Origin of the sequence: Pseudoteredinibacter isoporae, from assembly GCF_040372805.1 — a bacterium.
In the GTDB taxonomy this organism is placed as follows: Bacteria; Pseudomonadota; Gammaproteobacteria; order Pseudomonadales; family Cellvibrionaceae; genus Pseudoteredinibacter; species Pseudoteredinibacter isoporae_A.
In genome coordinates this window covers 55430-113100 of sequence record NZ_BAABWJ010000011.1, presented here as the reverse complement: position 1 = coordinate 113100, position 57671 = coordinate 55430, and the positions used below count along the sequence as shown (strand labels likewise).

Sequence of the window (57671 nt, the reverse complement as noted above, 5' to 3'; positions counted from 1 at the left end):
TATTTATCTCGAAAAATTTATCAAACACTCAACTTCACTCCCCACCCATTCTGGCGAAGAGCATTCGACCTTTAGATATATAGCCAAGATAATAGAAAGGGAAACCAACGAAATTGCAAGGGATCTAGAAACAACCCCACTTAATGAAGAAAAAATCCAAATTCTCGCCGATCTAATATCACTTCATGGAATATCACTTAGGACAGCCGAGCGACTAGTTAAAAATATTAATGTGCTAATAAGCATGAATAGAAAGAACTATTTCAAAACCAACATTAATACTGAAATAATTTTATGCACTCTATTTATTTTTACAATCAACAAAAACATGGCCAAACCAGAGACAAAAGATAGTATTGCAAGCTCAGTTATAAATGAAATAGGAAAATGCATCCACCACAGGGAAAATAAAAGACCCAAACACTTAGACCAACTGAACAAAGCCTACGACCTCTTAAACACTTGCGTTTCAACTCCTGGAGGTCTCAAATCAGCACTTGCCGCTATAGAAGATAAGACAGTAAAATACAGTTTAGACCAAGAAAAAATAAAATTGTACCGTGATTTTTTCGAAGAAGAATTGGCCATAGACCCAACCAACTTAGTACTCGAGACTTTCAACACCATGTCTCTTTTCAACCAAAAATAATTAAGCAATCAACAATCAGGCCTTCGACAGAGGGCCAAACCGCCATTCATAATGAAAGGGCTTGCAAACGTATGACGAAGCACGTAGGCCACTTCCCCTTTAGGAAAATCTATCTTGGCACGACTTACAGCAGCACTACAAGCCGAAAGACAGTTAAAAACACCCTATCCTGACGGTATTTTTACGCCCCCTCAGAGACTTAAATAACTTTTCATCGATAGGAATATGCCTAACCTTTCCATTCTTAGTTTCAGAAATATAACCCTACCCGCTATAAATTTATCGAAAGTTAGTTTCTCAGCTTCTGACTAAGGGCCCACTCAAGAGCCTGCCGAACTCAACTAGCAAGTGGCACTACAACTGCCCCCCAACTTATGAAAATCTCATCCTGCGAATGGTACTAATGCAGAGGAAAGGTCACATCGAACACAAGAAGTTAGTGTTTGCAAAAAAATAGTGGCGACATGGCTAAACAATTATACGAATTTCGAGGGGCTGTACGAAGAAACTGAAAATCAGATAGGCTACTAAAACATATTCAGAGAATAGATATTTTGAGAAACCATACTACGGAACTACAAAATACATAAAATCCAAACACGATGTGAAAATTAAACCAATACTGACGTTTAATGGAATAGCATTATTAGGATATACCGACACTCCCAAACCTCACGACCTTAGTGTAGTCGATTAGTTACAACGAAATTAAGGATATTTGCCAACAATCAAATCATTATCCGTTTGGAGAATAACTTCCCTCCATAAGGTAGCTCGAAAGTACCCATGACTGCTGGATTTCTAGAGAACTTGTGGCGACTTATATAGCTTATAATATCTTTATGCGTATAAAACTGTTCCCACGATTCATTGCTCCATTGAAAACTGCCAATGGGGGCAATTGGCAGGATCGCTGGAACAAGCGGAATTGGACCACCTTGCGCGCCCTTCAAGAAGGTAACACAATGGCCCTGCTTATCACGAAAAAACCCCACAATCTAGAACACCCAGATACTCTCCTTGGCAAGTAAACACATTACCGTTATTGATAAATTCCACACATTGATTTTGTATATCTAAAATGGTATTTCCATTTAACCAACCACGACCCCACTGTTGTCAAATATTGCTTCCATTTAAGTCTTACTTCTTAAACACATAAAGCTTTTATCATAGACCATGTAAATAATGACAAAAGTCAGAATAAGTCATAGCCCTAAAACCAGAATCCACTTTAGCTATCCTCTTCCTAAACTTCTTATCTTCTGTCACAAGAATATCTGCGAAATGAAGTGCCGTGTGAGAAATAATCGCATCCTTAGATTTGTTAGAATTCCCTTTATGTTGATAATACTCAACACCATCACTCACAACACAATCGTCCGGAACAGCGAGGCTAGCGATTGCCACGCCATCGGGGACATGAGTGACATCAAAATCATTCGGAACACAACCAAAGGGGCCAGCTTCCAATTCATCCCTTACCACCCTCGGGGCGAGCACTTCGATTTTTCCTGAATCTACTAGACCAACCAGGGTATTCAAGATGACAGTATCTGCATAAATTTTATCGTAGACATTTGTATCTAATATGACTTTACCCACTTGAACTGCCCCTAGTTAAGACTAATGATTTAGTCGGCTTGTCAAAATTCCAAAGAGAAACTCATTCCGTCAAACTATGGATATCTGACGCGAGCGTAGCAAAAACTGCTCTAAAGTTTTCCCTATTACCCATCATCTTCTCCAAAATTACACCGCTTTGCTCCAACTGTTCATCCGCCAAAGCAAAAACCGGAACATTGTGCTTTTGAGATTGAGCAATCAAGGAGTTAAAGTCAGCAACATTTGCCAGATTGAAAGGTTCATCCCCTGAAACACAACTCCTGAATACTTCTAGTTCAACAGACATTCCTAAAGGATGGAGAGCTGGTATTAGATCTTCACTAACCGTGTGTTTAATCACATCGATCCACCTTTGAAATGACTTGGCAGGAGCCCCCCCTCTTGGTCGATACCTTTGAGATATAAAACCAAGAAACTTCGGAGGCCTTTGAGGAAACTTATAATCAATCCCTTCACCTCTAAAGCGATCAACCTCATCATTCCACTTCGGAACGACACTAGCTAAAGATTTTATAGCTTGAGCACAGAAAAAATCTGGTGATGTCGGCACAATAAAATAGTCGCTCGACATCAACAAACATTGATTTAAAGCCCCAACACTGGGACTCATATCTATAATAATATATTCAAAATCATGCTTCTCAGCAGTTGCTCTCAAAAGCTCATTTATACTACCGGGAATATTTCTTATAGCAGGAATAGCTTGACTAGTTGTTAGAGCGACGCTTATCTGAGTTTCAAATTCGGAAAGCTTTAAATTACCACAATACAGAAATAGATTTTCATTGTCAGTTTGGCTGGGAGTTCCCGAGGAGATTCCAGATAGGCTACCAGCCATGATTGGATCCAACCCTGAGGCAATATCGCAACCTGGATTTTCCGAATAAAAGTCTTCAATATCATCCACCGAATTATAATCTAAAACCAGAGCGGTCAAGTTACATTGCGGATCAGCATCAACTACAAGTGTTTTATGCCCCTGTTCAGCCAACATCCAACCCAAATTAAATGCAGTGGTAGTTTTACTAACACCACCTTTGTGATTAAAAAGAGAAATTATTTTCATAAAACTTCCTTGTTAAGAATTTTTACAGTCAAAATACGAACTCAAATCAGTTCGTATTACAAACTTTTAAACATCAAGAACAACGCAAATTTAAATCCCAAAAACGTTTATAATCTTTTTTGAAAAATAACTTAAATCATAGAATCAATACTTAAGCGTAATGCGAAATGAGGAACGAAACAAGCTCTTATGAAGATCACGCAGGAAGTTACCTCTACCAGTAATCCAAACAGAGCCGATTTCGTATGTACGGACAAGAAATGCTGTCATTTAGTGGCCACCACTTGACCTTTTACCTCAAATTAAAACCATAACCCGAATGAGATTTCCAATTAACTTAACGGGATATAGACCTCACTATGAAAAAGCGCTACGCCGAAGAACAGATTATCAAGGCCATCAAAAAGCATGAAGCTGGAGCCAAGATTGAGAACAACAAACTAAAGAAATTGCTGGCCGGAAAACTATTAGAAAACGAAGCAATGAAGGATTTTCTCTCAAAAAAGTGGTGAAGCCCGCCAGTCTTCAGCAGGCTTCCAGGCACATGATCACGGTCCACCACGTTAGTGAGCGGGCAGTACGCAAGCTAACGGGTATCAGTCTCACAGCATATCGATACTAAGTTAAACCCGCTAAAGGCGCTCTCAATATCAATATTAGAAGAACTAAAAAGAACACTTCACGAACATTAGCTATGTACATACGTGCAATTTCGTGTACAAGTTGTTACCTAACCTACTGTTCCAATTAGACCATGCAGTTCCCGGCACTAGACACGATTTTTGAAAACCAGGATTTTCCCCTTAAACAAAAATCATCACGTGCCATTCAGGCTTTAACTACAAAGCCAATGACAAACCTCAAATTCACAACGATAAAGTAAAGCGGATTACAAATGAGTTCGTGATGTCCACAAAAAAGGCTGCGACCAGAGGCAAAACGATAAAGGCCAATGGCGCTGGCCCGTGCGATTTAGTCACAGCGGTCATGTTTGCAATGGCTGTAGGCGTTGCGCCTAATGCAAAACCGCCAAACCCGGAACTTAAGACTGCGGCTTGATAATCACGCCCCATCAACGGGAACAACACGAACAATATAAACAGAACGGCAGATAGCGTCTGCATTAACAAAATCACCAGCAATGGCCCAGCCAAACCGGCAATGGTCCATAACTGCATGCTCATAAGTGACATAGCCAAAAATAACCCAAGAGAAAAATCAGACACAACGGCTAGGGCTTTTGTTCTCGCGGGCCAGCGTACTTTTGGAAGCAAGGTGGGAATGGTATTGGATAATACGATGCCAGCTAAGAGGCACGTGACGAATAATGGTAATTTCAAACCCAGTTCGGTCGCAGCTTGATTAACGAACCACCCCACAATAATAGTGACGTGGAGCGTCAAAAACACGGCCATCAAATTCAGATGATCAATGGTGCTGGATTCCTCTTTTTCAAAAGGAACCCCGATTATGGGCGTGTCCTGTGAATCGCCTTTAAGGTGATAACGGTTTATCAAAATATGCGCAATGGGGCCGCCTATCAGGCTCGCCAAAACAAGCCCGATGGTCGCACACGCCACGCCAATCTCTAGAGCGTTTTTCACGCCCATGGCTACAACTTCAGGTGCCCAAGCAATGGTTGTACCATGCCCCCCTATCAACGAGGCGGAGCCCGCTAAAACACCAATTGGTGTTGGCGCCCCAACCAACTTGGCGCCCAGAATACCCACGGTGTTCTGAACGACGATATAACCAAGTGTTAACACCAACATAATCAAAAGCGGCTTACCGCCAGAAATTAAATCAGAGAGCTTGGCGTTCAAACCGATTCCCGTGAAGAAATAGACCAGCAAAATATCCCGGGTATCCAACCGATAGATGATTTCTGTATCAGTCAGCCCAAATGCCACCAATGCTAAAAGGGCCGCGATCAGCCCCCCGGTTACCGGCTCAGGAATATTGTATTTGCGGAGAAAACCCACTCGCCTGTTGATATGAACGCCAGCAAAAAACACCAGGATACTGATGGTAAAGGTTAGAAAGTCATCCACCACAAACTGATTCATTTACCCATCTCATTGTTTTGAGTCGCTTGAGTTATGTTGTTTCCTGAACCAAACACCGTATGTAAGCCGAAGACAACTCGCTTATTATTTTAATTAGACCTTGTGACCACAGATATGAGACAGGGCTTTAGGAATGCTGCCCTGCCGGCTACGATAAAATTTAGATTCGAACCAAAGAAACATCACAGGGCGCATTGTTTGCAACGCCTGTGGCTGTAGACCCAATCAGGGAACGGATGCCGGTCTTCGAGTGGGTTCCGAGAATAATCAGATCGGCATGCTTTTTCTCGGCCACATCACAGATAACCTCATAGGGCTTGCCGACTCGTTGTACGCTGTTCTTTTTTGATATATCAAACTCAGCCAAAACTTTGTTGAATTTGGGCTCTGCTTTCTCTTTCAGCTCTTTTTGATAATCTTTTGGAAGCAGTGAATAAGGCAAGACATTTACAACGACTAACTTGCTGTCAAACTTGCTCGCTACCTCTTGTGCCTTTGAAAGCACGGCCTTGCCTTCCTGACCAATTTCAATCGCGCAGATAATCGTTTTATACATCTTATCACCTTCACTGTTTTGTCCATTGTACAGAATATATACACCATAAAACCTAGCCATTCCTTGAGTCAAGTCAATGCTGTAAAGGATTAGGAGATGCAGCCGGGTTAAAGGCCTGCCGGGAAGGCGTTTTTGCAACGCTGATGTTTTAAGGAAATCGGCCCTTCCCATCCAAATTGAATGCCTACAGACAAACCTACTTCAGCTTCTTACGGATGCGGCTCAGCGCTATGGGCGTGATGCCGATATAAGATGCCACGACTTTCAAGGGCACCAGCTCACTCAACCCTGGATGCTCGTCTACAAACTCCAGATAGCGTTGCTCGGCACTTTTTTGAAGTAGGTAATATTCTCGTGCTTCTTTGTTTGCAAACATCTGCTCCATCAGGCGACTATAAGCCTCCAGAAAACCGGGCTGACCCTTCATGGTGTTAAAGAAAGGCTGCCACTCAAATTGCCAACAAAGCACATCGTCCAATACTTCGATGGAAAACAAGGCTTCGGTCCCCAAAATCATGGCCCTGGTCGACCCTGCGATACCGGGCGCACTGGAAAACGATTGGGTAAACTCCTTGCCCTCTTCCGACACACTGAAATAACGCACCAGGCCTGTGGTCAGAAAATAGATGTTGGGTGCCCCGAGGCCCTGCTCAATCAAGCACTCACCTTTTTTGAAATGCTTGAGTTCACCGTTGAGACCAAATATTGCAAAATCAGCCTCTTCAACCGTCTGTTTTGAACCTGAAAAATAGCGAACAAATTCACTCATTTGCCGAGGGATATGCACGGTTTGCTGCTCCTTTCTGCTTGATTCAGTGTCTCATTTTAGCGAGACTCTTAGAAGGGTTTTCGGCTGGTCGCCCCTGAAAGATAAGCCCCATGCCAAGCAGGGTCAACGCGATCCCCCAAATGCCATTACTGCCCTGCAGAAACCAGGAAGACGCCGTCAACCCCACGACAATCGCCGGTGACAGGTAACTGGTCGCCAGCAGGTCATTGGCACACAATCTTTGCAGTAGTTTCTGCTGCAAGAAAAATGTTCCCAAGGTGGTAAACCCAGTGAGATACAGCAACGGCCACCAAAACCCAAACTCTTGCCATTGAATCGTCTCTGACTCACCCCAGAATATAAACCCGGGCAGCAACAAGAAGCTACCGAACACCAGGATAGTAAAAACACTCTGCGCGGGAGGCCGCCCCGCGAACCAACGTTTGAGCAATACGACATGCAAGGCGAGACTGGCGCAAGCCATTAGAAATACCCCATCACCGGATACCCAAGTCCAATTCGCGAAGTCCTTGCGATTCAGGTCGAACAGCAGCCAAAGTGCACCTGCCGAACCCAGTACAAAACCAAGGCATTGAAATACCGAGGCTCTTACACTCGCCACCACGGCGTTCAACAGTACCGTCATCAGGGGCAGTAATGTGTAAATCACCGACGTTTTTACTGCCGTCGTGGTTTCCAAAGCGACAAACAAGCCGAGAAAGAACAGCACCAACAATACGCTGACGAGAAAGTACTGCAAGGCCAGGGCCCCAGATAAAATACTGAGGTATTTACCTCGCACACACAGCAGCATCAACAACGCCGCCAATGCAAAACGAATTGCCGTGCTCGCAATCGGATTGGCATAAGGCAACAATTGCTCGGCAACAACAAAAGATGACGCGGTGAGAAAGAGCCAAATCATCAATAACACGATGGTATTCAAGCGAATCATTCCAGGGAATTCCAAACGAGGCCAACAGCGGAATCAGTATTCTGTACGTTGATCAGGAAGGCAGAAATACACACAGGCCGCCAGAATAACTACAATATCCATCGCAAGAGCAAAGGCCAGGTTTTCCAGATAAGCCTTGCCGAAGAGAAAAACCAGAGTAACAAAGATCAGCTTGCTCAATGACGCCAGAATAAGCGCGAACTCTCGAAGTAGCGGCCGAAAGAAGCCAACAATCAGTACCACCCCCATCAAACCCACCAGGCCCGACCAACTCCGCACCACCAACAGTGGCAGAGGCTCATCGCCAAGCACAGTTGTTTCACCAAAAAAGGACAACAGCGCTGCCTCGGGCGCCAGCAGGCCGTAAAACATCGTCGCGGTGATAAGTCCGGATACCAGCATGATCCATTGAATACTGTTTTTAAGGACCAACATAACGCCACCCTCCATCAAAATTCTGTTCAACTCAAATGCTTCGAGGGCTTTGCCCTCAAGACTGTTGCGCGATAAATTTGCTGAACAGAAAACCCGACACGGCCACGTTCACCTCCAGCTCGAAAGTCTCAGTCAGTACCTCATGCAAGGCATCGCGATCCGCCAACTGTGTTACTGAGGTTTCATTCTCTCTAATCACATGAAAATCACCATTGCGCAATGAATGAATGCAATCGGAAAACTTTCGGCTCACGACCAGATTGTTCACAAAGGCCGCATCAGGGTGTCGGTGGGAATAGAAATGGCCAAGTAGGCAATCTGAATCTGTATAGGTATTTCGATCGAAGGTATACAAAGTGAAAAATTCACCCTCTTTTAACGTTTGAAAGCAATAATGGCCACGGTCTTTTTCAACTATTCGGAAGCTTTCATTTCCCTGGGGTTGGCTCACACCACACTCCAGTTTTACTGGAAATCTCGCCCCAAGATGGCCGAAGCCACCATCCACAACATAAGTATCGCTCCCGACTGTCACCAACGTAATACGATGGGTTCTTGGCGCATCCACTTCGCGGTTATAGGTCACGCGAGCCAGTGATAATTGCACCTTAAAACCCAATTCTTCCAGCACTTCATAAATGAGCTTGTTGTGTTCAAAGCAATAACCGCCACGGCGGTTAAGCACAATTTTTTGATAGAGGTCTTCCAGCGCCAATGACAGTTCACCACCCATCACGACACCCAGGCTGTTAAAGCTGTGAGTGGCCACATGGCGAGACTGCAATTGCTTGAGAAACTCGATCGCCTCTTCATTCTTTGCTGCATCACAAGCTTGCAACTGCAGATCTTTCAGATAGTGATCAGCAATATCCTGACGTTTCATACCTACCTCGGCATTCATATTTCAACATTGAAGGCTTAGGGTTGTGGAACCCTGCGGGTTCCACAACCCACCTCCCAAGAATGAGTCTATATTACGCCGGAAGATTTACGCTGTAATGAACCTGGGTTTATTCTTCTCAAAAGAATCGCAAGCCAACATTAAATACCTCCAGGATAAACCTCAGTTAATTCCAACGCCTCGCGCACTTGATACGCTGCTTCACCTATAAATTACATAGGCATTTACTTACCGAGGCTACTATGAACGTATTTAGCGCAATATCCCAACGCCGCTCTGTCAGACACTATGACAGCACCGCCAACATGACCGACAACGAGTTCCAGCAATTGATGTCAGCCGTGCTCCTTTCTCCCACCTCCTATAACATTCAACATTGGCGCTTTGTTCGTGTGCAAGATCAAAAACTGCGAGAAGCACTTAAAGACGCGGCCTGGGGACAAGCGCAGGTCAGCGACGCCTCTGAACTTATCATTCTCTGTGCCGATATCAATGCATGGCAAGACCGTCCGGAGCGCTATTGCCGCAATACCGACAGTGATACGCAAGCCACACTGCTCTCGATGATCGATTCGTTCTACCGTGATAAGCCACAGTTACAACGGGACGAAGCCATTCGCTCCTGTGGCATTGCGGCGCAGACGTTGATGCTGGCCGCAAAAGCCATGGGTTATGACAGTAACCCGATGATCGGTTTTGATCCGACTCGGGTTGCCGAACTGATCAAGCTGCCAGAAAAGCACCTGATTGCCATGATGATTGTGCTTGGGAAAGCTCAGACAGCTGCGCACCCAAGAGGCGGGCAGTTGCCAATGAGCGAGGTGGTAGTGACGGACCACTTCTAGTGATAGCCGTCATTTAATATTTCTTTGACGTCATTGCTTCGAATGTGTGCTATTGATATTCAGACAGAGGCGCCCATAACCGGCAATAAAAAGCGACGGCAAAAACCAACGTCACTTAGGCCCTTTTTGCCGGCTCGCGCTATGCTTACGAGCAAGTTCAATGGTATGCGAAAGCAGCTGCCGATCTCCGGGCTGGCTGTGTGTGGGAATGACCATTTCTGCGTCTGGAAATGTTAGGGCTACTTTGTCGACAGAAGGCGCCCAGGTATTGACATCGCCATCACGGGTATTGCCCATGCTCTTGGCGTTGCCCGGACGAATCAGGCAGCCTCCATAGAGTATTTTCGTTTCGGGAAGATACACCACAATATTGTCGTGAGTGTGGCCAGCACCGGGATAGAGTACCTGCGAGGGCGACAGGTCGTCACTGATTCCGTGCTGATTAAACGTCAATTCAGAGTTTGCCGGTAATAAACCTCGCGACGGAGCCAACTGATTGCTTAGTGCGCTGGCCCAGGTTTGAATACCCTGCGCGTGGAGCGTTTGTACGCCACCCATTTTGTCTTCGTGTGCATGGGTGAACACCGCGCGTGTGATGCTGCGCTTCAGGTGTTTCTGCACCCATTCTAATACCGCCTCGGTTTGAGCATTGTCCCAAGCGGTGTCTATTAAGGTCGTGTTCTCGCCCTCTACAACAATGAGCCCATTCGCTGGAACATTCCCCCATTTACCGACGGTTTTGTAGCTGGTGTGCATCCAAACGGTATCTGATAACTGAGTAAACTCGACACCTTTATACACAACATCAGGCTTTGCCTCAGATGCGTAGCTCAGCTTGCAGGCCAGCACACAGCTTAAGCCCAATAACCATAAAATCTTCGCGCCAAGTCGCATTGCATTCTCCATTACGTTGCTTACTGCTTATATACCCTTGAAGGATCAAGTGTTGCCATGGTATCGGACAACACTCAAAATTTGGAGTTCACCCCAACAACATTCGGATTGCCAGCCCATGTTGGGCTCGTTAAAATAGGCGATGGAACCCAAGCACCTCACGTCCAACACTGACTCTGGAGCTTTCGAAGCTCACCTTAAAGACAAAAACGCCCGTTTTTCAGCCGCTTCAGCTCGCATTGATCCTCATTGCGTGTTGACCCTCTTCCGCATTCAAGACAACTGCCTGCTTCACTTCACAGGCATGCTGCTTTGTTACCCGGCTCGCATGAGCCTTCATTCATCAAGGAGAAAAAATGGATATCGTTAACCTCATAACTTTTATCACTGTTGCCAGTTTGCTGGTTATGTCTCCAGGCCCGAACGGCGTCCTTATTGCCAAAACGGTTCCAACGTCGGGACATCGTGCCGGCTTCGCCAATACTTGGGGATTTGTCGCCGCGTTTTATGTTCATGGCACCCTGTCAATATTTGGGATCTCAATTATCCTCGTTCAATCCGCGCACGCTTTCCTTATTTTTAAAACGCTGGGCGCCGCTTACCTGATTTGGATAGGCATTAAAGCGCTGAAAGAAGCCATACCCCAACCGGCAGCAACGCCATCGGTCCCTCACGCCACACACAAAGCCGAAACCTCCGTACCCAGTGCGTTTGCCGAAGGATTTTTAACCAACGTACTGAACCCCAAGGTGTCCATGTTTTACCTGGCCGCCTTCCCACAGTTTCTGGCACCGGGCGAAAACGCCAGTCATGCGTATTTCTTGGTATCCGCCCACGCCGCCCTCAATCTGATTTGGTTTTCTCTGATGGTCTTATTATTGGCCCGCGTGAATACATTAACAAAGAGCCCAAACTTCACGAGATGGCTGAAATCTGTCACGGGTGTGGTTTTTATTGGCTTTGGCGCAAAGCTGGCTCTACTTCGCCCTTTAAATAACAACTGAGCAAACAACAGGAATACAAAATGAAATACATTGAGGTTCATGTTAAAACCGCCATGATTGTTCACGGATTCGACGAGAACAATCAGGAAATTATCGAACACGTTAAGGAAGACAGTTATATGAAAAAGCTGGTTTCTGTTACTCGCATTCAGTCCGTGAGTGAGCAGTACCTGCTGGTTTCCTCATCCCATGGTCGAATCATGTTTTGGGAATATGAAGAAGACTATGCAGATATTGTTGAGAAGCTAAGCCGCCTGGACATGATGGTTTAAGCCTTCTACTTACCGTGCAGCCGCACCGCGAAAATTGCGGTGCGGCTGAATCTGCCTCCCCTAAAACACGCTCCTTTCTCTCCTTTGGCCAGCTTTGCTCTCACCTTCCTCCCGCTCAACATAATTGACTGTAACACTATGCTCTTTTTGTTGGTCTAACTCAGGTGGCCTTCGGTTTCACACGGGCCCGACCACTCAGCGTTTAAACCACAATAAAGGACAGGACCATGAAGGCTTATGCAGCATGTTTACTGGGGGTTAGCTTGTCGTGCAACGCGGCAATTGCGGATACTCAAAACGAGCCCTCTCTCGAGGAGCGCACGGCCAGTATGATGACAAAGACAGCGAAGGACTATCATCTGCCATCTTTGTCGGTGGCCATCGGTATTGGAAGCGACGTGGTGTTCGCTGACGCTATCGGATATGCCGATATCGAAGAAAAGCGAGCGGCCACGACCAAGACGCAGTACTCAGTAGGCAGTTTGGCCAAACCCATGACAGGCCTTGCCCTCGCAAAACTGCTTGATGACGGCAAGCTCAAGCTGAGCGACCCGGTAAGCAGGTACGTTCAAAAACCCGCTTATACGGCGCGGTTCTCGGTACTTGAACTGGCAAGCCACACGGCTGGGATTCCCCATGACACCAAAGAAAGGGACCGCGCTGAATTTGATCAACCCCGTGACCACAAAAACCCAACGGACGCATTCCATGTTTTTGAATCACTACCGCTGCTGTTTGAACCCGGTACGAATTACCAATATTCTTCCAACGGTTATATTTTGCTATCTGCCGTTATCGAGCAGGCCGCCGGAGCGAGCTATGTCGATTTTCTGCGTGATTCCCTATGGGCTCCATTTGCAATGCAACACACGGAACTAGACACCTCTTTTGCTGGGAAACGCCATGAAGCCAAATACTACGCCGAGCGTTTGAGCGACGGCCTCTATACGCCGGCAACCACTCAGCGAGACCGCAGCTTTTTATTCGGCGGGGGTGGTTTTATCTCCACACCGAGCGACCTGGTCAACATGGCGCAAGCAAGCTACCGCGAGCACTACCTCTCCACAGAGGCCAAACAAGCCCTGTTTACACCTGTGAAGCTGAAAAACGGTGAAGTGAACTCTGAAAAGTATTCACTGGGCTGGCGTGTGGGGAAGGTCCAATTGGGAGACAGTGACCGCAGCTGGACGGCACTGCACCACGGAGGCGTAACCGATAAAGCGGCCACCGCCTATCTGCTCGTCATACCCGAATGCAAAGCTTCCATTGCGTTTGCGACCAATTACATTCCAGACAAATTCTGGAAAATACGCGGCATTATGGCCAAGACTTTAAAAGCCTATATTCAAGCGAATTCCTGTGTGAGTAACGCCTCCGAACCGTTACCAGCTACGTAAAGAACACGCCTATATTGGGTTTGGTGAGCCCCACCCTCACCAAACCTGCCCTCGCCAACACTTGTACTGCTCAACACCTTTCTAGCTCAGCATCGCAGTTTTCCTCAATGCCCATGACAGGCCTTGCCCTCGCAAGATTGCCTGATAACGGTAAACTCATGCTGGGTTTTTCAAAACAGGATGTGAAATTTCCAAGAAGAGCAAGAGATTCAAGTTTTTAAATTGGTTCCTAGTCAATGGAAGCAACGAATTCATCATCGCCTGTATCTTCGCGATCTCACTTATTAACTCGACAACCTCACTGAGTGGAGAAGCTGATCCTTTCTCCGAACAGGGCTTAATAAATTTTACTGATTTTTTCGGGTTTCATGGTGTGATAGATGCAACCTTTTTAATTCCAATATACCTAGACATCATCAATACTATTAAAGAGAGATCGATATACGTTCAGAATAAACCGGAAGAAAACCAAAGGCAAAAAGGAGACATGGAGAAGCTAAAAAATGCGAATCGACGCAAGAAAATCAGACCCAGCTTAACTAAAACGATAGGCCTATCCTAATTCCCTCATCTCAAACTGAAGAACTACAACAGAACCATATCCTCCTTGAAAATATTAATAGAGCCCACAAAACTTTCTAACATCAATAGCTCATACCTTATGTTCGTCGTAAAAAATAAACACATATTGAAATGCCTTCCATATTTCTGCTAGCCTACTCCGCCCCAAAAGGAGTTGGGGAGTTAAAGAAAAGTTGTGATCAAATGCAATTAAATTAGGGAATTTGTATGATTAAAGAATTAGGTTTTTCAGAAGTTAAAAAAGTTTCTGGCGGCACTCATTATGACGGCCCATCTTGGGAACAAGACTGGGTTAATAGAGACAGAACGGTTTATGATGCGATTCATAAACCATTTGGAAGCAGTAATGTTCCATCTCATCAAGAGATCGCTCAAGATGCATTTTGTGAGGCAGCAGACTCTACCGTGTCAGTTGGTGGAGCTGTGGCCGCTGTTGGAGGAATTGTAACAGCAATTCCTGGAGGCCAAGGAGTAGGTCCAATCATTGCTGCAGCTGGAGGCATTACAGCCGCTATTGCTGGTGGAGCTGGTTACCTGACCGGTTGCTATGATCAATAAATAGAGCGTATCAACAGAGGAGCCACAGGCGCCTCTGTTGATATATTTAGTGGAGGGAAACATGAAAAACCTAAAGTTCTTTTTTTCATTTGCCACCGATTATAATGCTGGATTCAAGTCGACTGAAAATGATGGGATATACACAATTACCATTTACACTGGAGGATTTGCAGGTGCTGAGTTTGCACAAAAGAAGCTACTCGACCTTGCAAAAGAGTTTAAACCTAACAGCAATCCAATCATATTAAGTGAAAAAAGGAAGATTTTCCCTTTATCAAAATTTCAATATTCTGTTAAATTCAATTAAAGCGGCTAATGAAATAAAATCATATTTTGCGCCATAACGGGATTCTATTTTCATTAAAACATACCAATCACTTATTAATCAGAGAGGTATGTGTAATGCTTATGCTTTATCAACAGGTTGCCGCAGGAAGAAACTGGTTTCAGTGGGACTCATCCTATTTGTCTACGGCAGGCCCTCTGCTTTTTGTACCACACAGAGAAATTGCATTAGTAAATATGAGAAAAATTATTTGAGCACCGAGGCCAAACTCGAACGATAAAAACCTCTAGTAACCGATGTCCTTATCGGCTAGTAAGTACGGCCGGCATTCTGCAGATTGAAGCGTGGACTTCCTCGTTCAAACCGCGAATATAGAAGTCTATATCTGCTGGCAAGACATCAACATAATTCATACTGAAATTCGCCAGAATGTCATTATTGCCAAGATAGCCAACACCGGCATGGAGGCCCACTCAAACACATCAGCAAAGCTGAGACCACTCAGCTAATAAAACCTGGCCGATAAAAAGCATAGTGCAAAAAATCGATATGCCTTCGTTTATATTAGAAAAAATTTGTCTACCAGGACTTTATAGATCGTGCGAAAAACTACTCTTCGGAAATTATATCGCGAATCGTCAACTTAAAATCTTTAGGCGTTATTGCGTATCTGGATTTTTCACTAAATGACAAACCGGAAGCTTCGTAAGAATTTAATGCGTAGCTCTTTGCGCTTTTTACTTTGGCTGAAGCCATAGACACATCGGTAATCGCTTTACCATTGCTTGAAAATACTCTTGTTCCAGCAGCGGTTTTTTTAAGGACATAATGCCCTTGCCCCCAACCAGACAAAGGATGCATAAGATTCTCGTGACCTTTTGCAACAAAGTAGATACCCAATTGGCCAAAACTGGGCACATCTGAGTCGATAACATTCATAGTCATACCATCCACAGTACCACCGAGATAACGGAGGGTAATAGAAGACGAAGGGTAATCTCCCTTGATTACTTCGTGAATGTCAAAATTCACTTCTGTGTAAATTGTACCATTTGACTCTCGATAACTTTTTAAGCCCGACACCTGCCCTTGAAACACCAAGCCCGATAGCTGCGTCACCTCTTTCATATCGTGCTGTATTACGCTTGTCGCGTGTGCCCCGAGAGAAATCATAAAAAATAGAAACAATACATAGGCTTTCATCACTTATTCCTTTCTCACTTCTTACTGATTTCTGTGGTATCCCATTGCTGGGTTGCTGAATTCCAACGCAAGCGGACGCGATAGTTCACTCCGTCAGCCAACACATTCTCAAGAATCACATCCTGATTATCGTGTTTAACATCTCCAGTTATCGCTACGGTTTTACTGCCATTAATAAAAGGATTGTCAAATCGAAGAACCGTAAAGTCTCTGTTTGACACCACAGAATTTCCTTCAACATCGACAGCTTTTGTGGAGATTTGGTGGTTACCCGCAGATAAGTTGGCCCAGTTAAAGATCATTGAATAGCCGGATCTATCAGAATCCGGATAGTCGGGAAAGGAACTTTTAACATCTTCCCTAATTCCACCATAAGGAATACTCTGAATCAGTTTTCCATCAATGCTAAGTTCAATTCGCTCGATCTCCTTTAAACCAACAGCCCAACCACGAATATTGGAAACGCCACTAACCAGCGAATCTGCGGCGGGTTCCTCCAGAATATTGTGAACATCAGGCTTCGATGAGCTGGCACTGTACAAAGCCGTAATGCCATCAATATCATCTTTTTGCGGAGAGATCGTATTCCCCACTGTACTATTCATAATCGCTGGGTGGCTGTCCTCGTGACCCAATCCAAGCACATGGCCGATTTCATGAACTGCCACTCGACGAAAATCAAGAGTGTTGTAGCTCAAGGGAGAATTGAAAATGTCCCAATTGCGTTCACTATCAAAACTGATCGTCGAGGAGGAAGTTTTAGCATCGCCATTTTCGTCTATGAAATAGTAGGTTGAGGCTACGGCTATCGCACTCCCAAACTCCTCGCCACTGCATCTTTTTGTTGCGAAAATAACCGTATGCTGGCCAGGGACAGAACCACATGAATCACTGACCGAGCTACGACTCGTGGTGATGGACACCTCAGACTGCCTATATGTCCACCGATGCACCGCTTGCTCAAGGGCCTCGTTATAACTCGTACTGGTAGGAGATGATTGTTCAATATCAAATACCATATGCAGTTTTTTATTTGGAAGTTTGCTCTCGAGGAAAGAAAAGGCATTCGCCTCGAAACATGCGGTTACAAGCGCTATATACGCTGCATTTTTAAGACAATTTTTGAAGTACATTATTTCTATCCTAGATCCAATCTCTTCGGTACAGGCCTTGTGGCAATCAGTTCCACTGACACCTTATCGGTAGACATCTCGTTTTACGCAAGCTCACTACTGGATGTTAATCATGATGAGACGTTGACTTGCTCTCAAAGCAAGGCGCTATTGAGAGTGCACAACTTCAATGTGGCGCTCTTTAGAAAAGGCTTGTATTGGCGCGAATACCACCAAAATTTAAACCATTCAATCCCTTGCAAATTGAGGGCTGGAATAGTGCCACTTCCCGTTTTGATTGGCAAATGAGACTCGCTATATCTATCGACGTTTACATGACTACTTCCGACGAGATTGGAAAAATGCGTACGAAGTCACGTGCTAGCCTCAATTTTCCATTTTCTACTCTATGATCACTGCATATAAAAGAAAATGTATAAGGAGAATCTGTTTACAGATACACGAGGTCATTGCCCACCTAGAGAAATAGTCGTGGTAATGTCAGCCAGCTTCATGATCTTTTTTGACAAAACACATGAAGGCTCATTATCTTCATATGATTAACATGAAGAGGCGACAATACCTGGAAGCTCCCACGTTTATGAACAAAAAAGGTATGTGTAGAGAGCCTACCGCTTCGCAGTCTTTTCATGCTTCAAATCTGAATACTGTGGATGTCGAGAACAAACGTCCTGTCAGTTTTACTGAGATCCCCCTCCGTGTGTAAACACACCAACACCTTGTTCTAACAACACTTGAAACAAGCATGCATAATATAGCAATATATAGCGAAACGCATTCCCGGGAGGCCACATGGGTATTGTCAAAATTTCAGATGAACTGCATGAAGAGGTTCGCAAGAACAGCGCCGTGATGGAGCGCTCTATCAACGCCCAGGCGGAGTTCTGGATGAAGATTGGGCGTCTGGCTGAACACAATCCGAACCTGACCTTCGAGCAGATTATTGAGCGCGAAAAACAGCAACAGAATATAAGCACCGTTAGGCTGGCCAATGAGTGATATACACATTAAATCCCACGATGAAATAGAATTGATGCGCGAATCCGGTCGCCTGCTGACTCAGGTGTTTTCCGCATTGGACCACTATATTGTCCGGGGCATGTCGACCATGGAGGTCAATGACTTTGTAGAGCACTACATCGTCAACACACTTGAAGCCCGCCCTGCGAGCAAAGGGCAATATGGCTACCAGTACGTTTTGAACTCCTCGATTAATGAGGTGGTTTGTCATGGCATACCTTCCCCCAGCAAAAAGCTTCGAGAAGGAGACATCGTCAATATTGATATCACCCTCGAAAAAAACGGCTTTGTGTCCGACAGCAGCAAGATGTACTGCATTGGCCAAGTGTTTCCCGCTGCGAAGAAACTGGTCGACGTCACCTACGAGGCGATGTGGAAAGGGATTTTCGCCGTAAAGCCCGATGCCACCACCGGCGATATTGGCCACGCCATTCAACAACACGCCGAAAAGCATGGCTTCAGCGTGGTACGTGAATATTGTGGCCATGGTATCGGCCGGGAAATGCACGAAGCGCCTCAAATTCTGCACTACGGCGTGCCAGGTACAGGCACTCGCCTTCAAGAGGGAATGACGTTCACAATCGAGCCTATGATTAATCAGGGTAGCTCTCGGACCAAAGAAAAAAACGATGGCTGGACCGTCGTCACCAAAGATAGGAAATTATCGGCACAATGGGAGCACACGATTCTGGTAAGCTCTACCGGGTTCGAGGTGTTAACCCTCAGGCCCGAAGAACACCACCTCACGCTGTAAAAGGAGCCAGTTGAATGCAATTAATCGTCGGCACAGATTCCACATGGTCACTCCGGGCCTGGATATGCAGCCAGATTGCCGGAATTGATCTTGATCTTCGCGTCATCGATTTGCGTAAGGCAAGCTACAAAGCCGAAATTCATACGGTTTCCAAGGCGGGCCAAGTGCCCATATTGCAGGACGGCGACTGCGCCATTCACGATTCCCTGGCCATTACCGAGTACTTGAACGAGCTTTCCGACGGGGCCTTATTTCCCGAGTCAAACAAGGAACGAGCTATGGCCCGGAGTTACTGTGCGGAGCTGCACTCCGGGTTTATGTCACTTCGCTCACAGTGTCCGTTCACCTTGGACGCGCTTGAACCTCTGCAGACGTTGGATCAAAACCTTCAAAAAGATCTCGCCCGTATTGACACCCTATTTGCTTCGGCGCGTGGCCCATTCATGTTCGAAAAAGCCGGTGCTGTCGATGCGTTTTATTCGATTCTAGCGTTTCGCTTGGACAGCTACGGCATCAAACTACAAGGCGCCGCCGGTAACTACCAAGCGCAGTTGTTACAGTGGGATTTGCTAAAGTCTGCAATTGAACAGGTACGCGATTGGAATCGCCTGGGTGAGTGCTAAGGTGGAATAACCTCGTGAGCCATCGTAACTTTACGTCGAAAGATGCTGCCCTGACGATAAACTATATCGGCTTTGTATTCCGCACATTGGTCGCCGAAGGCTACTCAGCCGAGGCCTTATTACAGGACACAGCCTTGTGCGAAAGCGATCTTCTCAACCCTGATTTTCGTTGCACCTTTGACCAACATAAAACGTTCGTGCTCAATGCCATCGCTCTCACGGGAGACCCGCACCTTGGGCCACGTATGGCGGCACGCTTTAACCCTTTGAATATTGGCCTGCCCGCGTCAGCGGCATTAAGCAGTGATGTTTTTGCAACGGCACTGAATGTGCTACAGCAGTTTGTGTCATTGAACTTTTCCATTCTGTCTTTTGATTACCGTCAAGAAGGCGACGAACTTATTATTCGCTGGCATCCCGCGGTCGATGTCAGTGATATCGAGTATTTTGTGGTGGGCAGCAGTATTGTCGTCACCGAAAATTTCTGGAAACTGCTTCTCGGCGAAAGACAGGTGACGCTCTACGCGGAACTCGCACTTCCCGAACCTGACGGTTGGGCGGAGTTTGAACCTTCCCTGGGTTTTTCGGTGCACTTCAACGCTCCCTTCAGTCGCGTGGTCTTGCCGGCCCGCTATCTGCATCAGCCATTGAGTGGAACCGACCCGGTGCTGCATCAAAATATGTTGCGCCTATGTGAGAAACAGCGGGCGGAGACCTTTTTTGAACAAGGCCTGGACGCACGCTTACGCCATCTGATTGTGAAGCATCGTTACCAGAACCTGCCCATTGAACAGGCTGCCGACGCGCTGGGATTGTCTGAGCGCAGCCTGCGTCGCCAACTCAGTCAGGCGGGCAGCAGTTATAAGAAGATTGTGGATGAGCTGCGCCAAGCCCGGGCCCGTGAATTATTATCGGTTTCGGGATTGCCAGTCAGTACCATTGCCTATGATCTGGGCTTCAGCGACCCATCCAATTTTGCACGCACCTTTAAGCGCTGGGTCGGCTTGTCGCCAGTGGAATACCGCGAAGGCCTTGGAACGGGCAAAACTGACCCGTAAATGGCCGCCAATGATCGGCCTGTGCCGATCTCCTGCGCTAGCATAGTCTCCTTGATCGTAAACCATAATAAGGAGACCAGCCGTGTCTGATATCGTCGATGTCTATTTTTCCTTTCGCAGCCCCTATTCCTATCTCGTCACACCTGACCTGCTGAAACTGCGCGACGATTACCGCGTGGAGGTTAAGCTCTGCCCGGTATTGCCCATTGCCTTGCGCGCCAAAGAGACCGTCTTTGACGATCCCCGGGGGCAGAAAAAAGTGAATTACATTCTCACCGATGCCTTTCGCCGGGCTGAGTATCTGGGGATGCACATCGCATGGCCATCGCCAGACCCCATTGTTCAGGACCTAAGTACCTTCGAGGTCGCCGAGGAACAACCGTATATCTACCGTTTAAGTGCATTGGGTGTTGCCGCTGAGCGGCAAGGCAAGGGGATTGATTTAGCTCACGCATTATCGCACCTGATTTTTGGTGGCACAGAAGGCTGGGACCAGGGTGACCATATGGCTCGCGCCCTTGATGCCGTGGGTCTGAATCTGGCGGAGCTGGAGGCCAATCTGGATCTCAATGAGTGTTTAAGTGAAGTCGACAACAATCAAACGCGCCTGGATGAATCCGGCCACTGGGGCGTACCCACCATGGTGTTTAATGGCGAGCCCTTTTTTGGTCAAGATCGCATCGATACCTTGCGCTGGCGACTGGATCAGCAAGGTCTGAACAAGCACGCTTAACATCATCACACCATCGAGGAAGACGATATGGATCTTCAAATCAAAGGCAAAAAAGCATTAATGGCTGGCGGCAGTGCCGGCATGGGGCGAGCCACGGCCGAGCGTCTGGCCGAAGCGGGTGTGGAACTTTACATCAGCGCGCGCCGAGAAGCGCGATTGCAACAGGCGGCTCAGGACATCGCAGAAAAATACGACATCTCGGTTACGCCAATCGTGGCAGACTCATCGACCGAGCAAGGCCGGGAGGCTTTGTTCGCGGCCTGCCCTGATCCAGATATACTCGGCATCACCATCAAACCACCAGCCCCCAATGGCGACTTTCTCAAGGTGACGCCTGAGATGTGGCGAGAGTCCATCGAAACGACCTTACTGGGGCCAATTGAAATCATGCGTCACTACATCCCCACGATGAAAGACAAAGGCTGGGGACGCATTGTTAACATTGCAACCTTCTCTGCAAAGAATCCCATGATCTGGCGATTGATGTCGGGCCCCGCTCGCTCGGCCTTAATTAATTACACCGCGAGCGTCTCCAGGGAAGTCGCTCGCTTCGGTGTTAACATCAACAATCTGCTTCCGGGCATGTTTCAAACGGAAGGCATGAGTGAAAGCCTGGAGCCCTATGCCGATGCATTCGGCTTGGAACCCAACGAAGACGTCGTGCTGACACACTTTCTGGAAAACAATAAAATTCCGGCAGGCTTTCTCGCTGAGGCCGATGACCTCGCACCGATGGCGGCACTGTTGTGCAGCCCTTTATCGCGCTTTATTGTTGGGCAGAATATTGTGATTGACGGAGGGCAGCATCATTCGCTGTTCTAGATCAGCCTCTACCGATGGGTTAAGGCGTTGATGCCACACCGGTAGCGTTTGCTACCGGTGTCTAATCGGATTAGCCAACTGACTTCGAGTAAGAGTCGATCGCACTGACCACTTCGCTGGACGCCGACTGGATTTTGGCAATCACCTCGCCAGTCTCATTAGCCAGTTCAACACCACGCATGGCTTGTTCCAGCGTGGTTGCCATACTTCGGGATGCTGAGGAAGTATCCTCTTGAATCGAATGAATCATGCTCGAAATTTCCGAAGTTGACTGGGACGTTCTTGCCGCCAACTGTCGAACTTCATCCGCAACCACCGCAAAGCCGCGTCCCTGATCACCTGCTCGTGCCGCTTCAATTGCCGCGTTCAAAGCCAACAAGTTGGTTTGATCGGCAATTTCCTGAATGGTACTGATGATCGAATTAATTTGGGTAGACTGCGCATTGAGGCTTTCGATGTGCCCTGAAGATTCCTTAACTGAATCAGCAATGCTGGTCATCTCATTCGCCGCATTACCAATCACCTCTCCACCTTGCTGAGCAATGGAATAGGTTTCACCGGAAATCTTGCGCGCGATAACCGCGCTTTCTTCTGTTCGCTGGGATTGCTCAGTTTGCTTGGTGATGTCTGAAGCAAATTTCACAACGCGGAACAGACGCCCTTTCATATCGTAGACGGGGTTGTACGACGCTTCCAGCCACAGCGTTCTGCCAGAGGAATCGACGCGTTTGAACTGACCGGCCGCAAATTCACCTGCGTTCAGTTTTTCCCAGAAGCGAACATACTCTTCGCTGTTAGCAAGTTCAGGCTCGCAAAATATACGATGGTGCTTACCTACAATCTGATCTTTGCTGTAGCCAACCGCCTGAAGGAAATTACTGTTGCAATCGATAATGGTGCCGTCAGGTTCAAATTCGATAATAGCCGAGGAGCGACTTAGGGCATCCACTTTGGCTCTTACGTTTTGCTCCTCAAGAATTCGTTGGGTGATGTCAGCGGCAAACTTCACGACTTTTTCAACCTTCCCATCCGAACCTCGAATCGGGTTGTAAGTCGCTTCCAGCCAGATGACATCGCCATTTTTATTGACTCGATCGAATTGCCCGGACACCACTTGGCCAGAGCGCAGCGTGTTCCAGAACTGTTTATATTCATCGGAGCGAGCATAGTCGGGCGCACAGAAAATCTCATGGTGCTTACCCTTAATTTCGCTGAATGAATAACCCGCGGTAGACAGAAAATTGTCATTGGCCTTCAAGATATGGCCATTTGTATCAAACTCAATAACAGCCATTGAGTGCTCCAGGGCACTCAGGATAGCCTTGCTCTCACCCAATTCCGTCTTTAATGCATGATTTTCATTTTCTATTTCTGACGATCCAAACCACAACATGGCAATGTACCCTATTAAGCCAAATGATATTGACTTAACTATCGTCTAATTTTGCCAAGACTTTAGATCCGACAACCAAAATTTGTACAAAATTTACGCGCCAAATTGGTGCATCATCTTTAGCACCAAAATCCACCGTAGGCCGCTAGTGGTCTAGCTTTGAGATATAACAAAGGTTTATAGCAGGCATTCCAGTGAGACAAAAAACAAAAAAAGGCCGCAATCATGCGGCCAAGGGTCTTAGGGTGTTCTTGCGTTAACTGACAAACTCTACGGAGCACTCCCATTGAATGAGGCAATGAAAGTTATCAATATAGATTATTTACTGGAGAAAAGGTTCAGTTGAAAATCGCGCTCAACGGATTCTTCGTATTCGGAAGGTTCAGTGATAAGACGGTAGGCTCTGCGGGGCGTCAGGTAAAAACCATCGCTTGTCGGCCCTCTTAGGCATTCGCCACTGAGTAACCAACAACGCTGCTGGGTGTTATGGGATTCAGCTTGATCAGCTGTCGAAACTTCTCTGACTCCGTAAACTACTTCTCCGGTCGTTACATCTCTAAACACAGCATGAAATTCCATGTCCTGCACTCCCTTGCGAGGCCGTTAGATTAAGATTACCAAGCAATGCACCGAATCTACAATACTCGTTGGAAATATCCACCGCCAATTTATAAGTCCTGGTTATTTTTAAATTCTGTTTTTCGTCAAAACTTTACCTGCAAATATTACACACGAAAGACCATTGCCGTTCACACCTGTAAGCAAAACAGAGAACTCATCGCAAGCGATCCAGTTTTATGACACTTTTATGTCAAACCCCATCGCTAAAAGCCGCCTCTCAAAGTAAGGGAATGAATTCAATATACAACTCAGGCGAGTAAGAAGGTCGCGGCAAAACACGTAAAATAGTATTCCGTTTTCTCCTTATCTAAGCCTAGTGTTTTTAAACGCCTAAAATTTCAAGCAAGCCTAAACCTAGCCCATCGGTTGCCGATAAATTGTTCAAACAGGATGTTGCATTCAACATATTGCGACCAGCAGGAGGGATTCTCAATGGCGCTTTCTCGGCTTCCTATTGTTCACAAGCTGCTATTAATGGCAGTACCGCCTTTACTGTTCGCCTTGTATTTCATGGCGGGAAGTATTTTCGACAACCACTATCGTGCGGCCCGCATGGAGGCCTATCTTGAGTTAAGTAAAGTGTCTTTGCGAACCAATGCAATGGTGCATGAATTGCAAAAAGAACGGGGCGCTACAGCAATTTACATGAGTAGCCAAGGTGCTCGTTTCCAATCGGAACTGGCAGACCAGCGACGGGAAACCGACATAAAGGTCGACGCGCTCAAGGAAACCCTGAAAAGCTATCTCCCTCATAGCACTGAAGTTGCAGGGGTAATTAAAAAGATCAACACGGTTCTCAGCCGCCTTGCCGATCTGCGTCAACGTGTTGATTCACTTGAGGTTCCGATCAAGACCGCCGTAGAGCAATATACCCAGAATAACGGTGTGCTGCTGTCGGTGACGTCCCTGATCGTGAAAGACACTACCGACACAGACGTGTCCAAAGCCGCACTCGCTTACGTTAATCTCTTGAATGCCAAGGAACGTGCTGGCCAAGAGCGAGCCGTCATCAGCCGCGCCTTCTCCCAAAATGAAGTCTCTAGTGAATTGAAAGCGGACTACCTCTCTCTGGCAGTTTTGCAAAGCAAATATTTTGAATTGGCGATGGAATACAGCAATGACCGTATCATGCAGGAGATATCTCAACTCATGCACCAGCGGATCAGCCCCGAGTTTAACCAAATGCGAAACATCGCTTGGAATAAATACTCGGACTTCAACATTAGTCCAGAAGACTGGTTCGTTCATTCGACCAAGCGAATTAATGCGCTGAAGGACGCAGGTCAAATACTCGAATCCTATTTCGAGCAGCTACTGATTGAAAAGGAAACCCAGGCTTGGGCAACATTCAGAAACTTTATCATTCTCTCTATTGTTTCTGTTTTGCTGTCCAGTTTGTTGAGCTGGTACTTCCTACGGTTGATCACCCGACAGCTCGGAGCGATATCCGGAGCCATGAATATCCTGCTTCGCGACTCTGATCTCAATGTCGAAGCCGAAGTATATTCCGAAGACGAATTGGGCACCCTCGCAGGCTCATTCAACACAACCGTGCAACACATCAAAAGCCTGGTTCAGGATATGAAAGATGCCGATAACTCTCTACAGGAAACGGTCGCAACTCTGGACAGCGAATCCGCCAGCGTGAATCAACAAGTCAACGAAGGCGTGCAGCAATCTGAAATGGCTTCAGTTGCCATGGAAGAAATGGGGCACACTGTCCGAGAAGTCGCCGAGAACTGTTCGAATGCTGCCGTGCAATCCAAACAAGCGTCAGATTATGCGGAACTGGGCAATCAATCCATTACTCAAGTGCGCCGTGAAATGGAAAACCTGGGCGAGGATCTTGATCAAACCAACACCATCATTCAGGAGCTTGCCGAAAGCAGTGAGGAAATCGGCAGTATATTGGATGTTATTGAAGGCATTGCCGAACAAACCAACCTTCTGGCTTTAAATGCGGCCATCGAAGCCTCCCGCGCGGGAGAAGCCGGGCGAGGTTTCTCAGTCGTTGCGGAAGAGGTTCGCTCGCTCGCCTCAAAAACCCAGGAATCCACCGGGCAAATCCAACGCAACATTGAAAAGATTCAGGCCGGCAGCCAGGGCGCCGTTTCGGCCATTGGCAGCAGCCTTCAGCGAGCTGAAACCACGGACAACAGTTTAGCGAGCACGCTGGACAGCATCACCAATATTATTCGCCAAATTGCCCATGTGAATGATTTGAATATCCAGGTAGCCACCGCCACAGAGGAACAGTCAACGACCAGCGAAGAAGTTAACCGAAGTGTTCAGATCATTCGCGATCGCTACATGGAAACAACCGAAAGTGCCGGACGCGTTCGTCAGGCAAGTGGGGATGTCAACACCGTTTCCCAGCGCATTACCAAAAGCGTTAATCGATTCAAGCTGTGAGGCCTATTGACTTTCGTCAGAGCGATGAGATAGGCCTGCTCACTCTCACCCTGTTGATTCTCCAAGCAGTGTGTGCGCGACGGAAATGAATTGTGGATATGCCGACTATAACCGCCACCGCCTAATGAAAATAGCTTCTTCTAATTCTAACTTGGCGCCCCCTTGAGACCATAGCTGAAACCTTAAGGCATTTCGTTTATATAAAACGTCCCTATTTATTAGAAAAAAATCGAAGTCATTATCTTCATTTTTATATGCCCGTCACATTTTTTCTCTAGTAAATCTTCAATAGTATTCATACTCAGTCGCAACTCACTAAAACTAGTCATTCCCTCTCGACTCACGCAACCTTATTTCTATTTATCCTGCTGTATTTCTTACCAGAACTAGTAGTGCCACAAGTCAGCAGGCGCGGGAGATAATTAAGCCCACGCTGCTTGAATAAAAATACAAACGAGTTAAGCGTCATCCTGTCCGTGGTAACAATTTGTAATCGTCACAAGACCATCTGCAGGATTATCGTTCACACAATCAAAACGACAACACATATCAAGGACTGTTTACTATGTGCGCGCAGGGGTTTTCAATTCGCAGATGTTTTTATTCATCTGCTATGTTTATTTTAGGGTTAATGAGTTCGGTAGCATTCGCTGAAGACTATCAGGTGAATAGCGTAACCATTACAGGTGGCAATAATAAGGTCATCGGTTCCACCATGACATTGGAAGTCGAAGTGGTTGATGTGCCCAGCGCCAACTCGCCGGGGCCAGTGACATTAAACATTGGTACTACCGGTGGCTCAAACGTGTTCTGGACGCCTGTAGGCGCCGCCTGTACAGGGAACACCACCCCTCCGACCGATGATTTTACCTGTCTTGCCCCCGCCGGGTCGCCGGTCACCTATACCTTTACATCAACAGAAATTGACCAGGCGGCCAGTTACAACTCTACCGTCGATATTTCCGGTGCAAACTGTTCAAGCGGTTGTACGGGAACCACCTCATTTACAGTTTATGAGCCAACACTCACCATTGCCCTGGCTGGCGGTGGCAGCACAGTAACCGAGGGAGATGTCGGCAATACGAGTGTGAACGTTGAATTCACTCTCAGCGAGTTACCCCAAGGCAGCTTTACCCAAAGCATTTACGAGGTGACCAATGTGAGTGCTTTCGGAACGAACCCTGCGGCATCACTGCCAGGGGATTTCACAGGCCTGATAACTCCGCCATACCTCACTTGGACCTCAGCATCTGGATCGACGACTCAAACCGTCACCCTGCAAATTACCGGCGACACGATTGCCGAGGCGACCGAGTCGATCTATATCGGGCCCGGAGACATTCAAGGCATCGCTTTCAGCGGGACCCCTCCTCGATTTGAGTTGCCTATTCTCGATAATGACGGCCCCAGCACCCCCACAGTCAGCGTCAGCGCCAACAGCAGTATTGCTGAAAATGGGGGTTCATTGGTAGCAACAGTGAGTATCGACACACTGCCACCCAGCGTTACCAACGTGAACATCAATTCCGCACCCGGCAGTTCATCTCCTGCCAGCACCGATGACTTTGAACAAAAATCCGTTTCCATCACCTTTGATGGCCCTGGTGCGATTGCGGGCCCGGGTTATACGGTGATCAACCCGACCACTGTGCAGGTGAATTTTGCGGTGTTCGACGATTCCGATGCCGAACCCAATGAAATCTTCGATGTCTTTTTGGATCAACAAAGCGGCCTGATCATCAGCAGCACCGCCGGCTTTCAAAACGTCACGATTATTGATGACGATACTGTCGCGACACCACCGGTTATCAGTGCCAGTCCGCAACGCAGTTTTAGTGAGGACTCGGGGCAAGCCACCATCACCTTTACTCGCAGTGGCGGTCTTGATGATCCCATCAGTTTCGACTTTGCCACGCTCGACAGTAGCCCACTGATCAAATCCGCCGCAACCTCGGGTGGAACCGCAACGGCAGGCAGTGATTACACCAGCACCAGTGCAACGGTCAGCTGGGCGGCCGGCGAAGGCGGTACCAAGAGCGTAAGTATCCCGATTATCAATGATAATTTATTCGAGGGTGACGAAACCTTCCGCGCGCAAGCCAGCAATTTGAGCAGCGGTGCGAGTTTTGATTTTGACCCCAATCTGGTACTGACCATTATTGAAGATGATGTTGAACCCGGCGGCGAAATTAATTTCAGTGCTGCCAGTTATGACGTCAATGAAGATGCCGGCACCGCCACCATCACCGTGACCCGCAGTGGCGGCAGCAATGGCGCAGTCAGTGTCAGCTATGCCAGCAGCGATGACAGCGCAACAGCAGGCAGCGACTACAGTGCCAGCGCAGGAACCTTGAGCTGGGCGGCAGGCGACATCGCTGACAAAACCTTCAGCATACCTGTGACACTGGACATCATTAATGAACCCACTGAAACGGTTCTGTTGGAGCTTTCCAACCCATCCGGCTCAGCGACTCTCGGTAACCAGGCTAACTCGGAGTTGAACATCATCAATGTCAATGAAGCCGGGGCACCCAACATCAGCAAGGAAGACATCAGCGTTACCGACTTTGATGGTGACGGCCTGGTCGATGTAGTACTTGATGCGACAGGTAAAATTGTCAGCGACAACCCGATTAATGACGTCACCTGGCTGAAGGAAGGCGAGCCCATTGCAAACGGCATGGTCACCAGCGCCAAGTTACCGATAGGCACCCACCCTCTGCGTGTGATTGCCACCGATAACAACGGTAAAAAAGCGGGCGTGGATTTCATCGCTGAGGTGAAAGAGTTGGACCCGGAAAGCACCCGTATGCTGAGCGACACGCCGGGACTCAATGGCGAACAAGGCACGGTTGCGGGCGCGCTGGATGAGCTCTGCCCTCGCCTGTCAGAATTCGGTCAGCAGAATGGTTTGACTACGGGCCAGTCCAACCTGCGTACTCGCTGTGAACAATTGCGCGACCCGGACTTGAATGACGAGGACATCGTGGACGCCCTCGATCAAATTGCCGGTGAAGAAGCCGAGGCCATTATCATCACAGCGGCCCGCTTTACTAATATGCACCACACCAATCTGCGTAACCGCTTCACTCAGCTCCGTCGTGGTGGCAGTGCCATCATTGACGTCAGCGGATTGAATATGCGATTTGATGGCGGCAATTTAAATGGCCACATGTTTGCATCGGTTGGGCGCGAACTGTTGGGCGGTGCCGCCAGTGCGGATGAGGAGCCCGAAATTTATCGAGACTCACGCCTGGGTCTGTTCGTGAACGGAAACATTTCCTATGGCGAGCGGGATCCCACTCAAAACAACAGTGGTTTTAAACTGGATATCGAAGGCATCACCGCTGGCATGGACTACCGCTTCACCGATAAGTTTATCGGCGGCATCGCGGTCGGTTATTCCAGCAGCGATCTCGACTATGCGAACGATGGGGGCGTGCTCGAGGGATCAAGCACCTTCTATTCGGCGTATACCTCTTACTACAGCGATACGAACTACTACATCGACAGTAGCCTTACCTATGCCGATTCAGAATTTGATGTTACCCGTCACATCAAATACAAAGACATGTCGGGCATTGTTGATCTGCGTCGAGGCGGCAGCACCAATGGTGAACAACTGTTGGCGACCCTGGATTTCGGCTGGGATTACAACAACGGCCCCTGGACCTTTGGCCCGAACGGCAGCTTAAGCTACAGCGATACCAGTATCGATGGCTATGCCGAGCAGGGCGATTCCGGGCTCGAATTGCAATACAGCGGCCAGGACAATGTCACCGGTACTCTCGGATTGGGCTTTCATGGTTCACGCGTGTTTTTGATGAACTGGGGGGTGTTAATTGCCAACATCAACGGCAATTATTATCGTGAGTTTAAAAATCAGAACGGGGTAATTCGCGCCAGCTTTGTACACGACCCCTTCCGATTCGACAGCAACAACCCAACCAGTGAGATGTTGATCATCTCCGATATTCCCGATCGAAATTACTTCAGTCTGGGACTGGGTCTGGCCGCTCAATTCAAATACGGCCTGTCTGGTTTTATCGACTATCAATCCTTATTGGCAGCGGACGATATCCGCTCCCGTGAACTGGCCTTTGGGCTGCGTTACGAAGCCAAGTTCTAAGCCAGAAAAAGACACAAAAAAGCCAGCGTCACGCTGGCTTTTTTGTGTCCGGTGTTATGTCACACGAGGCGGCTACATTAACTGCGTCGATGATACCAATTTACCGGGCGTGCGTATTTGTCGACCTGGTCCGCCACATCCAATACCAAAGCAAACAGCGCCATACGAACCAGCACACCGTTATCCGCCTGCCGGAAAATGGCCAGATTAGGGTTCTGGTTCAGATCATTGTCCAGCTCATTCGCGCTTTCTCGCGAGTCTCTTGGCAGAGGATGCATAATGACAGTATTGGGCTTACAGAACTGAGTATAAACGGCCTGGTTCAATCGGAATCGGCCACGGTAGACATCGGCCTCTTCCTGACTGGAAAAGCGTTCTTCTTGAATGCGGGTGGCGTAAGCGATGTCCTGATCTCCAAGACTCGCTGCCAAATCATCGGAAATCACAACGGAATGCCCCGCTTCTCGCAGCTGCTCAACAATTCCCTCGGGCATAGCCAACTCTGGGGGAGACACCATTGTCAGCTGCACGTTGCGGTACAACATCAGCAGCTTACACAATGAATGCACGGTGCGACCGTGTTTCAGGTCGCCAATCATAGCGATGCGCAGACCATCAATATCACGCTGCTTGGCCGCCAATTCTTTCTTGATGGTGTAGAGGTCGAGCAAGGCCTGACTAGGGTGCTCATTAGGGCCATCGCCACCGTTAATTACCGGAACCCGGCTGGCCGCCGCAAACTCACCCACAGAGCCCGCAGCCGGGTGACGCATGCAGATCACATCGCTGTAGCCGGAAAGCACTCTGGCGGTGTCGTACAGCGACTCACCCTTGGCAATGGCCGAGGATTCAAACCCTGTGGTTTCGCGCACTTCGCCGCCCAACAGGTTAAAGGCACAGCCAAAGCTAACACGGGTACGGGTACTGGGCTCAAAGAACATATTGCCGAGAATCGCGCCTTCGAGAACCCGGGTCACTTTCTGCCTGAGGGCATAGGGTTCCATCCGATCCGCAACACCGAAGACACGCTCTATATCCTCGCGCTGGAACTGACCGATAGAAACGATATTGGCGCCTTTGAAATCCACAAAACCTCCTAAAATAGCGGGATAAGCCACCTTGGCGGGCAATGGCATCCGCAATCGGCAGGCAGCTTTCAGAAACGGGCGTATTGTAGCTTGTTGCAGCCCGCTTCAACAGCATCCTATGCCCTGCAGGCCAATGGCCGCGCAAACTCTGGGCCATCGGGGCTCCATAGTCTAATGTTTTCGCTAAAGGCTGGTTTTATATGACCGATATACCTTACACGGCTTTAAATTTCTACAATCGTAGCCTACATTTATAGTGAAACCGCCCGAATCCAGGGCTGTGCAGGAGCGATAGTCCAACAGGCTGCCTGGCAGCATCGTTGAAAGGAACCATAGTGCTTTGAACCAAGACAATCTCATCAAATTTTGCAGTGCAGGCTGCGCTGGGAGAATATTAAACAATCAGGAATTGCGATGGAGTGCTCCCAACCTGTTTGATGATACGTTTGAGCTGAAACAAAGTTCCATGCTCACCTTCACCCATGGTGAACTGCTGAAGGCCACCATTCAGATGGCCTCGTCCATGATTTTTGCCAAGGACGACCCCAGAGGCAGCTCCCCACTCGCCAAAGCGATTCGCCGCTGGCGCGATGAAGAACGTTTCGACAACCCGGAAGAAGCCGAGGAAGTCCTCAGTGAACTGCTGGTGCAAATGGTCGACCTGCGCTACAACGACGTACAAAATATTATTCAGGACTGGCGGGAATATGCACGCTCGGTTCGCATTTGCTGCTTCAGTGCCAAGCCGGAAAACATGAGTGCCTGGGAACACTATGCTACCGCGCACACGGGCGTAGCGTTGAAGTTTCGTGGCAGCGATCACGATGACAGTGATTTCAATTATCCGGAAAAAGTGAATTACAAAGGCGCCTGTCCGGAAATCACCACGCTGAAACAACAGCTCAACTGTATTGTGACGGCCAACATTAATGATCACCAGGAAGAATTTCGTGGCAAGCTCTTACACAAGGCGCCGCATCAAAAAGACATTCAGGAGTGGCGCTGCTTCCGCTATCAAGACACTCCGAAAGACAGCGATCCGAAAAGTTGGTACGAGGACGTTCACTTTGAAACCGAAGATCTCGCCGCCGTGTATCTTGGGGCATATATGGATGAAAAAGCCCGAGACGTACTGCTGCGCTTGATTCAAAGTCGCTATCGCCGCACTCGTGTGTTCCAGGCCAAAGTCGTTACCGGCAAGTTTGAAGTAGAATTCGAACGCGTTACCACCAGTTGATTCCACTTGCTGAGTTATCACGCCAGCAAGTCATCCGCGTACGCTTCCAGCTCATCCAATAAGTGCCGTTGCTGTTCACTCAGCTGCGGCTGTTCACGCCACCAGGCAATGCGCTCGAAATAATCTTCCAGCGTGATAGAACCACCGGCTTCAGGCTCGGTGAGGCGAGCAAATCGAAACGCGTCCCACTCTTCGGCTTCCTCAGCACTTAAGCTACTGGGGAAGTGTCGGGCGCGATAGCGAAACAGCAATGCCTGCAAACGGGCATCTTGAAATTGCAAAGCGGTACTGGCCAACTGATTCACATCAGCCTCCCGCACTTGAGCCATCATGGCTTTGTCTCCATCACCAAAAAAGCCGTCGTACAACATGCGCTCCGGATCAGTTTGCGCCTCAAAATCGTTGTGTTCATAAACAGTTTGTAAATTCGAGAGCAGCTTGCCCTGCTGAATCACATCGTTAATCTGCGCCCAATGCTGACGACACTGAGCCAAATTAATTTGCAGACGCTCCTCTTGTGCGTCTTTAATGACTCCCGGCGTCACCAGCATCGGACTCTTGTTCAAATGCACCAGTTTTAGGGGAATGCGCTCAACGCCTTCGGGTAATTCAGCGCTTGGGGTATACAAGCGCTGAATGATTTCCTCAGCAGACAAGGTCAACAAAGGCGTAGGATCAACCATCAAGTCGTAGCAGATAACGGCGTTTTTATTTTTTGGGTGCATACTCAACGGCATAACCAACGCTGAGCAATAGCGTTCCGCCGGGAACATAGACGATATATGCAACAGCGGCTTGCGGCGCTGAAGATCAATGAGTTCCATCACTTTGCGTTTGTCGCGCAGGGTATAAGCGTAGTCGTACAAGGCGCCTTGCTTTTCTTGCAGCAACTTGGCCAGTGCGATGGTTGCATAAACATCGGACAAGGCATCGTGTGCCGCCTCGTGAGCCAATCCATTCGCCGCCGATAAATGCTCCAGTTTAAAACTGGGTTTACCATCCTCGTGTTGAGGCCATTCAATGCCTTCTGGGCGAAGTGCACAGCACAGGCGCACAACATCAATCAAATCCCAGCGCGAGTTTCCGTTTTTCCATTCACGCTCATAAGGGTCATAGAAGTTGCGATAAAAGCCATAGCGGCTAACTTCATCATCGAAACGAATACTGTTGTAACCTACACCACAGGTTCCCGGAGCGGCCAGTTCACCAGCAATCGCTGCCATAAACGCCGGTTCCGGCAAACCTTCCGCCAGGGCTTTTTGCGGGCTGATGCCAGTGATCATACAAGCATCCGGTTTAGGGAGTGTGTCGCTGGCGGGCTTGCAGTACACCATCAGGGGTTCGCCTATGATGTTTAACTGCTCATCGGTGCGAATACCTGCAAACTGACTGGGCTTGTCCAGACTGGGGACTTCACCCCAGGTTTCATAATCGTGCCAGTAAAGGGTGCTCAAGACATACTCCTGTGATTCAAGGCTTCATACAGCGCGTCACTGTATTTTGCCATGTCCAGGTCATTTCTGTGTATGCCTTTTACAAAATGAGTACTCCAGTGCACGAGCACTTGCCGATAATTCAGCGTGATATCCGGGTGATGGTCTGCCACCTCGGCGGCCGCAGCCAGGCAGTGCACGAAGTTTACTCCGGCCAGATAGCCATCAAAAACATAGTGGCGCCTGATTTCCAGCGAACCGTCCTGCCTCGCCCCCAGCAACCAACCTGAGTCGGTCAAGCCCAGTGCCTGTAACTGCAATTCCAGGGTGTGTGGCTCCATCGCTTGCTCACCCGCTTGATAAGGCGCGCGACGAGGCAGCGGCAAAACGTCCGTGGGAAACAAAAAATCATCGTGGGAAGGTGCTTGAAAATTTGGCATGACGTCACCTCTTGCAAAGAGAAGAACAGCCAGAAGGGGAAGGCCCGAAGCTTGCTCCGGGCCCCAAGGGCAAGGGCAGGTTTTGTTAGATAGACTTACCCAACATACGACGTAAGGTGCCATCTTTATCGATAATGTGGTGCTTCAAGGCGCCAACCACATGCAACGCCAGTGCAACCAACAAGATATCGCCGCCCCAACCGTGCAGGGTATGCCCCAGTCCAGCCAGAAATTCACTGATGGGCACAACGTTATCCGGATTCGCAGGATCCAGATTCTCGGCCATCAATTCCAAACCGAAAACCGAAATGCCATGTCCACCCATACCGGACATTAACATACCTGAGATCGGCATCAACAAGGTACCAATGATGAGCAGGTAATGAACGATCTTGGACATCAGATGCTCAATCGCGGTGTAATCACCCGCCGGCGTTGGCCAACCATTACGAATACGGTGAATAACCCGAGGTATCACCACCAGCAGAATCAAAACGCCGAAGGCCTTGTGAATATCATAGAGGGCATACACTTCGTACTCCTCCATATAAATTCCCACCGCCAACAGGGCGATCATCATTAAACCTACGATCCAGTGGAGGGCCACGGTCATGGAGCTGAATTTACTTGGGGTATCAGGCATCGTTACTTCTCTGTTATGAATAATGTTTGACCACAGGTCGAGCAAATTAGGTCGTCAAACCGGGCATTATAAACCAGCGGATGTCACTCAAATGTGATGTGACTGAACCCTCAACCCAGACTCAACACGACTCATCTCATTTGAGTGTCTGTGGACCGACCTAATAAGTGCCACATTTGATCACAATTCAGGCCCGCTTACGTCATATTTTATTATTATTTTATAGCTTCCATAAACATGTTCACATTTGACGTACAGCCACAATACAAGGAGGCAGCATGCTGAAATCGCCCAGTTTTAAGCTTGTTCTGGTGTTCTTTCTCAGTTTAATTCTCTTAATCCCCATCATCATGGTCCAAAGCAAAATCGAAGATCGGGCAGACAGCCAGAGAGAGGCGCAATATGCGGTGAGCCAGCACTGGACCGGAGAGCAATGGCTTGGCACCGCCATGATTGCCATTCCCTACCAGAGCGTTACCTTCACTCAAAACGGCGGCCGCAAACTCTACAAACAATGGCGATTGCTGGCACCGGAAACGGTCGATGCAAAAGGGCAAATCACCGCTGAGAACCGCAAAAAAGGGATTTATGAAATCCCCATTTACCGTGTCAACATCACCCAATCAGGCACCTTTAAACGAACCGCGCTGAAAGAAGCGTTGGACAGCCTTGCTGCCGACTCGCAGGTAGAGCAAATCGGTAAGCCTTTCATCACACTCAGCGTCGCCGACATGCGTGGTCTGGAAAGCCAAAGTGTCACCCTGAATGGCAAAGGGTATGATTTTCAAGCCGGCAGCAAGTTAGCGGCTTTACCTCAGGGCCTGCATTATTTTCTACCTGAAAATCTCAGCACCGAAACCGATGCCCAGCCAGACATTGCTTTCCGCATTACTTTGGACCTCAAGGGTATGAGCAATTTCTACTTTTTGCCGCTGGCCAAACAAAGCAGTCTGGCCTTGGATTCCAATTGGCCACACCCCAAGTATTCGGGCGCGCAACTGCCGGCAAGCCACAACACGACCGACAGTGGTTTCTCGGCGAATTGGAAAAGCAATCACTTCGCCCTCAATGGCTTAAGCCACATAGAGAACTGCTCAAAACACGACAAATGTTACATTCTGGACAATAAAAATCGTTTGATGCTCGGTGTCGACCTGATTAACCCCGTGGATATTTATCTGAAAACGGAGCGGGCACTGAAATACGCCTTTCTGCTGATTGGCATGAGTTTTATGGTCTTCTTTATTGTTGAGCATGTACGAGCCTTAGCCATGCATCCCATTCAATATGGTTTTGCTGGCCTGGCCATTGCCACGTTTTATCTGCTGTTGCTGGCCCTGTCGGAGCATATCGGCTTCGCACTGGCCTACTTGCTGGCTATTATTGCTTGCTCCGTTCTGCTCTTTAGCTATTTACGCATTGTGCTACAACATCATCGACTGGCAGGCGGGTTTGTCGGCGGTATGATCGTACTCTGGACATTGCTGTACATCATTATTCAAGCCGAAGATTTCGCCCTACTTATGGGCAGCCTACTGGTATTCGGATTGCTTTCTATTCTTATGGTCAGCACCCGATCCATCGATTGGTACGCCCTTGGTGGTATTAAAAAAGGCAACTTGCCGAGCGCGAAGGGCAGTGAAGAACCAGAGAAATACTCTGGAGAATAACCGCACTTAATCCCAAACTGACCAGGGGCTCTGTATATAGCTATCCAGAGCCCCCGGTTTTGAAAAGTAATAACCTTGCAGCTGTTCGCAACCGAGTTCACCCAAAAGCCGATACTGCCCTTCAGTTTCAACGCCTTCGGCCACCACTTCAATATTGAGACTTTTCGCCATGGATATAATCGCCGACACAATCGCCAGATCGTCTTGGTTTTCCGGCAGCTGAGCAATAAAGCTTCGATCGATTTTTAAAATATCGATCGGCAATTTATTCAAATAACTCAGCGAGGAGTAACCGGTACCAAAATCATCAATGGCAATTCGAAAGCCCATTTTTTTCAGCGCGTTAAATAAACGCAGACTGGATTCTACATTGTCCATCACCACGCTTTCGGTCACCTCAAACTCAATCCAGGCGGGGTCGATTTCATGGTGAGAAGCAATCAACGCTATATCACTTAATAGATTTTTATCGTGCAGCTGCTTCGCTGACAAGTTCACCGCGACCGACAAAGGCGAAGTATGGGCTCGGCGCCACTCGATAATGAACTCAGCCGCCATCGTTAAGACCTGACGCCCCAGATCCAGAATTTGTCCGGTTTCTTCCGCTAACGCAATAAATTCCGTTGGTGGAATCAAACCCAGTTTAGGGTGATACCAACGCGCCAAAGCCTCAACCGAATACGCTCGACTGTCACGCAAGTGAAGTTTTGGCTGCACCTCAAGGAAGAGTTCTTTCCGGACCAAAGCTTTGCTTAGGTCCGATGTCATTTGCAAACGCCGATGCAGCAAATGTCCTACCATCTCGCTGTAATGCTCAAAGCCATCCTTGCCGTTGGCCTTGGCTTCGTACATGGCTTGATCGGCTTTTTTAATGAGCTCCAAAGGGTCCGATCCATCGCGAGGGCAACAGGTAATACCCACACTAGCACTGATGCTGACGCTGATCTCAGCGAATTCTTTTTGCAAACGCAAGCTGTGAATAATTTCACGGGCCAGCAATTCGGCATCTCGATCTTTCGAAAAGTCACAGACAACCGCAAACTCATCGCCTCCCAAACGGGACACAAAGGCATCATTGGGCACACAGTGGCGCAGCTGCTCCGCGACCTCAAAGAGGAGTTCATCCCCGGCACTGTGTCCCTGACTGTCATTGATTTGTTTAAAGCCATCCAAATCGATGTACAGCAGATACAGACTGGAAGAATCGGTAAATGTCTGAGTGGTTCGGGCGGTGAGTTCTCGAAGTAATGAGGTTCGATTGGGTAAACGAGTGAGTTGATCGTAGTGCGCCAGGAAATCCAACTGGGCTTCGTTGATTTTAAGTTTCGAGATATCCGTGATCGTGACAATATAACCGTCTTCTCGCCCATCATTGCTTTCAATAGCCGCAACTGATGCCATCACAGGAATGTCTGGTGCATTTTTGATGAGCAACTCGGATTCTCCCCGCCAAGCGCCCTTTTCATCAATGACTTGATGCACCTCATTGAGCACATCGAGATTGGCATACTGTGGCAAAAACTTCAGCACCGACTGGCCAATCAATTGATCTTTTGAGCAGCCACATAATTTCTCAATAACAGGGTTGGCGGAAATAATATTGAGATCGATGTCCGTTGCAAGAATGCCATCATTGGCGCTTTCGAAAATAGTCTGGGAGAGCTGCAACTGACGCCGACGCTCATGTTCCACCGTGACGTCCTGGGTTGTTCCCAGCATTCTAACGATGTCACCTTCAGCATTGTAAAACGCTTCCCCATTCTGGCGAATATAACAGAGTGTGCCGTCGTTTTTTCGGGCCCTGTGCTCAAAGACAAACGCCGAAGTCTCGCGTTTTGTTGCCGAAATATAGCGTTTAAAATCCGCTTCGTCTTCCGGAAAAACCATATCGTATATGGTTTGAATACCATCGATTTTATAGTTCTGAGGCATTCCAAAAATATTGTAGATTTCCGCCGACCACGTCACCCGGTCTTCTGGGATATTCCAGTCCCAGGTGCCGATTTTGGCGATGGCCTGGGAGCGTCGTAACCGTTCTTCGTTTTCACGGAGCAAGGTTTGTTGTTCGGCTTCCTGGGCAAACTTGGTTAATCGACAGCGTATAACGGCGGCAACACAGCGCTCACCGTGCCAGCTCAACGGGGCCAGCTCGATATCGACCGGGACTTGTCGGCCACCTTTGGCCAGGGCGAACAACTCTTGTGCATTGCCCATGGGGCGCAAGGTCGGCGCCTGGGCGTAATCGTGGCGATGGCGCTGATGAAGCTCCCGCAGATTTGCAGGCAGCAACAGCTCGACGGTTTGGCCCTGCAACTCCTCCGGACAATAGCCCAGGAGACCGTGCACCTGTTTATTACACCAAAGGATTTCCCCCTGGTGGTTGCACACAATCAAGCTGTCAGGAATGGCATCCAGCAGAGCCGGGTCAGCAACCATCAATCCTTCCTCGATCGCTCTTCAATAGATCCCTCGGCGTTTCCACGCTCAGAATAGACGGCTCAAATCGCTGTTTAACCCCAAACCTCACCAGCCAGAGCCTGTTTTTTTCGCAACAACACATATACGAATCATTCGGCAGTTACATCGATAGCTTGATGACGAACCTAAATGGCACATTCATTAGCCCTACTTAATAAAGGGTTAATTAATCATAGCCCTGTCCATTAATCAAGCTGATTGACTTTAAATTTAGCTTTTAGGCTGAGTAATTCAAGCTTTCACACCACATAAACTTCAGGCCCATAGATCATAAAATTTGCCAAATTACCGTTCTCGGTCAAATAAGCCGATCAACCCTTGCTCAAGCAACCATCAGCCGTTGATCTGGAAAGTTGCCGAGGCAAGCCCAAAACCCGGGTTTTGAGCCGCTTCTGTCCTTGAAAGTAAAGTACCTAAACAGCAAAGTCGGAAATGGCTCCTATACTCAATCTTGACAATAAAAATTGATATTTCCGCAAGCAATGCCTTGCTACTAAGCATTAATAAAGGAAATTTTATTATGACAAATAATAGGGTGCTCATTTGTGATGATTCGCGTTCCATACGCTTAATCACGAAACGTTTACTGCAGGACAACGGTTATCAAGTTGTTGGTGAAGCCAGCAATGGGCATGAAGCAACCGAAGCCTTTATTCATCACAATCCGGATTTGGTTTTGTTGGATTTGGTCATGCCAGAAACGGATGGACAAACCGCGCTACGCCAAATTGTCGAACACAATCCTTCTGCAAAAGTCGTCATATTGAGTTCGCTGGGTTCCGAATCAGACGTTGAAGAATGTCTGCGCAGCGGAGCCTCATCGTACATTCAAAAGCCTTTTGAAGAAGACATTTTGTTAAGCACCCTCAACGAGCTTCAATAGCCCTGGGAGACGACAATGGCGACGAAATTTTTTGGCCAATATTTATTGGAACACCGCCTCATCAATAGAGATCAGCTACTGGAAGCCCTCGCCTTCCAACGAGCCAATAATCCTGTGCTTGGCGAGCTGGCCATTGAACACGGTTTTTTAAATACCGAACAAGCCCGCAAGATCAATCAACGTCAGCAGGCCGAAGACGCCCGCTTTGGTGATATTGCGGTTGCAATGAAACTGATCACCGTTGAGCAACTTCAACAACTGATCGGCTTGCAAAAACAGGGGCGAAAATTCTTCGGTGAAATTCTGGTTGAACTCGGGCACATGAGCCAGGACAAGCTGGACGATCAGCTGGCCATTCACAACAATGAACAGGCCATCGCCCAGGCACAGATCCAATCAGCGATTAAAAAACACGGCAATACTTACAACATCAATGCACTGGCCGGAATTATTTGCCGTTTAAGCCAACGGGCTCTGTCTACCACGGCACACTTTCAAGGCTTAACAACACTGTCTGAGCTGACACCGCCGGAAGACAGTTTGTTTCTGAGCAGCATTACCATTGAAAGCGTAAGAGATTTAACGATCAGCATCGCCTGCACAGAATTTGCCATGGCAGAAATAGCCCGGCGCCTGATCAAAATTCCGGCCAATGAGATCGATGAAGAGTTGGCCTGGGATGCGACAGGTGAGTTTTTAAATTTGGTAGCGGGTTACTTTGCGAAAGAAACCATTCCCGATGATTGCAGTTACAAAGCCAAGCCTCCGGTTTTCACCCGAGACTTGAACTCATTGGAAGCCATCTATGAAAAAGTAAGCTATTTAAAAATCGAAACCAATATTGGAGGTTTGATTGTCTGTCTAAGTTCCTGAAGCGTAAGCCGCCACCAGCACTAGGCAGCACCCATCGTACGCTGCGAAATCAACGGGGTCAGCTTCATTAGCAGCTCACCTCGTTTGCCCTCCAAAAGATCCTGACTTTTACTGGCCAACAATAACATTCCGCGACGATTGCCTGTATCCCCCAAGGGGATACCCAGTACGGAATGCGCATGTGTATTACGCATCAATTCACGCATCAATCGGCTGTCTCTAATCTGCAAAGAAAAGCTGTCAATATCGGATTCCAACCACAAACGTTTTTCCACAATGTGCTGACAGATAAACTCCGCTAAGTTGCCTTCTTCCGCTACCGCCGACTTGGCAAACCAACGCTTCAAACTGCTGGCAGGGCTGGCGGCATCGAGACGGAGGTTTTTATCCTTTTCCAGTATAATCATCCCAACCCAATCCACATTGAAGTACTCACCGCAAATACTCATAACTGCGTCCACGGTTTGCTGTTCACTGACGCCGTCTTCGAGCTGATCCAATAACTTCAGAATCAAATCGATACGAACCGAAAGAGAATTAAACGCCCCGGTCACCTCGGCCACCTCATCAGAGCCCTTGGCACTTAATTGCAGGCCAAAATTTCCTTCAGCTACCTTATTGGTGGTTTCCGCCAGCCGTTTTACCGGACGAATAACCGAGACAAAAAACCATACCGTAAACAACAAGCTCACAACGATAACGGCCAATGCCAGCGCCAAAGCGAATTTCTGTTGATTGCTCTGCCTTAGCTGATTGTACTCGTCAGCGTTTTTCAGCAGGATGCCTGTCAGCGCTTCCAGACCCTCACCCTGTTCGCGAATCTTCTGGGCCGCCCACTCCAAGCGGGGCTCGTTTTCATCATCCCCGATGGCTTCGTGGTAGCTGTTCAGAAAGATATTGAATCGCTCGCTCCATTGCTGGTAGCTGGCGTCAATATGTTGAGCGGAAAGCTGCAATAGTGTTGAGCCACCATTCAGATCTACCAAGTGTTGAGCAATGCTTTTGTTATCGCTTTCCAAGGCCGCAATGGTTTGCTGAAACTCCTTGTGATACAAAGCCACATCGCGATAATAAGATTGATAATCACGGGGCGCATTGGCCCCGTAGGCTTGAGCTTTTTCCTGGAGATTTTGAATGTCGCGTTCCAATGACTCCGCAGACGCCAGCATCAGCGTAGACTGCTGTTCCAAACGCGCGGTTTGATTGTGGAAAATAAGATTGACCAGTGCGATCAAAACCAATAACAAACCAAATAATGTTGCCTTCGTACCTAGTTTCATAAGACCTCCCCAACATTTGTTATTTGGCAAATGCTAAACAGATCTCAGAGCGACTTATCACAAATCTATATCGGTGAGTTCAATTTACTGTGAAAGCTTTATTCCCCAGACGTCCCGTCTTTCACAGCGTTGATAACGGCGTGCTCGGCGTGAATCAACGTGGTGTCCAACAATGATACCTGGGTGTCCTCCTGTGTTATCAACATGCCAATCTCCGTGCAACCGAGAATCACCGCTTCGGCACCATCCGCGGCCAGCTGCTCCACGATTCGCAGGTATTCCTGCTTGGAGGTATTCTGTATGTTCCCCTGACACAGTTCTTCGTAAATAACCCTATGAACAATAGCCCTATCACTGTCATTGGGCACGAGCACTTGAAAACCAAATTTATCCGCCAGCCGATCCTTGTAAAAGGCCTGCTCCATGGTGAAAGCCGTCCCTAACAAACCTACTTTGGCGATACCCTTGGCTTTCAATACCTCGGCCGTTGCATCCGCAATGTGTAACAAAGGAATCTGAATCGCGGCGGCGATATCGTCCGCGACTTTATGCATAGTGTTGGTGCAGATAAGCAAAAAATCAGCACCTGCGGCTTCAACCTGCTGAGCGGCTTTACTCAATTGTTCGGCCGTTGCTGGCCAGTCTCCACGATGTTGGCATCGCTCTATCGGCGCGAAATCCACACTGACCATGGCAATCTTTGCGGAATGCAAGCCGCCCAGCTTCTGTTTTACCGATTCATTAATAACCCGGTAATACAGCGCAGTACTTTCCCAACTCATTCCGCCCAGCAAGCCAATTGTTTTCATCCCCGTCGCCTTCACTCAATTCGTTAAACAAACGATCATTGAATAACGGAGCTTCAGGATTTGCAAGGCAAGCTACAAGGGTTCAAGGAGAGCGTCGGATTTGGCCCGTAGCACGTCGATGATGCGCGCATCGATCCAGTAAATATCGACATTGTCGTCATCATCAATGCTTCGGTTGAAGAGTATGTATTTACCGTCTGGGGTGACACTCGCGTACGCATCCCATTTATCGGAGTTCACAGCGTCCCCCATATTGATTGCGGGCCCCCAGGCGCCGTCAGATTGACGAAAACTGATGTAGAGATCTGATTCGCCGTAACCACCTTCCCGCTCACTGTCCCATATCAAATAGCTTTCATCGGGCGCAATGAAGGGGTGAGCTGTCCACCGCCCGCTATTCACCACAGCAGGCAGTTGAACAGGAGCCTGTCGCACGCCGCCGTCAATTCTCGACACGCGGATAACATCTCCACTCTTATAGTCATCAAACACATACGTACCCTGTGCCGAAGCTGTCAGGCGCATAATGCCCCAATCCTCTCGCTCAAACATGGGGCCAAGGCTTTTGCGTTCTGACCAATCGTCAGCCACTCGGTCCCGATACCCCTCAGCCATGTGCATGCGCTGACCATCGGGTGAAAACGTTACTTCGCCATCACGCGTAAATTCCAAGTATTTGCGCCAGACGTTATCGTGTTGACGAAAGCCGATCACCGTTGGGCGAACGCGCTTGCCGCCTCGCGTGGTGAAATAGAACTCTGTCATTCCCGGGGCAAACATAGCTTCAATTTCCCAACCTGACGTTGAAATAATGCCTGGCGCAAAAGGCTCAGCCTTCATCCCGGGCGGTTTCTGCCCCATATAGGGGCCTGTTAAGGTCGGAAATTCGTCGTCGCCATAGCTGTAAACACTGTGTCCGAGCGCCGAACACAGCAGTAAGGAAAACACGAGTTTCATTGCTCCCCCTCTGCTTGCTTAGCATCCAAAGGCGTTTGCAGGCCATGCAACCAGTTCAACGCTCGAATAGCGGTAGGCGGTGAAGCTCTCTGATGATCCCCGTCAATCACAACCTGTTCCAACATTAGGCTGTCATCATTCCGCTGTTTCAACAACGTGATGAATTCCTCGACATACTCCGCCAATTCGTTTTCAAGCGAGCCGTAGGAAATAAAGACATTGGCATTGAGAGGTTTCAATGAAGATGCACTCAATTTCACCATCGTCGGGATATCACCCTTCAGCGACGGGCTGCCAAGAATGTAGTTTTTAAACGTATCAGGCTGGGCCAATAAAACGTAGGAACCGAACACACCGCCAAGCGAATAGCCAAAGTAGCTGCGGTTGTCCGCTTGTGTGCGATAGCGGTTTTCCACATAAGGAATCACATCTTTGCGGAGAAAGGCCAAGTGATTGCCCGCCTGACCAAATTGATATTTGGCTTGGCGCTCCGGGTCTTTCGATTCCCTTACGGAGTAATCCCAGAAACGACTGACATGAGCCCCCTTCTTTTTGAACTCTTCTTTCATATCCTGCTGCCAGGAGATGCCCACTAAGATGGCATCCTCCATCAAGAACTCGGTTGCTGCATACAGCAGCTCGATATGCCAAACGCCATCGGTGTAATAGATCACCGGATAGTGGGCATCCGGCTTTTCATGATATTTATCCGGCAACTTTACGTAGAGCTCATACTGCTTGCCGGCATGAGTATCCTGAATGGGAATGACCTCGGTCCGAGGGATCTCATACGATGCAAATTCGGCGGCTTCAACCCTGGCACCAGACAGCCAAAACAAGAAAACCAAGATTAAACATTTCTTCATATCGCTCTGCTCCTAACATGACGCTTGTTGTACGAATTGTTCGAATGCAAGAGTCAACGATTCAAAATGGAAATGCTTGATGTTCGGCTGATTTTTCCCTGAAATTTGCCTGACAAGGACAAAATCCTTGTGTATCAGAAACTTAGGGGCTGGAGCATTGCTGAAATCAAGGTTTATGCTAGGATGAATGCCTTTGCTTAAACCCCTTAGCAGCAACGGTTTTTATCCTGATAGAGGCGACATGGCGGCACAGTATTGGGTAGGCGGTTTTTTCATCGACCTGTCCAGAAACCAAATAACACAGAACAATCAATCCCAGACCATTGCCCCCAAAGCCCTGGCCGTTTTAACGCATCTGGCGGAACATCAAGGCAAGGTCGTTGGCCATGAAGAGTTGCTGGCGAAAGTGTGGCCAGACACCGTGGCATCACCCAACACCTTACAACGCAATATTGCCCAACTCCGAAAAGCACTGGGGGACGATGGCAAGGTTCAGGTCTACATCAAGACACACGCCAAACAAGGTTACAGCCTGGAATGCGACGTTCGCTGGCAGGATCACTCCTCTGATATCAGCCTCGCTCCTATTCCGAGCGAAGCACCCAGTGTGCAAAAAAGTGAATTGGCCAGTGATACAAACCCGCTTGATCCGTCACATCGCTCAACAGCAGCCCGTACCCACTTATTCCCGATAGCTGTCACGGCCGCACTGCTAATATTGGCTGTTGTTGTCTATCAATTTCTCACGCCCTCAACCCACCCCAGCTTAAACGTCGAAGCTCTGCGCTCACTCACCGCAACCGATGACAAAGAATTTGATGCGAACTACACACCCGATGGCGAGTACATCGTTTTTCATCGTTTCTTAGATAAATTATGCGTGAACAATATCTGGGCAAAAAACATTCGCAGCCAGCAGGAAACCCAGCTCACTAAAAACTGGGGTGCCTATGGCCCGCACAGTTTTTCAGCCGATGGCAAACAGCTGGTGTTTTTAGCCACGAATGCCTGCGATCAACCGGTGATTGAAAAAAACTGCTATGACCTGGTGACACTGGATTTTGAAAAAGCGCTCATCAGTCCGCAAGAGCCCGAGGTGATATTGCAGTGTAAAAACTCCAGCGTGAGCAAACCAACCTGGCTGAATGACGGCAGCATTGCGATGTTACAGCGAAAATCTGCTCGCAGAGACCTCATCAAATACCGTATCGACGAAAACAACAGCACGGAGATCTATACGCTGCAGGAAGGGAATATTATCGATTATGCCTATTCACCCCAGAAAGAGCTGATCGTCATTACCCGCTTCGATCGCCATGGTGCCCAGCATGTGGACCTGATCAACACCGATGGGCGTCTTCTTTCCAGTCACCCGATTGAACTCCCAGCGGAAATTCCCGCATCCCGCCCTGTTTCTCCAAGTTTCAGCCCTCTCGAAAACCAACTGCTTTTCAGCACCGGCAAACAACTCTTTACCTTGTCCTATGAAGGTGAGGTCAAAAAAATTAGCCTGCCCTTTTCCGAGAGGATGGTTCAACCCGTTTTTCACCCGGACAGCAAACGCGTACTGATGGTGAAAGGCCCCTACGACAGTGACATCAGCCTCGTCTCTCTTGAACAGCTGTCCCAAACCAATCAAAAAGGCTATCCCAGCTTTGAACGTTCCAACCTGGGTGATGGCGACGCGAAGTTTCAGCCCAGTGGCAACCTGATTGCCTTCTGGTCGGAACGTTCCGGCGACGATCAACTGTGGATCAGCGATGGCGAAAGCGCCCAGCAACTCACCAACTTTCCCATAGACAGTAATATCCGTGGCATTGAATGGGCAGCTGATGGCCAAAGCCTACTAATCAATGTGAACTACCAACTCACTCAGGTATTTCTGGATTCCCGCCAAAAAACTTTTCCAATGAAACACCCTTCGCTCCTCTTTTATCAATGGGACAGTGAAAACAATCACGCCTTGATACTGACACGCATCAATGGCCTATTGAAGTTGGCAGAGTACGATTTAAGCAATGGCGAATACCGAATCGTCAGCGACAAAATCGTTAAGTGGGCAAAAACAAGCGCAAGCGGCCAGTTAATCTACAAAGACATGCTCGACCAATACTGGCGCCCAGGCCCTATCGAAGACCAGCACATTACAGCACTCGACAATCTTGGCGGAAACGCCAAGTCATTTGTGATGGATGGCAACGTAATCTACGCCATCACCACCCAAAACCAGCTGTGGTCTTATGACTTAGATACAGAAACGTTTACAGTGTTGGGCAAGCTTGGGAAAGAAGTTGACTATTTGACAGACGTTCGCGATGGGCAAGTGTTGATGGACATTCAAATAGCAGCGAAAAAGGAGATTGTGGAGTTGGTTTTGGGGGAGTAGAGCAAAAAGTTTTCATTTCACGAGTGTAGAAGAAAGAGACCGTCGACAGTCTTGGTGTAAAAGACTCTGGAGACTTGCCTTCCTTCCCTTCTAGTAAAACCCATAACTATTAAAGCTCACCAAAAGGAATTGGCCTACCTATTCAAGACGACAACACATCTCGACGAAGTTTAGCCCTGAGGTCCGACGCTATCATTATTTTCCACTTACCTAGTAGTGCTACATGGTCCACAGGTTACAGACCTTTTGTAGTGCCGTCAGCCGGTGCTGGTGGTTTAACCGGGCTGAAATCTAAACCTTAACCTCCCACACTTCAAAATATGCAACTATCACAGCCATGGCATTAAAATACTCGAAACAAAGCCCAACGACTATTGAATTGTGCCGGAGGCTGTTGATCAGCTCAACAACCGTGCTTAATTAAGCATCAATCATCAAAATAAGGCTCACCATCTGCCCAATAAATATCATAATCCTTTTGTAACCTTCTAAGATAACCATCTATATCAATAGCAAATGACAAAGCTTGAATGGAATCTGCACCATGTACTTCTTCGACAAATTCATCCGGAAGGCCCAAGATCTTTACTGTACAAGCCGACGCTCCTGGATCAACATCAAAATCAAATTCATCACTTTCGATCATTCTTGGCTCAGAAATGACCACTGTTAATTTATTTTTATTTTTAGATTCTTTAAATGAAAACAAAAGATCTCTCTTCGCGATAATTTTTCCCACATCTAAATTTTTCATATTATTCCAACCCCATACATTGTCTATAGGCCTTGCTTGCCGCAGCCCAACATGAGAATTTCTTCCTCCCTTTTAAACCAGAACATGTTTTTAAAATACTGTTTTTCAAAGCTTGGCAGTCTTTTTTATTTGGATCTCTATCTGCATCTGATTCACCGGGGTAGTCTAACGGATCTGGACCAACATCATCTACAGGACTAACCCAATCATCATTATTCTCAGCAGCCGGACACTGTCCATTGTCACATTCTCCTGTTTCGCCTTCATCAATTATTTCATGAATAACATATCCGCCAGCTAGAAGCAGAGTACCTCTCACTAGCAACCAACGACACCCTTGATATACAGTAAACACAGCAATACCAACACATAGCGAGCCAACATCCAACAAAAGGGACAATAAAGAAATAAATGAACGAAACCAGAATCGATGCCATGAGCAACGATTTAAGCCCAATAGCAAGAGGTAAATTCAATCTATCCAAAATCCACAACAAAAGCGTCACCGTCGGATAGACACACAGCCATATACAGAACGCATGCAGTAACTTATTGTTCATTCGCCTGCATCCGCCATAAACCGATCAATCAACTGATAATAGCCGGGAAGAATTTTCTTCAAAAATCTACGTCCCTTCTCTGTTAGGAAAACCTGTTTAGCTCGCCCATCGCTTTTGTCAGCTCTAATGGCAATAAGTTTATCAGCCTCCATGACCAGAGTTACTTATTAAGCCAGGCATTTTTTTGACCTTTTTCTCGCGAGTTTTATAAATTCTGACTGTGGCACTTTGGAGCTTTTTGTGTTGTAGGCTCAGCCCCTACAAATGGACTACCAAAATCTGGATTAAATTTTCAACCACTTTCAAATAGTGGTTGTAGTTTAGTCCAAGCTTTTACATCTTTAGTTTTGGGAGCTTTAAATGCCGTACCTGTTTCGTACATAGCACTATTACATTGAGGTCATACAACTTTGTAGTCTATGGGTTGCCAATTGCCTTGTTTGTCTTGGATGTACTTATGTGTTTTTGAACACCTTACAGCACTCCAAACAGACATAGCCAACCGTAATATCTTTCTTGTACATACTAGTGCCTAACGCCGGCAGAAAAAGCGAGTGTTAGCGAGCCAGACCGCGTCTTTTTCGGACGGTTTTGCCTGTCCTTGTTAGGGCGCCTAAGTTTCACTTGAATCTGTGTCCATTGGATAAACTGTTATTCTTATACTTGCATTTAAAGCAGCGATCTTACTCAATGTTTCAGGTCGAATTTCGTCAGTATAGCTTTGCCGATGGGTTCCACCTTCATAACCAATATCAAATATTCTTGAATAGCACTGATCCCAAAGCCTCCTCTCCTCAGGCTCAAACGATTCAACAAGGCCGCAGAGAAACTGAATCACAGCATCAGGGCTGCCTGAGTTGTGATTTGATTCAAAAGTAGCTAAGTAATGGCCACGCCCCTCACCGTTATATAAGTTGAATACGCTCTCTCCAAACTCATTAACTATTGGGGTTAAATCCTCTGGTGATTCGAGTTCTAAATCAGTATTAATATAATAAATTTTCATCAGTTTTCTTGCCCTAACAGCGTATTCAACAAACCAATATAAATAAAACCAAAAAGCGGACGCGTCTTAATAATCTAATAATTCGGGGATATCAGAAATAATAGGATGGTGTCCGTTTAAATACTTGGCTACATTCCTTTGTCCAAAGCTCTAATTTATTGTTTTAGTAGAGTTTTTTCAAGAATTAGTGCAATTATACCAAGCTCGCGAGACCTGGCGTCTAAATCTTTTTATTTAGCTACGCCTTGCATTCTCTCTTGTGTGGTTTTTTGAGAGGCAACTTTTGACATGTAAGCCATTGATATTAAAAATCTTATGTTTTATGAGTTGTTAATTCCCAATTATGAGGAACATGTAGAAATAGTGCCCATTAAAATTATGGCTGTATATCCGTACGGCCTTCTTGCTGTGAGCTTTAGTTAAAGGATGACATTTTCATTAACAAAGTTGTTTTCTCTAGAGCTCTCTCAGATTTAATGCACGCAACAAATACGGAGTAAAGCTAAATATTTGCCCTTGCTCTGAAAATCTTCCCGTTAAATGAAAAACCCAACCCAGCAACCATACTCCTCCATAAACGCTGCACTACTATCGGCTGAATATAAACATAGCATCCAGCAAGACCCAATAGCCTGAATTCATGAATAAGCTTCTTGGTCAAGACGTTAAAATCTGAGGTTTATCAAAGTAACCAAAAATGCAGAGGTGATCTGGTGAATCCCGAAACGATCATTCAACGGATCTCCCAAAACCAAAAATCACCTTGCAGCACATGCGGCCTGGTCAGACAATTTCGTAGCCTAGTGCTGAATGATCCTTCACTGGTTGATCTTTGTATCCCTTGCCGCGCTCTTTGGCCAAATATGAGTGCCTGCAGAAGGCTTTTAGCTCAGCGCCTGGACTGTGACCTCTAGTGGCCATCGTATAACACGCCCTGAGCGACCAGGTCTCTCTGCAATGTATAAACGTGAATGCCCCATTGTTGGGTTGTGCCTAATTGGCGAGATGTTGCTGCAACATGGCCGTGGCCGACGGTCATGCTTCAATCATTTATGAGGCGTGATTACTTAAGTGACTGATAGGGGGGGGTTATATCGCTTAAGAAGTCCGATGCAAACGGACAGAAAAATAAAAGAAACAAACCTCCAGAATAAAATTGTCCCAACACATCATTACCAAGCGACCAGCTCCGCTTTACCTACATTGAGAACCACCATTTCTTCCGCCATGCCGAGCCCATGATATAAAGACACCAAAATTAATATTTACACATCTGCTGTAATTACATACGGCTGTCAAATATTTTTTCTTTTTCTCCAAAAGGTGGAAAAATTTTATCCCCATTTAGTATTTTTTCAGACATTTCTTTCCAATATTCAAATTTTTCAAGCTCAACACTGAAGCCATATAAGCCTAATTTGTAACAACTACCTAGAAAGTCACATGCATCTCATGAACCTTCAGTAGCAGATTTTTCTATTAATTCCAAACCAAAACGCTCAGACTTTTCCACACCTTCGCCATTGACATACATTAGCCCCAAATTCCATTTAGCATCTACCAATCCTTGCTCGGCAGCTTTGCTGTACCAGTAGGCTGCTGATTCGTTGTCTACTTGACCTAAAGAGCCACTCGCAAGCATCGCCGCCAAATCCTTTTGAGCGTTTGCATTTCCTTTTTCTGCAGCTGAAAAAAAATCTCGAATATTATTCATTAGTAAGTTTCGCTCTCTAATTCCATGATGAACACCTAGTTGGCTTACCGTTGAAGAAACATATTAAAGGGTGGCAATGTTTTGTCTGGCAGCCCGATGCTCCCATCTTTTTTAAGTTCTCTTTAGCTTTTTCTCGGCAACCATCCTATCATAACCAGCAGTGTTCCCTTCCCCTTCCCCTTCCCCTTTTCCTTTTCCTTCCCCTTTTCCTTTTCCTTTTCCTTTTCCTTTTCCTTTTCCTTTTCCTTTTCCTTTTCCTTTTCCTCCAATAGTATCTGCGCAATTCTGGCATTCAACCTGCATATTTATATTGCACCGAACATAGATTCTCCACCCTTTTTTATAGGGGTGTCTAGGTTTTTTCTTACCTTTTGGCACTTTCCCTCCTACACGCCTCCATGCGAGCAGCTGCGCAGGAAAGTGGATTTGCAGAGCAGCTTGTTGCCAATCCAGAGGGATCAATATTCATTACTGGATTTTGCAGTGCATATCCGTAGGTATTTATCCCGCCGTCCAGCCCAATCGGATCACTTTGAATATACCGTCCAAGACTGGGGTCATAATCCCTAAAGTAAGCGATACGTTATCGCCATACAGCTATTCTTCAATGTCGTCTATTCTCTTTGTCAAATGTTCTAGGGAGACCATGAGCACAGCTAACTTCGAAATCAAGTAAGATATTTTCACTTCATCCGGAGTAATGTCAGGGTCTCCAGCGACACTGAGCTCAACCTGCTCCATCATGAAATGATGAAACCTTTGTTCCCAATATTTAGATCCTTCAATCAAACTGCTTTTTTCCATATTCACAATACACTCAATCGATTGATTGATTGATACAAATAACAGTGGCACCCTTCTAGTTATATGTGCGCAGGAGCTATTATAAACTCGAATTTGCAAATTCACATTTGCTAACACATTGGAATCATACGTGATGAGATAAAGCATCTCAGCGTTTTTGGACACGGTTAAAAAACTGCATCACGATCAAATCACCCTCAACCTCCAAGACATAACAAAGCCCTTTAAATTCCGGAAGCGAAATTAAGTACTTTCCTACATGCTCCACCTTTTTTCTTTCAGTCAAAATTCTAAGAATTTCCATTTTCTTCCAAATTATTCCGGCCCTTAGACGTTCATCAACAACCAGAAAAAGCGTATCAAGTTCGACCTCAAGACGAGCAAACCAATCCTCAAAAGCACTAACAAAGGTTATTGATACAGCCTGGTCAGAGTATAGTTCTTTTAGGCTTTCAACGATGCTTGCATCCCTGAATAAATTTTCCACCAACACTGCCGCGCACATGAATTCTCTCTTAGTTGAGACCACTAGCGAAGCTGCATCTAGGAAACCATCAAGCCGGCTTAACAATATCTGATCTTCTATGTCCATAATACTATCCACTTAACATTCATCAGGATCACCGTACCGCTCTCTAATTCCATGAATGCAAGAATAAAACATAGAATAAACTAATCATCTTCTTTTTTATCATCAATTCGCTTTAGCATATTAGCTTGAAGGCTTTTAAGGCGCTCTAAAGAAACATCAACATTTAGCTTAGACAAATTAAACTCTCCACCTTCAAGCTCTTCAAAACTCACACCAAGTTTTTGGCAGAGAACTTTTTTTTCCCTATTGGTAAGTGATTTTAAAAATTCTTTATCGATGCCTTCATCAGACATATGTGGCCACCTCTCAAACTATAAATACCCAATTTCGCCAGCTAGATGCGGGCAACTTAACTTGAAATTCCGAATTTGATTGTTAATGGCTCTTTTGGTGACCTCATCAACTTTTACAACTTTCAACCTAATTGCTAAAGTTAGCTCTAATAGATCCTCGAGCCATTCCTCACACGGATCATCATCCCCATCCTCGGGTTCTGATTCAGGGCAGTAATTTCTAGGTGGTGGCTTCCTATTTTGACGACCAGATGGTGGAAACGGGATTACATTGTCTTTGGGACGTCTTTTAGAACCACCTCTCGGGCCACACCCCAAACAAGGAACTGGTGTGCCCGTTACAGTTCTATTCCCGCCTGGCAAACCAATGCGTCTCCTTAGACCAAAAGGATCAGTATATTGAATTGGATTTCCTTCTACATAGCCATAGGTATTGATCCCTCCATCCAATCCAATTGGATCAGATTGAATATACCTTCCCAGACTGGGGTCATAATCCCTAAAGTAATTATAGTGTAACCCTGACTCCAGGTCGTAATACTGACCGGGTAATCGTAGATTGTGGGTTATAGTTTGCGTTGTAACATCCACTTCCCCAAACGGATCACGCTTGCCTTTCCAGACTACATTGGCCGAGCCATCAGTAAGAGCAAGGGAATTATCCTGATGATCCGTATGAATAAAGTAGGTGGAGCCATTTTCAAGCTGCGCCAACCGGCGACCGTTAAGATAAACGTATTGTCGAGCCACGGCTCCTGAAGCATTCGCTTCGGCAATCACGTTTCCATTTTGATCATAGATAAAATACCGAGTGACCCCATTGACCGTTTTCTTAACGCGTTGCCCACGGTAGTTATACAAATAGCTCGCAGACGCTGAACCACTTGAATGGCTGAGTCGTCCAGCTTGGTTATAGTCCATAAACACACTGGAGCCTTTATGGAGCATGTTGCCAACCTGGTCATATCCAATTTGGCCTGCTGGACTGGTCACCACAAAACTACTGGAATACGCACCATACGCTGCACTGTTAACGCCATTTAGCTGAGTGCTATAGTAGGATTGCCGGCCCGGCTTCATCGTTATCTTGAATAGGCCCCCTTCAGATGAGTTCATTGCTCCCGCATGCACGGCTGCCGAGCACACTGAGGAATTGGCTGTATATATTCCACTGCCTTTCACATTCCCAACGCTTCCCGATTTCGGGCAATAAACCGACTTTTCCTGCCCACTTTGAAAACCTAAGGATTCAGCGGTCGACGACCAGTTGGCAAGGACAATATTGGTTCCTTCCACGATAAAGCTGCCTGGCCAGGTGCTGAAATTTTTGCTCTTTATTCCATTTCGGGTACTTCCTGTATAGGACTGTTCGCCTGGCTTAACGGTAGCCTTAATCACTCCACCGTTAGAGCTGGTTAGTAAGCCGCTGTGCAAAGCGGCCCGACAGACTTTAGAATCATCCGTATAGGTATCGGTTCCATAAAGTGTTCCCTTAAAGCTGCCTGGTGGGCATGCGTAATACAGCACGCGATCATTCTGACCACGATAAGGCCACATATTGGTTCGCCATGTGGCTTTTTCAATAACTAGAGAGGGCAAATCACTTCCCGCTGTGAGAGCAAAACTCCCCCCCGAAGGGTATGGATCGTCGAGCGAAGTGACCCCGTTTCTTGTTGTGCCCGTATAACTACTTTGTCCTGGCAGAGTTTCTAAGGTAACGCCACCTCCTGTCGCTTGCTGAATGAGTCCAGCGTGCATAGCGGCCGTACAAATAGAAGAACGATCAGTATAAATATCGGTGCCATAAATGGTTCGCTTGGACTGATTCGCCGCACAAATCAATGTGCGCTTTAAACCATTTTGCCCTCTATACGCTGTTGCATTCCTGGTCCAACTGATGTCTTCTTTGAAATCAACTGCCAGTGATGTAAGACGCCCAGCATCATAGTTGTACTGATCGACAATCCTCCCGCCTTCAGTCTCTAAAAGCCGATTGCCTAAAGCATCATAATGATACCCCTTGCTACTTGTTGAGCTTTGAGCCATTGTCAGACGCTGCTCTGAATCGTAGGCGTAGGTATTGTCATTGGCCGCGTCTAAAAGATCCGTTACCGAGCTAATGTTTCCTCGATTCGTATAGGCCAATGAAACATCATTGATGCCTGTGACACTGTACTCGGTGAGTCGGTGGTTTAAATCAAACTGTCTAGATAGCTGTAAGCTGTTTCCATATAACCGGCCGGACTCTTCTCCAAATGGGTGGTAAGTGACATTAGATGCCAGCGAAGTAATGCTTGAGGCAATTTGCAAATCCTTATCCATCACTCGCCCTTGAGTATCGAGAGTATTACTCACAACACCCCCATCCGGGTAGGTCATACTCGTTACCAGACCCGCATCGTATTGGTACGACACGGTAAAGCTTACACTGTCAATCGTGACCACCTCCTGGGTTAATTCCCCAAAGACATTGTAGGATCGCTGCGTACTGCCAGAATGATCGTTAATACTGGTCAATTGACCGATGCCACCGTTTGCGGGCGCATCATAGCTGTAGGTAATATTTTCTTGGGGATCAGGGTACTCCGTGCTCAATAATCGATTAGAGGCATCCCATTGATAATTGACGACAATGCCACGCGCATCCGTTTTACTCACTAAATTGCCAGCAACATCATATTGATAGGTAGAGACTCCAGTATCAGGACTGTTTTGAGATACCTTGTCCCCAAAAACATTGTACTCATAGTGGGTTTCTCGGCCCAGGGGGTCAGTCACCTTAATGATATTATCGAAGGCATCATACGCATAAAGCGTATGCTTGTTTTCAGTATTGGTCTGTTTGATCAATCGGTTTAGCTGATCATAAAAACGTAGGGTAGCTTTCGACTGCTCATCGGTGACTTGGGTGAGATTTCCATAGTTGTCATATTGAAAGTTTTGATTGGCGTTATAGGCATCGCTAGAACTTGAAATTCGATCCAACTTATCAAACGAGGAAAACGACTTTTTGCTGACTGCACCACCAGCCGTGATAATCTTTTCGGAGATTACATTGCCATTTTTATCACGTTCATACTGAATTTTATCGCCGGATTTATCCGTGATCGACAGCAGCAAGCCCTCACTACTATACGCATAAGTAAAGGTACTACCATCAGGATGGCTTACTGACTTTTTACGCTTAGGCCCTTCATAGGTATAAACTGTTTCCCGAAAACTGGCCGGGCTCAGCTTATCGTACTTTTTAACCGTTAGAGGGCGACCTAGATCGTCGTAAGTTGTTTCGATGGTTAAACCGTTGGGGTTTTCCTGCAAAGACACCTTGCCATCGAGAACATATTGCTTGTATTCGGTCACTTGCCCAAGTGCATTAGTAACTGTTGCGATTTTGCCACAGTAGCTCGCTCCCAAACTGCAACTGTGGTACGTGATCGAGGTGACATCATTCACATCCGTTCGAGGGCCATCAATCTGTGTGACCAAGCCTTGGCTATTGTATTGGTAGCTTGTGACACGCTGGGAGACCACAGCACTGCCATCCATTTCTCGATCGGTAACGGTAAGCGGCAGGTTCTGGCTGTTGTAACTGATCAATTGCTCTTTATGTCGACCATTAGACAAACTTGCATAGGTAGTCTTTGTCGGTAGTGAAAGTTGATTGCTCAGATACTCATAGGTGGTTGTTCTTGCTACAGGTGTGCCCACCGCTTCCGTACGAGACGTCACCTGATGGCTCGCATTATAAACTACGGTTGTTTTCGCTGATGCTTGACCGGAGCGCTCCGTTTGGTTGCCATGGGAATCGTACTTGTAACTTCTGCTGGAACCGTCTGGATAGGTTTTACTACTGATGCGGGATTTGCCGCCTGATGCCCGCAGGAAACGATATTCCGTCTTAGAGGCGTGCGTATAGTTGCTATGCTGTTGACTTTGGTAGTCAACATATTCATTAGGCTTTACCGTCCATGAACGCCCACCAAGGCCATTGTAATAATGTTCAGTTTTGTGTCCCAAGGGGCTGGTTATCGTCACTCGGTAGTTTTCCCACATGGGACTACCAGGCGCAGAATAGGCAATGCTGCCGATATTAACCCCGTCCGCGGGCTCAATGGAAAACAGCCATTTGCCCTCATTAGGCTT

Annotated in this window: 52 protein-coding genes and 2 pseudogenes (2 of these 54 running past the window's edge); 21 read left to right on the top strand and 33 right to left on the bottom strand. The window is 47.2% G+C overall.

Features of this window, described 5'->3' with window-relative positions; translation table 11 throughout:
• On the top strand, positions 1 to 649 hold the end of the coding sequence (locus ABWW03_RS18115; RefSeq protein ID WP_353410741.1) for a KAP family P-loop NTPase fold protein. 701 nt of this gene lie to the left of the window's left edge; only the last 649 of its 1350 coding nucleotides appear in the window; the start codon falls outside the window, past its left edge; its stop codon occupies positions 647 to 649.
• Positions 650 to 1627: 978 nt separating this feature from the next.
• Here the strand turns inward: ABWW03_RS18115 and ABWW03_RS19975 are convergent.
• The 3 genes and pseudogenes from ABWW03_RS19975 to ABWW03_RS18105 form a co-directional block, all read right to left on the bottom strand.
• Positions 1628 to 1741, bottom strand: a pseudogene (locus tag ABWW03_RS19975) (hypothetical protein); the annotation flags it as partial.
• Between the two features lie 78 nt (positions 1742 to 1819).
• Complete coding sequence (locus ABWW03_RS18110) at positions 1820 to 2254, bottom strand: PIN domain-containing protein (RefSeq protein WP_353410739.1); 435 nt, start codon at positions 2252 to 2254, stop codon at positions 1820 to 1822.
• A 61-nt stretch (positions 2255 to 2315) separates the two neighbouring features.
• A complete protein-coding gene (locus tag ABWW03_RS18105) occupies positions 2316 to 3341 on the bottom strand; it encodes a ParA family protein (RefSeq protein WP_353410737.1) in 1026 nt (341 codons plus the stop codon).
• 359 nt (positions 3342 to 3700) lie between these two features.
• On the opposite strand from ABWW03_RS18105, the pseudogene ABWW03_RS18100 reads away from it, so the two are divergent.
• Positions 3701 to 3960, top strand: a pseudogene (locus ABWW03_RS18100) (IS3 family transposase); the annotation flags it as partial.
• Between the two features lie 247 nt (positions 3961 to 4207).
• Here the strand turns inward: ABWW03_RS18100 and gltS are convergent.
• From gltS to ABWW03_RS18070, 6 genes are all read right to left on the bottom strand, one after another.
• Positions 4208 to 5407 carry a sodium/glutamate symporter gene (gene gltS / locus ABWW03_RS18095; RefSeq protein WP_353410735.1) on the bottom strand — a complete coding sequence of 400 codons (1200 nt, stop codon included), beginning with the start codon at positions 5405 to 5407 and terminating at the stop codon, positions 4208 to 4210.
• Positions 5408 to 5567: 160 nt separating this feature from the next.
• Positions 5568 to 6134: a universal stress protein gene (locus tag ABWW03_RS18090; protein ID WP_353410733.1), complete on the bottom strand. Its 567-nt coding sequence runs from the start codon at positions 6132 to 6134 to the stop codon at positions 5568 to 5570.
• A gap of 25 nt (positions 6135 to 6159) precedes the next feature.
• Positions 6160 to 6750, bottom strand: coding sequence for a Crp/Fnr family transcriptional regulator (locus ABWW03_RS18085; RefSeq protein WP_353410731.1), 591 nt, complete (start codon positions 6748 to 6750; stop codon positions 6160 to 6162).
• 25 nt (positions 6751 to 6775) lie between these two features.
• Complete coding sequence (locus tag ABWW03_RS18080; RefSeq protein WP_353410729.1) at positions 6776 to 7687, bottom strand: DMT family transporter; 912 nt, start codon at positions 7685 to 7687, stop codon at positions 6776 to 6778.
• A 33-nt stretch (positions 7688 to 7720) separates the two neighbouring features.
• Positions 7721 to 8122, bottom strand: a complete 402-nt coding sequence (locus ABWW03_RS18075; RefSeq protein WP_353410727.1) for a hypothetical protein — start codon at positions 8120 to 8122, stop codon at positions 7721 to 7723.
• 55 nt (positions 8123 to 8177) lie between these two features.
• Positions 8178 to 9005: an arylamine N-acetyltransferase family protein gene (locus ABWW03_RS18070; protein WP_353410725.1), complete on the bottom strand. Its 828-nt coding sequence runs from the start codon at positions 9003 to 9005 to the stop codon at positions 8178 to 8180.
• Positions 9006 to 9265: 260 nt separating this feature from the next.
• Here ABWW03_RS18070 and ABWW03_RS18065 point away from each other — a divergent pair, with 260 nt between their 5' ends.
• A complete protein-coding gene (locus ABWW03_RS18065; RefSeq protein ID WP_353410723.1) occupies positions 9266 to 9868 on the top strand; it encodes a nitroreductase family protein in 603 nt (200 codons plus the stop codon).
• A gap of 111 nt (positions 9869 to 9979) precedes the next feature.
• Here the strand turns inward: ABWW03_RS18065 and bla are convergent, their stop codons facing one another.
• The gene (gene bla, locus ABWW03_RS18060) at positions 9980 to 10762 is read right to left on the bottom strand and encodes a subclass B1 metallo-beta-lactamase (protein ID WP_353410721.1); all 783 of its coding nucleotides are present in this window, start codon (positions 10760 to 10762) and stop codon (positions 9980 to 9982) included.
• A 356-nt stretch (positions 10763 to 11118) separates the two neighbouring features.
• On the opposite strand from bla, the gene ABWW03_RS18055 reads away from it, so the two are divergent.
• From ABWW03_RS18055 to ABWW03_RS18035, 5 genes are all read left to right on the top strand, one after another.
• Positions 11119 to 11766 carry a LysE family translocator gene (locus ABWW03_RS18055; protein ID WP_353410719.1) on the top strand — a complete coding sequence of 216 codons (648 nt, stop codon included), beginning with the start codon at positions 11119 to 11121 and terminating at the stop codon, positions 11764 to 11766.
• 20 nt (positions 11767 to 11786) lie between these two features.
• A complete protein-coding gene (locus ABWW03_RS18050; RefSeq protein WP_353410717.1) occupies positions 11787 to 12038 on the top strand; it encodes a hypothetical protein in 252 nt (83 codons plus the stop codon).
• A 227-nt stretch (positions 12039 to 12265) separates the two neighbouring features.
• Positions 12266 to 13435, top strand: a complete 1170-nt coding sequence (locus tag ABWW03_RS18045) for a serine hydrolase domain-containing protein (protein WP_353410715.1) — start codon at positions 12266 to 12268, stop codon at positions 13433 to 13435.
• A gap of 789 nt (positions 13436 to 14224) precedes the next feature.
• Positions 14225 to 14575 (top strand): hypothetical protein, encoded by a 351-nt coding sequence (locus ABWW03_RS18040; RefSeq protein ID WP_353410713.1) that lies wholly within the window; start codon positions 14225 to 14227, stop codon positions 14573 to 14575.
• Positions 14576 to 14636: 61 nt separating this feature from the next.
• The gene (locus ABWW03_RS18035) at positions 14637 to 14882 is read left to right on the top strand and encodes a hypothetical protein (protein ID WP_353410711.1); all 246 of its coding nucleotides are present in this window, start codon (positions 14637 to 14639) and stop codon (positions 14880 to 14882) included.
• Positions 14883 to 15470: 588 nt separating this feature from the next.
• On the opposite strand, the gene ABWW03_RS18030 is transcribed toward ABWW03_RS18035, so the two are convergent.
• Together ABWW03_RS18030 and ABWW03_RS18025 are read right to left on the bottom strand one after the other, a co-directional pair.
• On the bottom strand, positions 15471 to 16064 hold the full coding sequence (locus ABWW03_RS18030) for a hypothetical protein (RefSeq protein ID WP_353410709.1): 594 nt from the start codon (positions 16062 to 16064) through the stop codon (positions 15471 to 15473).
• Positions 16065 to 16078: 14 nt separating this feature from the next.
• Positions 16079 to 17197 (bottom strand): matrixin family metalloprotease, encoded by a 1119-nt coding sequence (locus ABWW03_RS18025; protein WP_353410707.1) that lies wholly within the window; start codon positions 17195 to 17197, stop codon positions 16079 to 16081.
• A 792-nt stretch (positions 17198 to 17989) separates the two neighbouring features.
• Here ABWW03_RS18025 and ABWW03_RS18020 point away from each other — a divergent pair.
• The 6 genes from ABWW03_RS18020 (at position 17990) to ABWW03_RS17995 (ending at position 22207) form a co-directional block, all read left to right on the top strand.
• Positions 17990 to 18196: a ParD-like family protein gene (locus tag ABWW03_RS18020; protein WP_353410705.1), complete on the top strand. Its 207-nt coding sequence runs from the start codon at positions 17990 to 17992 to the stop codon at positions 18194 to 18196.
• Positions 18189 to 18971, top strand: coding sequence for a type I methionyl aminopeptidase (gene map, locus ABWW03_RS18015; RefSeq protein WP_353410703.1), 783 nt, complete (start codon positions 18189 to 18191; stop codon positions 18969 to 18971). Before ABWW03_RS18020 ends, map begins: the two co-directional genes overlap by 8 nt.
• 14 nt (positions 18972 to 18985) lie before the next feature.
• Positions 18986 to 19594, top strand: a complete 609-nt coding sequence (locus tag ABWW03_RS18010; RefSeq protein ID WP_353410701.1) for a glutathione S-transferase — start codon at positions 18986 to 18988, stop codon at positions 19592 to 19594.
• Positions 19595 to 19608: 14 nt separating this feature from the next.
• Positions 19609 to 20652 (top strand): AraC family transcriptional regulator, encoded by a 1044-nt coding sequence (locus ABWW03_RS18005; protein WP_353410699.1) that lies wholly within the window; start codon positions 19609 to 19611, stop codon positions 20650 to 20652.
• Between the two features lie 82 nt (positions 20653 to 20734).
• Positions 20735 to 21385, top strand: coding sequence for a 2-hydroxychromene-2-carboxylate isomerase (locus tag ABWW03_RS18000; protein WP_353410697.1), 651 nt, complete (start codon positions 20735 to 20737; stop codon positions 21383 to 21385).
• Positions 21386 to 21412: 27 nt separating this feature from the next.
• Positions 21413 to 22207, top strand: a complete 795-nt coding sequence (locus ABWW03_RS17995; protein WP_353410694.1) for an SDR family oxidoreductase — start codon at positions 21413 to 21415, stop codon at positions 22205 to 22207.
• Between the two features lie 70 nt (positions 22208 to 22277).
• On the opposite strand, the gene ABWW03_RS17990 is transcribed toward ABWW03_RS17995, so the two are convergent.
• Entirely contained in the window at positions 22278 to 23600 is a 1323-nt protein-coding gene (locus ABWW03_RS17990; RefSeq protein WP_353410692.1) for a methyl-accepting chemotaxis protein, read from the bottom strand.
• Positions 23601 to 23918: 318 nt separating this feature from the next.
• Positions 23919 to 24179, bottom strand: coding sequence for a hypothetical protein (locus tag ABWW03_RS17985; RefSeq protein WP_353410690.1), 261 nt, complete (start codon positions 24177 to 24179; stop codon positions 23919 to 23921).
• Positions 24180 to 24653: 474 nt separating this feature from the next.
• Between ABWW03_RS17985 and ABWW03_RS17980 the strand changes: the two genes are divergently transcribed.
• Together ABWW03_RS17980 and ABWW03_RS17975 are read left to right on the top strand one after the other, a co-directional pair.
• Complete coding sequence (locus ABWW03_RS17980; RefSeq protein ID WP_353410688.1) at positions 24654 to 26633, top strand: methyl-accepting chemotaxis protein; 1980 nt, start codon at positions 24654 to 24656, stop codon at positions 26631 to 26633.
• A 631-nt stretch (positions 26634 to 27264) separates the two neighbouring features.
• Positions 27265 to 30762: an autotransporter domain-containing protein gene (locus tag ABWW03_RS17975; RefSeq protein WP_353410686.1), complete on the top strand. Its 3498-nt coding sequence runs from the start codon at positions 27265 to 27267 to the stop codon at positions 30760 to 30762.
• 77 nt (positions 30763 to 30839) lie between these two features.
• On the opposite strand, the gene ABWW03_RS17970 is transcribed toward ABWW03_RS17975, so the two are convergent.
• Positions 30840 to 31850: an aspartate carbamoyltransferase gene (locus tag ABWW03_RS17970; RefSeq protein WP_353410684.1), complete on the bottom strand. Its 1011-nt coding sequence runs from the start codon at positions 31848 to 31850 to the stop codon at positions 30840 to 30842.
• Between the two features lie 340 nt (positions 31851 to 32190).
• Between ABWW03_RS17970 and ABWW03_RS17965 the strand changes: the two genes are divergently transcribed.
• Positions 32191 to 33087 carry a DUF2971 domain-containing protein gene (locus tag ABWW03_RS17965; protein WP_353410682.1) on the top strand — a complete coding sequence of 299 codons (897 nt, stop codon included), beginning with the start codon at positions 32191 to 32193 and terminating at the stop codon, positions 33085 to 33087.
• 17 nt (positions 33088 to 33104) lie between these two features.
• Here the strand turns inward: ABWW03_RS17965 and sbcB are convergent, their stop codons facing one another.
• The 3 genes from sbcB to ABWW03_RS17950 form a co-directional block, all read right to left on the bottom strand.
• A complete protein-coding gene (gene sbcB, locus ABWW03_RS17960; RefSeq protein WP_353410680.1) occupies positions 33105 to 34541 on the bottom strand; it encodes an exodeoxyribonuclease I in 1437 nt (478 codons plus the stop codon).
• The gene (locus tag ABWW03_RS17955; RefSeq protein WP_353410678.1) at positions 34538 to 34960 is read right to left on the bottom strand and encodes a 4a-hydroxytetrahydrobiopterin dehydratase; all 423 of its coding nucleotides are present in this window, start codon (positions 34958 to 34960) and stop codon (positions 34538 to 34540) included. Before ABWW03_RS17955 ends, sbcB begins: the two co-directional genes overlap by 4 nt.
• A gap of 85 nt (positions 34961 to 35045) precedes the next feature.
• Positions 35046 to 35603, bottom strand: a complete 558-nt coding sequence (locus ABWW03_RS17950; protein ID WP_353410676.1) for a cytochrome b — start codon at positions 35601 to 35603, stop codon at positions 35046 to 35048.
• Positions 35604 to 35881: 278 nt separating this feature from the next.
• On the opposite strand from ABWW03_RS17950, the gene creD reads away from it, so the two are divergent.
• Positions 35882 to 37273, top strand: a complete 1392-nt coding sequence (creD, locus tag ABWW03_RS17945; protein WP_353410674.1) for a cell envelope integrity protein CreD — start codon at positions 35882 to 35884, stop codon at positions 37271 to 37273.
• Positions 37274 to 37279: 6 nt separating this feature from the next.
• Here creD and ABWW03_RS17940 read toward each other — a convergent pair whose 3' ends face one another.
• Positions 37280 to 39709: an EAL domain-containing protein gene (locus ABWW03_RS17940; protein ID WP_353410672.1), complete on the bottom strand. Its 2430-nt coding sequence runs from the start codon at positions 39707 to 39709 to the stop codon at positions 37280 to 37282.
• Positions 39710 to 40271: 562 nt separating this feature from the next.
• Between ABWW03_RS17940 and ABWW03_RS17935 the strand changes: the two genes are divergently transcribed.
• Both ABWW03_RS17935 and ABWW03_RS17930 read left to right on the top strand, forming a co-directional pair.
• Positions 40272 to 40634 (top strand): response regulator, encoded by a 363-nt coding sequence (locus ABWW03_RS17935; protein ID WP_353410670.1) that lies wholly within the window; start codon positions 40272 to 40274, stop codon positions 40632 to 40634.
• A gap of 15 nt (positions 40635 to 40649) precedes the next feature.
• On the top strand, positions 40650 to 41507 hold the full coding sequence (locus ABWW03_RS17930) for a hypothetical protein (protein WP_353410668.1): 858 nt from the start codon (positions 40650 to 40652) through the stop codon (positions 41505 to 41507).
• Between the two features lie 20 nt (positions 41508 to 41527).
• On the opposite strand, the gene ABWW03_RS17925 is transcribed toward ABWW03_RS17930, so the two are convergent.
• The 4 genes from ABWW03_RS17925 to ABWW03_RS17910 all read right to left on the bottom strand — a co-directional run bounded on the left by ABWW03_RS17925 (position 41528) and on the right by ABWW03_RS17910 (position 45419).
• On the bottom strand, positions 41528 to 42787 hold the full coding sequence (locus ABWW03_RS17925) for a HAMP domain-containing protein (protein WP_353410665.1): 1260 nt from the start codon (positions 42785 to 42787) through the stop codon (positions 41528 to 41530).
• A 98-nt stretch (positions 42788 to 42885) separates the two neighbouring features.
• Positions 42886 to 43596, bottom strand: coding sequence for an aspartate/glutamate racemase family protein (locus tag ABWW03_RS17920; protein WP_353410663.1), 711 nt, complete (start codon positions 43594 to 43596; stop codon positions 42886 to 42888).
• 72 nt (positions 43597 to 43668) lie between these two features.
• Positions 43669 to 44553 carry a TolB family protein gene (locus ABWW03_RS17915; protein ID WP_353410661.1) on the bottom strand — a complete coding sequence of 295 codons (885 nt, stop codon included), beginning with the start codon at positions 44551 to 44553 and terminating at the stop codon, positions 43669 to 43671.
• Entirely contained in the window at positions 44550 to 45419 is an 870-nt protein-coding gene (locus ABWW03_RS17910; protein ID WP_353410659.1) for an alpha/beta hydrolase, read from the bottom strand. The genes ABWW03_RS17915 and ABWW03_RS17910 overlap by 4 nt, the downstream gene beginning before the upstream one ends.
• A gap of 241 nt (positions 45420 to 45660) precedes the next feature.
• On the opposite strand from ABWW03_RS17910, the gene ABWW03_RS17905 reads away from it, so the two are divergent.
• Positions 45661 to 47805 (top strand): winged helix-turn-helix domain-containing protein, encoded by a 2145-nt coding sequence (locus tag ABWW03_RS17905; RefSeq protein WP_353410657.1) that lies wholly within the window; start codon positions 45661 to 45663, stop codon positions 47803 to 47805.
• 427 nt (positions 47806 to 48232) lie between these two features.
• Here ABWW03_RS17905 and ABWW03_RS17900 read toward each other — a convergent pair whose 3' ends face one another.
• From ABWW03_RS17900 to ABWW03_RS17855, 10 genes are all read right to left on the bottom strand, one after another.
• Entirely contained in the window at positions 48233 to 48559 is a 327-nt protein-coding gene (locus ABWW03_RS17900) for a hypothetical protein (protein WP_353410655.1), read from the bottom strand.
• 1 nt (position 48560) lies between these two features.
• Positions 48561 to 48914 (bottom strand): hypothetical protein, encoded by a 354-nt coding sequence (locus ABWW03_RS17895; protein WP_353410653.1) that lies wholly within the window; start codon positions 48912 to 48914, stop codon positions 48561 to 48563.
• An 818-nt stretch (positions 48915 to 49732) separates the two neighbouring features.
• Positions 49733 to 50125: a hypothetical protein gene (locus ABWW03_RS17890; RefSeq protein ID WP_353410651.1), complete on the bottom strand. Its 393-nt coding sequence runs from the start codon at positions 50123 to 50125 to the stop codon at positions 49733 to 49735.
• 1450 nt (positions 50126 to 51575) lie between these two features.
• Positions 51576 to 51839, bottom strand: coding sequence for a tetratricopeptide repeat protein (locus ABWW03_RS17885; protein WP_353410649.1), 264 nt, complete (start codon positions 51837 to 51839; stop codon positions 51576 to 51578).
• Positions 51840 to 51950: 111 nt separating this feature from the next.
• Positions 51951 to 52217, bottom strand: a complete 267-nt coding sequence (locus ABWW03_RS17880; RefSeq protein ID WP_353410647.1) for a hypothetical protein — start codon at positions 52215 to 52217, stop codon at positions 51951 to 51953.
• Positions 52204 to 52419 carry an RHS repeat-associated core domain-containing protein gene (locus ABWW03_RS17875; protein ID WP_353410794.1) on the bottom strand — a complete coding sequence of 72 codons (216 nt, stop codon included), beginning with the start codon at positions 52417 to 52419 and terminating at the stop codon, positions 52204 to 52206. Before ABWW03_RS17875 ends, ABWW03_RS17880 begins: the two co-directional genes overlap by 14 nt.
• Before the next feature lie 17 nt (positions 52420 to 52436).
• The gene (locus ABWW03_RS17870) at positions 52437 to 52649 is read right to left on the bottom strand and encodes a hypothetical protein (RefSeq protein ID WP_353410645.1); all 213 of its coding nucleotides are present in this window, start codon (positions 52647 to 52649) and stop codon (positions 52437 to 52439) included.
• A gap of 142 nt (positions 52650 to 52791) precedes the next feature.
• Positions 52792 to 53235 (bottom strand): hypothetical protein, encoded by a 444-nt coding sequence (locus ABWW03_RS17865; RefSeq protein WP_353410643.1) that lies wholly within the window; start codon positions 53233 to 53235, stop codon positions 52792 to 52794.
• Between the two features lie 80 nt (positions 53236 to 53315).
• Positions 53316 to 53528, bottom strand: a complete 213-nt coding sequence (locus ABWW03_RS17860) for a hypothetical protein (RefSeq protein WP_353410641.1) — start codon at positions 53526 to 53528, stop codon at positions 53316 to 53318.
• Positions 53529 to 53546: 18 nt separating this feature from the next.
• Positions 53547 to 57671, bottom strand: partial view of an LCCL domain-containing protein gene (locus ABWW03_RS17855; RefSeq protein ID WP_353410639.1) — the 3' portion only. Its footprint extends 1902 nt past the window's final position; 4125 of the gene's 6027 nt are visible here — the last part of the coding sequence; its start codon lies beyond the right edge, outside the window; its stop codon occupies positions 53547 to 53549.

Bases quoted from the DNA above. Each gene is read 5' to 3' on its own strand.
- ABWW03_RS18105 (WP_353410737.1), bottom strand. From the start codon at position 3,341: ATGAAAATAATTTCTCTTTTTAATCACAAAGGTGGTGTTAGTAAAACT.
- gltS (WP_353410735.1), bottom strand. From the start codon at position 5,407: ATGAATCAGTTTGTGGTGGATGACTTTCTAACCTTTACCATCAGTATC.
- ABWW03_RS18090 (WP_353410733.1), bottom strand. From the start codon at position 6,134: ATGGGAAGGGCCGATTTCCTTAAAACATCAGCGTTGCAAAAACGCCTT.
- ABWW03_RS18080 (WP_353410729.1), bottom strand. From the start codon at position 7,687: ATGATTCGCTTGAATACCATCGTGTTATTGATGATTTGGCTCTTTCTC.
- ABWW03_RS18075 (WP_353410727.1), bottom strand. From the start codon at position 8,122: ATGTTGGTCCTTAAAAACAGTATTCAATGGATCATGCTGGTATCCGGA.
- ABWW03_RS18070 (WP_353410725.1), bottom strand. From the start codon at position 9,005: ATGAAACGTCAGGATATTGCTGATCACTATCTGAAAGATCTGCAGTTG.
- ABWW03_RS18065 (WP_353410723.1), top strand. From the start codon at position 9,266: ATGAACGTATTTAGCGCAATATCCCAACGCCGCTCTGTCAGACACTAT.
- bla (WP_353410721.1), bottom strand. From the start codon at position 10,762: ATGCGACTTGGCGCGAAGATTTTATGGTTATTGGGCTTAAGCTGTGTG.
- ABWW03_RS18055 (WP_353410719.1), top strand. From the start codon at position 11,119: ATGGATATCGTTAACCTCATAACTTTTATCACTGTTGCCAGTTTGCTG.
- ABWW03_RS18050 (WP_353410717.1), top strand. From the start codon at position 11,787: ATGAAATACATTGAGGTTCATGTTAAAACCGCCATGATTGTTCACGGA.
- ABWW03_RS18045 (WP_353410715.1), top strand. From the start codon at position 12,266: ATGAAGGCTTATGCAGCATGTTTACTGGGGGTTAGCTTGTCGTGCAAC.
- ABWW03_RS18040 (WP_353410713.1), top strand. From the start codon at position 14,225: ATGATTAAAGAATTAGGTTTTTCAGAAGTTAAAAAAGTTTCTGGCGGC.
- ABWW03_RS18035 (WP_353410711.1), top strand. From the start codon at position 14,637: ATGAAAAACCTAAAGTTCTTTTTTTCATTTGCCACCGATTATAATGCT.
- ABWW03_RS18030 (WP_353410709.1), bottom strand. From the start codon at position 16,064: ATGAAAGCCTATGTATTGTTTCTATTTTTTATGATTTCTCTCGGGGCA.
- ABWW03_RS18025 (WP_353410707.1), bottom strand. From the start codon at position 17,197: ATGTACTTCAAAAATTGTCTTAAAAATGCAGCGTATATAGCGCTTGTA.
- ABWW03_RS18020 (WP_353410705.1), top strand. From the start codon at position 17,990: ATGGGTATTGTCAAAATTTCAGATGAACTGCATGAAGAGGTTCGCAAG.
- map (WP_353410703.1), top strand. From the start codon at position 18,189: ATGAGTGATATACACATTAAATCCCACGATGAAATAGAATTGATGCGC.
- ABWW03_RS18010 (WP_353410701.1), top strand. From the start codon at position 18,986: ATGCAATTAATCGTCGGCACAGATTCCACATGGTCACTCCGGGCCTGG.
- ABWW03_RS17995 (WP_353410694.1), top strand. From the start codon at position 21,413: ATGGATCTTCAAATCAAAGGCAAAAAAGCATTAATGGCTGGCGGCAGT.
- ABWW03_RS17990 (WP_353410692.1), bottom strand. From the start codon at position 23,600: ATGTTGTGGTTTGGATCGTCAGAAATAGAAAATGAAAATCATGCATTA.
- ABWW03_RS17985 (WP_353410690.1), bottom strand. From the start codon at position 24,179: ATGGAATTTCATGCTGTGTTTAGAGATGTAACGACCGGAGAAGTAGTT.
- ABWW03_RS17980 (WP_353410688.1), top strand. From the start codon at position 24,654: ATGGCGCTTTCTCGGCTTCCTATTGTTCACAAGCTGCTATTAATGGCA.
- ABWW03_RS17975 (WP_353410686.1), top strand. From the start codon at position 27,265: ATGAGTTCGGTAGCATTCGCTGAAGACTATCAGGTGAATAGCGTAACC.
- ABWW03_RS17955 (WP_353410678.1), bottom strand. From the start codon at position 34,960: ATGCCAAATTTTCAAGCACCTTCCCACGATGATTTTTTGTTTCCCACG.
- ABWW03_RS17950 (WP_353410676.1), bottom strand. From the start codon at position 35,603: ATGCCTGATACCCCAAGTAAATTCAGCTCCATGACCGTGGCCCTCCAC.
- creD (WP_353410674.1), top strand. From the start codon at position 35,882: ATGCTGAAATCGCCCAGTTTTAAGCTTGTTCTGGTGTTCTTTCTCAGT.
- ABWW03_RS17940 (WP_353410672.1), bottom strand. From the start codon at position 39,709: ATGGTTGCTGACCCGGCTCTGCTGGATGCCATTCCTGACAGCTTGATT.
- ABWW03_RS17935 (WP_353410670.1), top strand. From the start codon at position 40,272: ATGACAAATAATAGGGTGCTCATTTGTGATGATTCGCGTTCCATACGC.
- ABWW03_RS17930 (WP_353410668.1), top strand. From the start codon at position 40,650: ATGGCGACGAAATTTTTTGGCCAATATTTATTGGAACACCGCCTCATC.
- ABWW03_RS17925 (WP_353410665.1), bottom strand. From the start codon at position 42,787: ATGAAACTAGGTACGAAGGCAACATTATTTGGTTTGTTATTGGTTTTG.
- ABWW03_RS17920 (WP_353410663.1), bottom strand. From the start codon at position 43,596: ATGAAAACAATTGGCTTGCTGGGCGGAATGAGTTGGGAAAGTACTGCG.
- ABWW03_RS17915 (WP_353410661.1), bottom strand. From the start codon at position 44,553: ATGAAACTCGTGTTTTCCTTACTGCTGTGTTCGGCGCTCGGACACAGT.
- ABWW03_RS17910 (WP_353410659.1), bottom strand. From the start codon at position 45,419: ATGAAGAAATGTTTAATCTTGGTTTTCTTGTTTTGGCTGTCTGGTGCC.
- ABWW03_RS17905 (WP_353410657.1), top strand. From the start codon at position 45,661: ATGGCGGCACAGTATTGGGTAGGCGGTTTTTTCATCGACCTGTCCAGA.
- ABWW03_RS17900 (WP_353410655.1), bottom strand. From the start codon at position 48,559: ATGAAAAATTTAGATGTGGGAAAAATTATCGCGAAGAGAGATCTTTTG.
- ABWW03_RS17890 (WP_353410651.1), bottom strand. From the start codon at position 50,125: ATGAAAATTTATTATATTAATACTGATTTAGAACTCGAATCACCAGAG.
- ABWW03_RS17885 (WP_353410649.1), bottom strand. From the start codon at position 51,839: ATGAATAATATTCGAGATTTTTTTTCAGCTGCAGAAAAAGGAAATGCA.
- ABWW03_RS17865 (WP_353410643.1), bottom strand. From the start codon at position 53,235: ATGGACATAGAAGATCAGATATTGTTAAGCCGGCTTGATGGTTTCCTA.
- ABWW03_RS17860 (WP_353410641.1), bottom strand. From the start codon at position 53,528: ATGTCTGATGAAGGCATCGATAAAGAATTTTTAAAATCACTTACCAAT.